Source organism: Heliomicrobium gestii, from assembly GCF_009877435.1.
Classification (GTDB): Bacteria; Bacillota; Desulfitobacteriia; order Heliobacteriales; family Heliobacteriaceae; genus Heliomicrobium; species Heliomicrobium gestii.
Genome location: NZ_WXEX01000018.1, coordinates 1 through 43,940, shown reverse-complemented (window position 1 = coordinate 43,940; position 43,940 = coordinate 1). Strand labels below are relative to the sequence as shown.

The following is a 43,940-nucleotide window of genomic DNA, read 5'->3' as shown; positions in this document are numbered from 1 at the left end:
TTATATAGTCTTAATTTTCCTGAAGTCTACCCCTTGCAATCCGGCGCGCCAAGGCTCGGATATCTCCCCCGTTCCCGGTACCCATGGGTATGGAGCAGCTTTTTCGCCAGCTCGCTGCCCGGTTGCCCCAGGATCTCCCGGTAGAGGCGACGGACCGTCGGGTTTTCATGGCTGTAGCGCAGGCTCTTGCGGCTGTCGATGTCATAGAGGGCGTCGGCCCGGTCATGGCGGTAGTCAAGGGAGATCTTCTTGTGATCCCGTCCGCCCAGGATCGGCTGGCCGCCGCCGCCGACACAGCCGCCGGGGCAGGCCATCACCTCGATGAAGTCGATCTTCTCGCCCGCCTCCAGCGCCTCAAGGACACGGCGGGCGTTGCCGGTCCCATGGGCGACAGCCACATGGATGTCATGGTCAGCGAGCTTCACATGATGCAGCTTCAGCCCCGTCTCGCCGCGGATCTCCCGGAACTCGACGGGCGGCGGCCCATCGACGAGGCTGCGCGGGTTGGCGGCGCGGGCGAGGACCCAACTGGTCGTCCGCAAGGTCGCCTCCATCACGCCGCCGGTGGCGCCGAAGATGGCGCCGGCGCCGGTCGCCTCGCCAAAAGCGGAGTCGAAGGACTCATCGGGCAGGCGCTTAAAATCGATGCCAGCCTCGCGGATCATGCGCACCAGTTCGCGCGTGGTGAGGACGTAATCCACATCGGGCCGCTGCCCGTCGCCGTGCTCCGGCCGGGCGGCTTCGTACTTTTTGGCGGTGCAGGGCATGACCGCCACCGAGATGACCTTTTCCGGCGGCAGGTTGCGCTCCTTATGGTAGTGGGCCCGCGTCAAGGCGCCGAACATGGCCATGGGCGATTTGCAGGTGGACAGGTTGGGGATGTACTTGGGATAGTAGTGTTCGACCAGCTTGATCCAGGCGGGACAACAGGAGGTGAAAAAGGGCGTCCGCCCTTCCTCAAAGCGGCCCAAAAACTCATAGGCCTCCTCGACGATGGTCAAGTCGGCGGCGAAATCGGTCGCCAGTACCTGATCGAAGCCGAGGCGGCGCAGCGCCGCCACCAGTTTTCCCGTCACCTTCGTCCCCACGGGCAGGCCAAAGGCTTCCCCCAAGGTGACCTGGATCGACGGCGCCGTTTGCACGACCACATGGACGGTCGGGTCGGCGAGGGCCTTCCAGACGTCGTCGATGGATTCTTTTTCCGTCAACGCGCCCACCGGGCAGGAGAGCACGCACTGGCCGCACATGATGCAGGCCGTATCGCCCAGGTCGGCGTTAAAGGCCGGGGCGATGATGGTGTCAAAACCGCGCTCCTGGGCGGCGATGACATGGTTCTCCTGCACCTTGGCGCAGATGCTCTCACAGCGGCGGCAGTGAACGCACTTGTTCGGGTCATGGCGGATTGAGGGGTTGTTGTCCTGCACCGGCTGCCGGCGCGCCTCCCCTTGCGTCTCGATGCGGCGGATGCCCAGATCCTCGGCGATGTTCTGCAACTCGCAGTTTAGGTTCCGGATGCAGGTCGTGCACTCGCGCTGGTGGTCGGAAAGGATCAACTCCACCACCCGTCGGCGAGCCTTGCGCACACGGGGACTGTGGGTGCGCACCTTGAGCCCCTCGGCGACAGGGTAGACGCAGGCGGCTTGCAGCGCCCGCTGGCCCTCCACCTCGACGAGACAGACGCGACAGGCGCCGATCTCGTTGATCTCCCGAAGGTAGCAGAGGCTGGGGATGTGGATGCCGGCCTCGCGGGCGGCGTCAAGGACGGTGGCGCCCACCTCGGCGTCAACGGGCTGGCCGTCGATCTCCAACCGGACCTTTTTGGGGCCGAAAAAAGCCGACGGTTTCGTGTGCTCCTCCGGGTGCTCCTCGCCAGGGTCCCAGCCCAGCATGTGGGGCAGCAATGCTTCTTCCAAATGGCGTTTCATCATGCTCCCTCCTGGGCGATGCATTTGGCCGGGCATTTCTGGGCGCAAGCGCCGCAGGCGACGCAGCGCTCGGCGTCAATGACGAAGGGTGTCTTGCGCGCCTCGCCGTGGATCGCCTCGACGGGACAGAGGCGGACACAGAGGCCGCAACGACGGCATTTTTCTGCGTCGATGCGGTACTTGCCTTTGGGCTTCAGGGCGGCGCAGACGCCGGCGGGACAGCGTTTTTCCCGGATGTGGGCCTCATACTCGTGGCGGAAGTAGCGCAAGGTGCTCAAGACCGGGTTGGGCGCCGTCTGACCAAGGCCGCAGAGAGAAGCCTCGCGGATGTCGCGGCCCAACTCCTCGAGGCGATCCAGGTCGTCCATCTCGCCCTTGCCCTCGGTGATGGCGGTGATGATCTCGAGGAGGCGTCGCGTGCCGATGCGGCAGGGGGTGCACTTGCCGCAGGATTCGTCCTGGGTGAACTCCAGGTAGAAGCGGGCGATGTCGACCATGCAGTCCCTCTCGTCCATGACGATGAGACCGCCCGATCCCATCATGGAGCCGACGGCGATCAGGCTGTCATAGTCGATGGGGGTGTCCAGATACTGCGCCGGCAGGCAGCCGCCGGAGGGGCCGCCGGTCTGAACGGCCTTGAAGGCCCTGCCGCCGGGGATGCCGCCGCCGATGTCATAGATGATCGTGCGCAGCGTCGTGCCCATGGGCACCTCGATAAGGCCCGTGTTGTTGATCTTGCCGGCCAGGGAAAAGATCTTGGTGCCCTTGCTCCGTTCGGTTCCCATGGCGGCGTACCAGCCGGCGCCGTTGACGATGATCTGGGGAATGTTCGCGTAGGTCTCCACGTTGTTGAGCAGCGTCGGCTTGCCCCAGAGGCCGCTCAGCGCCGGGTAAGGCGGGCGGGTGCGCGGCTCGCCCCGCTTGCCGCTGACCGAGCGGAGGAGGGCCGTCTCTTCGCCGCAGACGAAGGCGCCCGCGCCGAGGCGCAGTTCGATGTCAAAGGAAAAGCCTGTTCCGAGGATATCTTCGCCAAGAAGTCCCCTCTGCCGGGCCTGGTCGATGGCCACCTCCAGCCGGTGGACGGCGACGGGGTACTCGGCCCGGACATAGACGTAGCCCTGGCGAGCGCCGATGGCGTATCCGGCGATGGCCATCGCCTCCAAGACGGCATGGGGGTCACCTTCGAGGATGGAGCGGTCCATGAAGGCGCCCGGATCGCCCTCGTCAGCGTTGCAGACAACATACTTGGGCGAATCGGGCGCAGCGGCCGTAAAGGCCCACTTGCGGCCCGTCAAAAATCCGGCGCCGCCGCGGCCGCGCAGCCCTGACCGGGTCACCTCGTCGACAACCTGCTCGGGCGTCAGCGCCGTCAGCGCCTTGGCGAGTCCCCCGTAGCCGCCGCTGGCCAGGCAATCGTCGATATCCTCGGGATCGATGACACCGCAGTTGCGCAAGGCCACCCGGTGCTGGGGGTGAAAAAACTCGTTCTCATCGATGGTCCGGCGGGAAGCGCCTTCGGGCGGGTGCTTGTAGAGCAGCCGCTCAATGACCTCCCCTTGACCGATATGGCGTTCCACGATCTCTTTGGCGTCACCAGGGTCCACCTGGCAGTAAAAGACCCGTTCCGGGTGAATGACGACGACAGGACCCAGTTCGCAAAAGCCGAAACAGCCGGTGGGAACGACGGTTGTCTCCTGATCGCGGCCGCAACGGGCGAGTTCACGCTGCAAGGCTTGGCGCAGTTCGACGCTGCGCGAGGAGGTGCAGCCTGTACCGGCGCAGACGAGGATCTGGCGAGATGTCGACGGTGCGGCGGCAACGGAAGCGAAGTCGGGGAGTTTGGAGAGTTGCTCTTTTGAGAGTCGTTGAAAAAAGCGGGCGGCATGGCGCTCGCGGGACGCTGTCAGGTCTTCGATGGTGCCGATGGGGGACGCGACGATAGGAGATTTCTCTTCCCTATCTTCCGTGATATGTACGTCCCGCTCATCGTGATCGCTCCGGTTCCGGTAGCTGGCGAGCAGCGCCGGCACATCGGCGGCCTTCATGCGACCGTGCACCTCGCCGTCGATGACGATGGCCGGCGCCAGGCCACAGGCGCCGACGCAACGCGTATCGGTCAGGGTGAACATCCCGTCGGCCGTCGTCTGGTCCAGGTCGATGTCCAATTCTTTTTTGATCGCGCTCAGCACCTCCGGCGCCCCTTTGACGTAACAGGCCGTGCCCATACAGACGCTGATGCTGTGTTTCCCTTTCGGTTGCCGGTGAAAGAGGCTGTAAAAGCTGACCACGCCGGCGACCTCGCCGACAGGCAATCCCATCCGCTCGGCCACGCGGCATTGCACCGCCTCGGGAAGGTAACCGAAGATCTCCTGCGCTTGCTGCAACAGGCGAATCAATTGGCCGGGACTGTCTTTATAGCGATCGATGACCTCATCGAGCAATCGCATCTTCTCGCGGTGCTGGTCATCCTCTGGCGTCATCGGTGATCGGACCATCGGCGCGCGCTCCTTTCCGTTCCGGGTTGCGAATCAAAAAGAGGATCGATTTTTCCGATACGTGAATTATATCACTTTTTTTGCAAGATTTGTTCATCTCGCTTTGTCCCGCATTTGGCCGGCCTTTCGATAAAAAAAGAACCGCCATCCCCCTAGCGCTTAGAGAGACGGCGGTATGCCCACGCGTTTTCTGTCACATAACGATGCTTTTTTTCGTTTCGTCCTGTTTCACCATCGCGTCGCTATCGGGGCGTCCATCATTCGTTATACCCTTTGTCCCCATAGGGCTGCAGCTTTTCCTTCCAGTGCCGTTCCATCTCCTGCAGCACCTCTTCGACGGCGCGCCGGTTCTGGCGCTCCTCTTCTTCCAACTCGAGCGTTTCGAGCACTTCAAAGGCGAAGTTCTCGGCCCCCTGTTCCTTCCAATCCTTCAACAGTTCCGGGTTCTCATGAACGCCCTGCGAGAGCATGAAGCGGTTGCGGTTGAACACCGCCTCCGTGTTTCGCGAGCTGCCGATAAAGCGTTTATCGTTGAACTTATTTCGAATCTGGAACACGCCGATGGTCGGCGCCTGCTCCTTGTAGGCGAGCTTCTTCTGCTTTCGACTTTCCTTATCCATCGGATCCGCACCTTCTTTCTGAATTGGCAAAGCCTTCTCTACTTCCTCCAAAGCTCCGCTGGTTCGATCACCGGTCTGATCGCCGCTCGCCGCCGTTTTTCCCGCGCCCTTGGGTTGCGATTTGGCCGCTGTGCTCGCTTCGAAAGGTCTGCTCAACTGGGGAAGGGCGCTCTCCTGTTGACTGTCCTTCCCGGCGCTAGCGGCGTCGTCTATGGAAATGCCGGGCTTGACCCAGTAGGCGCTGCCGTCGGCGGTGCGCTCCAGAAAACCGTACTCGATGAGATAGCGGCGGAGGGTGGCGTAATCGTGGCCAACCGGTTCGAGCATCCCGTTGACCTCCTTCTCCGTATAGGTCCGTCCGGGCGCAAAGCGCCGGCTGATGTGTTTCACGAGGATCAGCCGCTTTTTCTCCTGTTCGGGAAAATGAGTGATGGGACCGTCGAGCCCTTCGGCGAAACACTTATGCAATACTTCGGCGTATTCCCCTTCGGTGATGGCGTAACGGTCATCGAGGGGATGGGCGCCCTGGGGAAAGGGAACGAGCCGCGATTGTTCGGGCGCGCCCTCCCGCAGCAGTTCCATGATGGCCAACAGGATCTTGGCCTGTTTCTCCTTCTCCCGGAACTGAAAGCGGTGATTGCGGACGGTGGAAGGACTCCCACCCAAACGGGCGAGGACCTCCTTATCGTCATGGCCGTGGTAAAAGAGCCGGATCAGCATCTGCTGGTGCTCTGTCAAACCTGTGTACTTTTTGTCCATGCCAATCAAGTGTTCAAACATGGACCCGTGCTCCTGCCGGATGTGCAGTTCCGCCGCCTTGCGGGCATCATAGAGGAGACCGTCAAGGGGGTAGATCCGGCCTCGCTGAAAGGCCTGGCCGCAAACCAGGCAGATGTGGCTGTCCCGGCCTTCGTCGAACAGATATCCTCGTTTCAATTCGTCAAGGGATGCATCCCAGAAACGCTTCAGTAAATCCATCGGTTATTCACTCCAAGTGTTTATTGAATTCGTAGACATATTATCATTATATCTATATCCAGTCAAGCCGCCGCGTTGTTTTGCCGATTGGGGCAAAAGAAAACCCGGAACGCGCCGATTCGGTCACGTTCCGGGGTGTTTCTTCGCAATGTCCGATTGTCCCAATTTCCTGATGCCCGGATGTCCTGATGTCCAGGAAAAAAGATCGTCCAGTTCGCTGAGCCTTAGCCGAAAAAGAGTTGGCGCAGCAACGAGGCCATCTCGGCCGTGCTCACCGGCGCCGGGTTGACCCGCGTGGAGCCCTTCATGGCGTTTTCAACCAGTTCATCAAAGGCGGCCTCAACATCCTGCTGTGAAAGCCCCGCCTCCCGGAAAGATGCGGGAATATGGAGCTGCCGGTTCAGCCGCTCCACGGCGTCGATAAAATCGGCCTCGCCGATGCTCTTCGCCAGCCGCTGCAACCGGTTGCGCACCTCGGCATCGCGGCTGTTGTACTGAAGCACCTGGGGCAGTACAATGGCGTTGATCAAGCCGTGGCCGAGGCCGAAGCGCCCGCCGACGGCGTGGGCGATGCCGTGGGCCATGCCGAGCCCCACATGGCTGAAGGCCAATCCCGCCATGCACTGATAGATGTGCATGTTTTCACGGCTTTCCGGCGCGCCTTCCCGGTAGGAAGCCGGCAAATTGGCGAAAATCCCCTCGACAGCGCCGCGGGCCAGCGGCTCCAAAAAGGCGTCCATGCGCGTGTTGATGTAGCACTCGACGGCATGGGTCAGGGCGTCCATGCCCGTCTCGGCGACGATGTTCGGCGGCATGGTCAGGGTCAGGTCGGGATCGAGGATCGCCACATCGGGGATCATGGCCGTCGTTTTGAGCCCGATCTTCAGGTTCTGTTCCCGGAAGGTGATCACCGCCGCCTTGGTCACCTCGCTGCCGGTCCCCGATGTGGACGGCGCAGCCACAAAGGTGAGCTTTTGCCGCCGCTCTGGCAGTTCCCGCGATAAGACGTTGCCAAAATTCAACTCCGGGTATTCATAGAACAAGGCCATGGCCTTCGCGGCATCAAGGGGGGAGCCGCCGCCGACCGCCACGAGCAGGTCGGGGCCAAAGGCCCGCATCGCGTCGACCCCCGCCTCTACGGCCGTTGTGTCGGGGTTGGCGCCGATGCCGCCATGGACAAGGGTCTCACAGCCCTTGTCGCGGAGCATCGCCTCGATCTTTGCGATCGTTCCGTTGGCGTACATGGAGCGGCCGCCGGTCACGATGAAGGCCTTTTTCGCCGGAATCGTCCCGATATACCCGATGGATCCCCGGCCGGTGACGATGGCCTGGCCACCGAGGACCATTTTATTGAACATCTTCCATAACCCCTCTTTTCGATCGTTCCAGATTCAGAGCTGCCATTTTACCATCTGTGCAAAGGAAAGGAACGCCTATGAGCCGTTTACGCCGCATCGAACGAGAAAAAAAGACTGTTCACGCCATGATCCGCCTCTCCTGCGCCCGCCGTCACCATCATCCCGAGGGCCTCTGCGACGATTGCCGCTCGCTCCTGGATTACGCCTGGGCCCGCCTCGATCGCTGCGCCTTCGGCGACGACAAACCCACCTGCGGAAAATGCCCCATCCATTGCTACAAAAAGGATCGGCGTGACGCGATCATCGACGTCATGCGTTTTTCCGGACCGCGCATGGTCTGGACGAACCCGTTCCTCGCGCTCGGCCATGTCATCGACGGCTTTCGGCGCGTCCCGCCGCTGCCGTCGAAAGGGAAACGAGAAAATGGAGATCTCTAATGTAGCGTGGCCTCGAGGTTCTTTTGGAACGGTTCCACACATCGTCCGCCGCCGGGACCGTATATTTCCATCATAGACGAAAAAATGCGCAATCACAAGATTTGCCGTTGACTTGTCGCGATAAAAGCGAAAACTCCATTTGCAAAAAAGGTGAAAGGCGTCGAAATATTTACAAAAATAGCATCTTGTGGCATTCGATATTGTATTTTAAAATGAGGTATGCCCTTAGCTCCTCCCGAGAGAAAGCGATTCGCCAGCTTAAAGAGAAAATCTCAATTCGTAACCTCTTGTTGTGAGTCGATTCGGAAAAAAACAACCGTGCCCCAAAGGTCACGGTTGACAGAGACGATGCCCTCGTTCCAGTGCCAAAATCACGTTAGTTTGTTCGCCGGATGACGGCGAACCACATCTTTGGCCCTGCTTCTTGAAATGCGCCTGGATGTTTCGCTAAGAACTCCTGGTTTATTTCGCCAATAACCTGCTGGACCGATTCGATTTCCCACCCTTTCGCAAAAATTTCATATAACTCCTGTTCTGAAACTCCACCCTCGGGTGCTTCATCTGTAAAACTCAATAAAAAGAGTCGTCCACCCGGTTTCAACACGTGGGCTAACCCCTGGACATAGCGTGTTCGGTCCTGCCTTTGGTCTTCTTTGGAGTAGATGTGCAATAACCCGCTGTCGATAACGCTTGCGAAGCGCTCATTCCAATCGTTTAGCGTCATCGCATCTTTAACCAAGAAATTCACGGATACGCTTTGTTCTGCCGCTTTTATTCTGGCTCGTTGAATCGCGCTTTCAACAAAATCGATACCGGTCACTTCAAGCCCCCTCGCTGCAAAGAACAGCGCAGTGCTCCCGGTGCCGCATCCGGCATCAAGAACCGGGCTTTTAACTTGGTCGATAACCGTCAAATATGGCGCTTGTGGTTTTCCAATGTCCCATGGTGGAGTTGCATTATAATGTTCTGTAAAACCTTCATGGGCTGATGAATAGTTTTGCATCGTTTTCGGATCATACTTCATGGTTCATTCTCCTTTGCATTTGTAATTAAGTGTGAGAGGTCGGGCACCGACGGCTACGTCATCGCGCGTCCATTAAAATCCATCTCTTCGACGTCCATCAAATCCCATATGACGGTCCCCGAAAAAATGCGGATGTGGCCTATGTTCATCAGCGTCATTTTGTTCACCGCCAAGAGTTTCTTTTGCCGAAGCAATGAGACGGTCCAGGTAACCAGCTAAAATTTGCTGTTCCTCTTTGTTTAAGCATTGAAACATTTCATCGGCCGCGAGTTCTTGCGCACGATTTTGCTCAATCGAAGCGATTGCTTTTGCGCCTTCGCTCGTCAGCTTAATATCCATTGCGCGCCGGTCTTCAGCAGACGGGGTACGGGTGATATAACCGTTTTGCTCCAGTTTCGCCAATAATTCCCCCATGGATTGCGGACGTATGCCCAGCAGATAGGAGAGCTTTTTTTGACTCATTTCGGGTTCCATTTTGAGCAAAGCCAGAATTCTGCCTTGCCCACGATAAGGGTCTTGAAGGTGGCTTGCCCCCCTTTGATGGTGCTTTTGGATAAACAAGCGGCTAAGTGTGATGAACCTTTCCGTCAAACTACCTTTGTCCATGTCATTTCCTCCTCCTTTAACTTTACTAAGGTACCTTAATTTCATTATACAGGTACCTTAGTAAAGTGTCAACAATATTTACGAAGTGGGCCAAGAAAAAAGTTAGCCGCCGCTTAGTGTATTGAGACCCTAGGCATGCAAATGAGTTGACCCCAATCATAGCCGTTTACAACATCGTTCTTCGTGGCTGGCTCTGCAGTATTCCCCAGGAGGAGCTAAGGGTATACCGTTATTTTAAAATCATGTTCAGGAACAAGGATGCAAAGGAGGATTATTCCGTGAGGAAAAAAGCGGGGTATTTAATTGCAATCGCTTTAGTAACAGTCATTTTAAGCTCAGTAGTTTATGCTTCATATGTGTCTCCCATCTATGATCAGGAGGGTGACGAAAGCGCTCTTGCCCGGATTGTTCAGACAGAGGCAGGCTCATCCTTAGAAAAAATTAAAATGAAACAAATTGATCGCTTTTTAGAAAACGTTAAGATTGACAAGAGATATCGGGATCATGACAAAAGTAGTCTAAAAAAGAAATATGAAGAGCTCCAAGAAAACAATCCGATTCTAGACTACAACATTATCGATACAAAAATAATTGATAGGAATAATGCCGAACTAATGATTGAGTTTAAATATCCTGCTGGAGCACAAAAGGTTAGACTACAGGCTGTACAGGAAAACAACAAATGGCTATTGGTATTGCCCGGCTCTTTGGTGCATGATTAGGCTATAAGGTGGTTTACCGGTGACCGCCCTTCAACACCCCTCTCCGGGGTGTTTTTACTTTTAGAATTTCTTCCCCGCCCTCTCACTGAACCGATGCACACTCATGATCTTCGGCCAGACGAAAAAAAACCGGTTCGACTACTCAAGGTCGTACCGGGGGTTCGCATCCATCGTTCCTTCTCTTTTCGCCTCATCTGTGCGATACGTTTACGAGATATACCTCTACGAGCCATCCGCCCCTCGGCCAAACTCAACCTTTTCTGCAACCCATCTCGTCAATGGCTCGGCAAAAACCGTTCTCTCACTTCCGCTTGCCGCCCGCAACTCAGCTTCCCCTCTCTGCACTTACCCAGCACACAGGACGGAAGGGCTCGTTCATAGAGCACAGGGGACAGGGAGCGCAACATCTTCAGCTTTTTGATCGCCAGTTCGCGGATCTCCCACTGGGCGTTCATGCAGGTGCGGTCTGACAGCATGCCGATGTCGATCCTGGCGTTCGTGGCGATGATCAGCTTGATCTGATCGCAGTTGAGCAAGCAAGACAAGGCGTATTCATCGCCATACTTCTGCGCAATAATCTGGCGCCATCGCTTGCACTCCTCGACGAGTTCCATAAATTCCGTATAAAAGGGCGACTGCCGGATGCTGTCGGGGACTTTAACGGGCCTGCCGGCGTCCCGGATCAATTCAGCCAGATCCTCGCGGTAATTTTGGCTGAGCCGGTGACGAAGCTGCTGGTGGTAGGTGACAAGACTGCACATCATGCCAAAGGTCGTCCGGGCCTGTTCGGCGATGCTCTCATGACCATACCCCAGAACGCGCTCCGCCACCCCCCTGGCCTTGCTCGCCGCCTCAGCGCCAAAACGGGCGATCTCCTGGGAGGGCGTGTTTTTCGAGGTGCTCGTCAAGGCGCCAAAACCGACCTTCAGATCCAGGTCGTTGAAACGGCTCAGCAAGACCAGGTTGTTTTCGGCGTCGATCCGTTCGAGATCGTCCCGGTAAAAATCCCGGATCCTCTCGCCGGCGGCGCCGCTGTCATATTCCGCCGGCAACAGGGATGTCAGCGCCTCCGGCAGGAGCGCAGCCAGTTCGCTGCCGATCTCGGCAAAGATGGCGCCGTGCTTCTTGTCATGAAGCAGCCGGAAGAATTCAACCAGTTTGTCGCCGGACATGGCCACGGAGACGTTGGTCTTCGTCGAAAGGGGCAGGATGTAGCGGGCATCTTCGATGGGGATGCCATAACGGTAATTTTCTGCTTTGGGCCTTCCCTTGGCCGTTGGATCCTTCAATTGGGACATCTGCCCATATAACCGGAACGCCCGTTGGGTGATTTCCTCCGTCTTTTGCCGGTCCTCCCGGTCGAGTCGGGGCAACCGGTAAGCGTCGGCGTCCATGGTGACGTAGCGCTGGCTTTGCTGCACGTAGGAGTCCTTCAGTTCGCAGATCAGGGTGCTCTGCACCCGATCGATCCCTTCCAGCGTGAAGGAGATATTCAGCGTGTTCAGCGCCTGTCTCAAGGCCGGTTCATCGATGGCGTTGATCCCGTTTCGCTCGATCCACGTGGCGATCCGATCCATCCCGGTGGCTTCAAAATTTGCGATAATCATCCTAAACCTCGTTCTCTTCGTACATCCATTTCGGATTGATTGTGCCGTTCAACGCACTCTATCGGTCTGATTTTCTCTCCGATTCAGTGCGTCAGTGCGATTCACCGCATCTCTCTGCAACGAATTCACCAAGCCGGTATCCCATCCCTGCTGCTGGCGCCGCTGGGCGATGACGATGTCGATGGCGATGGCGGTTCCGATTCATGTTACTATGCCGGCCCCCTCGACGGCAAGATTCTAAGGGAGGGCCGTAAAAAAGCCCCGCAGGGAGGCGCGCCTTTTTCCAGGCGTCCTTCTTGCGGGGCCGCATTTTTTCCGAACTATTTCAAGGTGTAGGGCAACTCAAAGGTCCACAGTTGGGTGAGCGCTCCAGTCGAACTGGCCGGGTCGACGCCGAAGTCGTTGTCGTTGATCACGGCCAGGGTCTTGCCGTCGACGAGGGCGACGCCTTCCATCTTCTCGAAGGGATAAGCGCTGTCGACCAGGTTGACGATGGTCCGCTTGAGCGGCGGGGTGACGCCCGCTGCCTCCATCCCCTCTACGGTCATCTGTTCCAGCGCCGGCTGGCCCTCTGCTGGCGTGTCGAAACGCCCGAGGATGTTCGTCGCCCGGCTCAGGTCGGCCAGGTAAATCTTTTTCAGTTGGGCGGCGGCGCCGGCGTTCTTGTCCCGCTCATCGACGAGAACCCTATGTTCATTGACGGCGACGATATCCGAGAGGACGATGTCGAACTGTTTGAGTCCTTTGAAGGATTTGGCGTCATCGGCGAGATAGGCGAATTCGCCCACCGCTTGGCCTGTGGCGGCATTCAGCTTGAGGATCCGGTAGGCCCGCGATTTGCGGGTCTCCTTATCGGGGTTCATGGGAGGATTCTGGATGACGGCGAACATCCACTTGCCGTCGGGGGTGATGCTGACACCCTCAAAGCCGCGGTTGATGTTTCGCTTGGCGTAGACGGCGGGGATGGTCTCTTTGAGGGGCACTTCCGGCGAGTTCAGTTTCGCGGCGTCACCGGCCGGGACGAGGCGCTGCAGGAGCGTGCCGTCCCGCTTGACCTGGACCAGGCTGGGACGGTACTCGTCACAGAGCCAAAAGGTGTCATCGGCGGGATTGTAGGCGATGCCTTCCACGTCCAGGCCGTAGGGGTCAAGGGGAAGCAACTGCTTGCCCGTCTCGTCATAAGGCTTTTCATCGCTGTCAATGTTGGAAATGCCGGAGATGTAGGGGGTCTTGGTGATGGGGTCAACGCCCTTGGCCAGTTTCAGGGGGATGCTCTCCAGCACCTTGATCTCGTCTTTTTCGAGAGCGATCTTATAGATGGTGGGCGTAAAGGCAGCGATGGGGAAGGTGCGGCGCGTCTCGCCGTCGATGTCGACCTCGCCGTTGGGACCGCGATCGGTGCTCGAATAGAAGATGTTCGGCGGGTCGGACGGCAGGTGAACGAGGGAGGAGCCCATGCCCATCTTGGCGCCTTTGCCCAGGTCGGCGGGGTTCTTCAGGGTGTACTTGCCTGTCAGGCGCGCCTTTTCGGTCAATTGAGCCGTGCCGGAGAGGGGATCCCAATCGACATATTTGTTGTCCATATCGGCCAAGGCCCGCAGGGGCAGGTACAATCGCCCGTCCACATTCACCGGCGCATCCTTCATCGTCACTGTGTTCCCGTTGACGGTTATGCTCACATCGCTGGGCACGGCGACCCTCGCCGCGTCGTCATCGGCCCAGACCGGGCTGGCTCCCATCAGCAGGGCGCCAGACATGATCAGGGCAGCAGCTTTTATGGTTTGCTTCTTCATCCATGTTCCTCCTCGACGTTTCCCTATCGGGCTGCCTTGCTGTGAACCGGGCGTCCGTCGCCCGGCCGGCGGCATCCAATCGACCCCATTATAAGGACGGGAGGACAAGCCAGTGTTACGTTCAGGTTAAAATGGGATTATTTTTTTGGCCAAACGCCGGCTGTCATCTTCCCCGTTCAAACAGCCGACGGTAGTCGCCGTAGCCCTCTTTTTCCAGATCCTCTTTGGGAATAAAGCGCAGCGCCGCCGAGTTGATGCAGTAGCGAAGCCCGCCTGGCGCCGGGCCGTCATCGAAGACATGGCCGAGGTGGGAATCGCCGTTGCGGCTGCGCACCTCCGTGCGGATCATGCCGTGGCTGCTGTCGTTCCGCTCCGCAATGTTTTCTTCATGAAGGGGCTGGGTGAAGCTGGGCCAGCCGCAGCCGGAGTCAAACTTCTCCAAGGAACTGAAGAGGGGCTCGCCGGAGACGATGTCGACATAAATGCCTTCGCGCTTGTTGTCCCAGAACTCATTGCGGAAGGGGGGCTCGGTGGCGTTGTTCTGGGTCACCTCGTACTGGATGGGAGTGAGCCGTTGGCGCAGGTCTGAGTGGTCCTTCTCCATCGTGCCTTTCACCGGTTGGCTTTTCGCCGGTTGATCTTTCGCCAGTTGGTCTTTCGATGGTTGGCCTTTCTCAGGTTGAACCTTTCCCCGAACACTCTTCTTCCAATGATGGGCGATGAAGGCGTCCCGCCCCGAACCGAGCCGGTAGAGGCCGTAGCGGATGGGATTCTTTTTATGATAGTCCTGGTGATACTCTTCAGCCAGATAGAAGGGGCCGGCAGGGAGGATGGGCGTCACGATGGGCTTGGCGAAGACACCCTCCCTTTCGAGCGCCCGCTTGGAGGCCTCCGCTGTTTCCCGCTGCGCTTCGTTGTGAAAAAAGATCGCTGTCCGGTAAGAGGAGCCGCGGTCATGAAACTGTCCCCCTGGATCAGTGGGATCGATCTGTTGCCAGTAGATGTCCAGCAGCTTTTTGTAGGGCAGGACATCGGGGTTGAAGGTGATCTGCACCGCTTCGTAATGGCCGGTCCGGTCGGCGCAGACCTCCTCATAGGTGGGATTCTCCGTCTTCCCGCCGGTGTAGCCCGAGACGACACGGATGATCCCGTCCATCTCTTCAAAGGGCGTCACCATGCACCAGAAACAGCCGCCGGCGAAGGTGGCCCGTTCCTGTTTCTCCTCTGGCGTTGATTTTTCCATGCCCATCACCTCGTTCACAGCTTTCCACCTCATTGCCTTGATTACGCCGCGCCCCCCGGCGCGATGAGAAAAAACCACCACCCCGTTCAGCAAGAATCCGTCGGGTGGTGGCATACTCGTTGTGCCTGGATGTTTGGTTTTACTTCGCCAGTTGGAAAGAACTCTTCAAGGAGACGATGTGGTTGAAGACCTTTTTCTCCTCCGTTGTCTCCTTCGGATCGACGTTGAAGTAGCCGTGACGGAAGAACTGGAACTTGTCTTGGCCCTTGGCTTCGACCATGTTGGGCTCCACGTAGCCTTGCCGCACTTCCAGGGAGTTGGGGTTGATCCGCTCCAGGAAGGGTTTGTCCTCGCCCGCCGTCTCGTCCAGGATCAGGGGCTCGTAGAGGCGGAACTCGGCCGGCAGCGCCCGGCTGGCCTCGACCCAGTGGATCGTCCCTTTCACCTTGCGGCCTTCGAAGCCGGAGCCGCTCTTCGTCTCCGGATCATAGGTGCAATGAAGCTCTGCGATGTTGCCCTCGGCGTCTTTGATCACATCGTGGCACTTGATGAAGTAGGCGCTTTTCAGCCGCACCTCGTTGCCGGGGAAGAGGCGGAAGTACTTCTTCGGCGGCTCCTCCATGAAGTCGTCCTGTTCGATGTAGATCTCCCGGGAAAAGGGGATCTGGCGGAGGCCCATCTCCGGGTTTTCAGCGTTGTTCTCCGCCTCCAGCATCTCGACCTGGCCTTCGGGGTAGTTGGTGATGACCACCTTCAAAGGGCGCAAAACGGCCATGGTGCGCGGCGCCTTCAGTTTCAGGTCCTCGCGGATGAAGTGCTCCAGCATCTTCGAGTCAACGGTGCTGTTGGCCTTGGCGACGCCGATCTCGCGGGCGAAGGCGCGGATCGCCTCCGGCGTGTAGCCGCGCCGGCGCAGGCCCGAGATGGTGGGCATGCGGGGGTCGTCCCAGCCGTCGACGATGGCTTCGTCGACGAGCTTTTTCAGCCAGCGCTTGCTCATGACCGTGTTCGTCAGGTTCAGGCGGGCGAACTCGTACTGGCGGGGGCGGCAGGCCATCTCGCACTCTTCGATCACCCAGTCGTAAAGGGGGCGATGATCCTCGAATTCGAGGGTGCAGATGGAGTGGGTGACGCCCTCGACGGCGTCCTCCAGGGGATGGGCGAAGTCGTACATGGGGTAGATGCACCACTTGTCGCCTGTGTTGTGGTGGCTGGCATGGGCGATGCGGTAGAGGACGGGGTCGCGCATGTTGATGTTCGGCGACGCCATGTCGATCTTGGCCCGCAGCACCTTCTCGCCGTCTTTGAACTCACCCTTGCGCATCCGCTCGAAGAGGTCCAGGTTCTCCTCAGCGCTCCGGTTGCGATGGGGGCTCTCCTTCCCCGGCTCGGTCAGGGTGCCCCGCATTTGGCGGATCTCCTCGGCCGACAGGTCATCCACATAGGCCTTGCCCTTTTTGATCAGGAGGACGGCGCGGTTGTACATCTCATCAAAATAATCGGAGGCGAAGAACAGCTTCTCCCACTCAAAGCCGAGCCAGCGCACGTCCTCTTTGATCGATTCAACGTACTCCGTGTCTTCCTTCACCGGGTTCGTGTCGTCAAAGCGGAGGTGGGTGCGGCCCTTGAACTCGTCGGCTACCTCGAAGTTGAGGCAGATCGATTTGGCGTGGCCGATGTGCAGGTAGCCGTTCGGCTCGGGCGGGAAGCGGGTGACGACCTCATCGACGCGGCCCGATTCTATATCCTCAAGGATGATGTTCTTGATAAAATTCGGCGGGAGTGATTTGCCTTCCACGACGCTCACCTTTCTCAAAAGAAATCCAGCGATTGGATTTTCTTGTTCGTCATTATTCTTATACAAATTGTAGTTTATCATAAGCGAAGACAGGCCCAAAAGAGTGAAAACGCCGGGCGCGCGATTTTTCCATTCAATAAGATATCGGCGCGCGCCCCTCATCCCCATTTTAGGTTGCGATCGCCGGATGGGTTGCTATAATTGAGGAAGACTTTCCGCCTGTCGCAGGGGCATATGTTCCTGCGACACTCGGGATACAAAACCATAGCACGCTTCAGTCGATTGACAGCAGTAACGAGGAGGAGCATCCCATGACGATTCCCAAGGCGTTAACCATCGCCGGTTCTGATAGCAGCGGCGGCGCCGGCCTTCAGGCCGATCTGAAAACCTTTCAAGAACTGGGCGTCTACGGCATGACGGCCATCACCACCATCGTCTCCATGGACCCGAAGGACTGGTCCCACAAGGTCTTCCCCATCGCCATCGAGACCTTGCAAGCCCAGTTGGACACGATCCTCTCCATCGGCGTCGATGCCATGAAGACAGGGATGCTCGGCACCCCGGAGATCGTCGAAGTGGCCGCCCGCGCCATCGACGAGCACAACCTGAAGAATGTCGTCGTCGACCCCGTCATGGTCTGCAAGGGCACCGATGAGGTGATGCAGCCGGACAACCTGGTCAGCCTGCGCGATGTGCTCGTGCCCCGGGCCACCGTCGTCACGCCGAACCTCTTTGAGGCGGCCCAGTTGAGCGGCCATGGGCCGATCAAGACCCTCGATGACATGAAAGAAGCCGCCGAAGCGATTCACAAGCTCGGCGTCGCCTATGTCCTGATCAAGGGAGGAGCCAAACTGGCCGGCGAAAGGGCCATCGACCTGCTCTACGACGGAAACACCTTTGAAGTCCTTGAGTCGGAGCGGTTCGACACCACCTACACCCATGGCGCCGGTTGCACCACCTCGGCGGCCATCGCCGCCGGCCTGGCCAAAGGCGATTCCGTCCGCGACGCCATCTGGACGGCCAAGAAGTTCATCACCGAGGCGATCCGTCTCGGCTTCCCCCTGAATGGCTATGTCGGCCCGACCCACCATGGCGCCTACCGGCAAAGCGGCTGCTGCTGCTAAAAGGGGCGCCGGTCCCGCCTTTTGAAATCTCCCCATTTACACCTACCTTGGACGATAAAAACTGCCAAAGAGGCCGCAGGATCGCCTGTCGCCCTCTTTGGCAGTTTTTCGTTCCGTCCCTCGGGCGCCTATCACCGGCGGCGCAAGGCGGCCTCGATCCGCTGCAGCCCCTCGACCAACAGTTCCCGGGGACAGCCGAAGTTGATGCGGGCAAATCCCGCGCCCGGTTGGCCGAAGGTGAGGCCGTCATTCATGCCGACCTTCGCCTCCTCCACGAAAAAGCGCTTCAGTTCCGCCGGCCGCAGGCCCAAACGGCGGCAGTCGAGCCACCCCAGGTAGGTTCCCTCGGGCTTGACGATGTCCAGTTCGCCCATCCGTTCACTCACATAGCGCGTCAGATAGTCGGCATTGCCCTCCAGGTAGGGCAGCAGCGCATCCAACCAGGCGTCGCCATGCCGGTAGGCCGCTTCCGAAGCCGCCACGCCAAAGAGATTCCCCTCGCCCAGGCTGAGCGAGAGCATGACCTGCCGGAACCGCCGCCGCAGCCCTTCGTCGGAGATGATCACAAAGGATGTGTTCAGGCCGGCGATGTTGAAGGTCTTGCTCGGCGCCACACAGGTCACCGTGCGGGCCGCCGCTTCCGCGCCCAAAGCGGCGAAGGGGGTGTGGCGGTGTCCTTGAAAGACGAGATCGCAATGGATCTCATCGGAGAGGATGAGGATATCCCGCTCGCAGCAGAGATCGTTCAGCCGGCGCAGCTCCGCTTCCGTCCAGACGCGACCGACCGGGTTATGGGGGCTGCAGAGCACCAGCATCTTGACGCCCTCATCCAGTTTGGCGGCTAAGTCGTCAAAATCCATCTCGTACCGGCTGTTCACCTGGCGGAGCGGATTCTCCACGATCCGGCGGCCGTTTTCCTTGACACAGCGGAAAAAGGGCGGGTAGACGGGCGATTGGATGACCACGCCGTCGCCAGGCGAGGTGAACGCTTGAATGGCCAGGCAGATCGAGGGCACGACACCCGGTGTCAGGGCGACCCACTCCCGTTCGATGGGCCAGTTGTGGCGGCGTCCAAACCACTCGACGACAGACTGAAAAAAGGATTCGCTGCGGACGTGGTAGCCATAGACGCGGTGGGCCGCCTTCTCTTTCAGGGCCTCGATCACTTCCGGAGGCGACGGGAAATCCATATCCGCCACCCAGAGGGGCAACAGGTCTTCCCGCCCGAAGACATCCCGGAGGGTGTCCCATTTCAGGCTGTTGGTGGACTGCCGGTTGATTCGTTCGTCAAAGGCGCAGGGTCTCATCGTCATTGCGTCATCCCCCTCGTTCATTCATCATCGGCCGGCCTCATTGACCGGCTTCCTGCGTCTCCACCACCCGGTATCCCATGGGCGGCAGTTCCGTCCACCGGTCAATTTGGTAGGGACTACTGCCAAAATTCACGGTCACCGTCACGCCGTTGGCGAAGACCGACTGCTGGACCGACCGGTCCGGCGTCAGGTAACGAAAATCGGTCATTTCAGCGGTCCCGACTTTGGCGGCGACAGCGCTGACCTGTTGATCGCTCTCGACGATGTTCTTTTTCCCCGTTTCCCAGGCTTCCCGGCTGAGGGTGTACAGGGGGGGCGTGCCATAGAGGATGTTGAGCCGATCCCGCTTCAGCCATTGGTCGGGTCGGCTGTTGTTGCCTTCTTCCCGATGCCAATAGGACAGGACGCTGTCATGGTACACCAACTCCCACAAGGGAATCCGGCGTTGTTCGTCGACGGAGTCCTTCGCTACACTCATGGCGCCCTCAAAATAGTGGACCACGGGCGCCGCCGCGTCATGGGCCGATACGCTCCCGGTCACCCGCTTGCACTCGTCAGCGGCCACCTTGAGCAGGTTGATGCGCTGCTGCCGGCTTTGAGAGCGCGTCATCGGATGGCGCGGGCTGTAGTCTTCCTGCCAGGGCAACGATGTGGCCCCGTCGATCAGCCACGCGCCATAGGCGGCTTTCTCCACCGCCGAGGGAATCCGCCAGCGGGCGATGGTCAGCGCCTCTTCGTCATTGACGATGGCGCCGTCGATCCAGCCGCCGCCTTGGCCTTTCGCCTTCCAGCCGCGCACCCAGTTGCCGTCGGCGCCGGTGACGAGTCCGTCGGGCCAGGCCGACTGGGGCCAGCGCGGATCGAGCCCCCCTTCCAGCAGCGACGCCTGTTCGGGATCGATCGCCCGGTGAAACACATCATACCGTCCGGCCAGATACCCCAAGGCCTGGATATCCTCTACCGTTTCCGGCTTCAGGGGGACCTGCCCGCCGCTGTCGTCATGGTTCCACAAGACCTTGTCCATCCGGGCGTCCTTCATGTCCCGGGCAACGTCCCGATCGCCCTTTCCCGTATACCAGACGCTCGCTGCGCCGATCAGCTTGCCCGCCATGGGATTGAGCCGGATTTTTTCCTCCAGCGAGACCCACCGGCCCGCTTCCCGGACCTGATCGCGGTAACGCTTGGCCATGGCCACAAAACCGCCCTTGTCGAAGAGGACATAGCGGAGGCGGCGGCTATACCCGAGCCGTCCCTTTTGCGGATCCCACTGCGGTGACACCGCCAGCATCCCGTCGATCCGTTCGATCTGGGCGGCGCTGTCGTCGGGCGTCTCCAACAGGGTCATCAAGCCCCGATCTCCATCGGTGATCCCCCAAAAGGGCATCGTCAGCCCTTCCCCGCTGTAGGCGGGAAGCCGCATGGCGGGAAGGGACGGTTCATCGACAGGATAGAGGACGCCTTCGCCGCGCGGGAGCACCAACTGGGTCCCCGGCGCGCTGACAAAGGGGTGGGGAAAGCTCACCGGCGACGCCATCGTCCCGTCTCCCGACAGGGTAACCGTAAATTCCGGGCGATCGCCGACCAGGCGGATCGTCGCCAGCGTGTCTTGCCCGGTCACCCGGTCACGCAAAGCCAGCAGGATCGAGTTGCCCCGTTGAACATCCAGCAGGATAAAGTCGGAACGCAGCGGTCGCTGCCGCCAGGTCTGGCCGGTCCGCTTGTCGGCGACGCTCAGGGTGATGTCGCCGGTATGTACAGAAACAGCAATGGCCGCATTTTCCAGGCGGGCCTCCGCCGGCATGGCGGGATTGCGCCGCGGGGCCATGACCGGAACGAGGCAGAGATCATCGAGCCAGGTCACGCCGCCGCCCTCGCCCGCCAGTTGCGCCTGAACGAAGGCCACACCCGGTGGAATCACCACAGGGGCGACGACGGGCGTCCATGCCTTCTCTCCCTCGATCACCGGCGCCTCAACCTTCCAAGCCACGGCATTTCCCTGGGCGTCACAGCCCGTTGCCGTCAACGTTGTCGATCCGCTTCCCTGGCGCCGGATCCACCCTCTCAGTTCAAGCCGATCGCCCGTCGCGACGGGGATCTGCTTGAGCGACGCAAAGCGCCACCCGCCTTCGCCGCCCGGGGCGATGCGGACGGAATGACCACCGGCGGCGTCGCTGGTTCCGCCATAGCCACCGTTTGGAGCGCTCCCCCAGGAGGCATATCCGCTGCCCGCCCCGTCGCCGCCTCCGCTGGTGTAGGATCCGTATTCCAGGCTTACGCTCCCGTCGCCATCGCCTGCTTTCGATTGCAGCGTCCAGTCGCCAACCCCTTGTTCAAAGCCCTCGACGATGAAGGGGACGGCTCCCGCCCCGTCGGGCCCGAGAGGCGCCCCGCTTTCCCCTGCGCCCGTTCGCTGATCGGCAGCGAACACCGGCAGGAGCGTGCCCGTGAGGAAGCTGGCAACCACAAACAGAGAGACCAGGGCCGTCGTCAGACCCCTTTGTTTCACACGCATCCACCTCCGTCGTCCCTGAAGGGGCGCCTGTCACAGAAAAGGCGCCCCTTGATTTAAGCCTGAATTAAGATTCGTCTTATTTTCACGAAAGGCCGTTCCCTTATACTGTTCTTAGCGATACCGCTGATTCCCTCCCCGCAGTGGCCATCTCCCTGCGAAAAGGCCCTTCAAGGGGCCATTACCCGCCAACAGATAGAAAGGAGACATGGCAATTGGAACCGACACCGCCCGGAAGCCGTGACGCCAACGGGCCGCCCCTGCGCATCCTTCTGGCCGACGACGACCCGGAACTTCGCGAACTCGTCGCCGGCTACCTGGAGCACGACGGCTACGCCGTGCTGCTCGCCGCCCATGGCGAGGAAGCGCTGCGACTGGCCCGCGCCGAACGGCCCGACCTGGTCATCCTCGATGTGATGATGCCCAAACTCAACGGCCTGGATGTCTGCCGGATGCTGCGCGACGAATTGGAATGCCCCCTCTTCATCCTGTCGGCCCGCGGCGACGAACCGGACCGTATCCTGGGCCTCAACCTGGGCGCTATCGATTACGTGGCCAAGCCCTTCAGCCCCCGCGAACTGGTGGCGCGCGTCAACGCCCACCTGCGCCGCCGCAGCCGTCAAGCGCCCGTCGAATCGCCCATCGTCATCGGCCCCCTCTGCCTCGACCCCATCTGCGCCGAGGCGAAACTCAACGACGTCACCCTGGACCTGCGCGCCAAGGAGTGGGAACTCTTGCGACTCTTCGCCGCCGCGCCAGGCCGCGTCTACACAAAACAGCAGGTCTATGAACAGGTATGGCATGAGCCCTACTACGGCAATGACAACACCATCATGGTGCACATCCGCAGCCTGCGTCGCAAGCTCGACGAAGCCCTGCCCGGCGCCGGCGAGTGGCTGGAAAATATCCGCGGCCTCGGCTACCGCCTAAAGACACCGGCGCCGCCTTGTTCCAGTCCGCCGCCGCCCCCTGCCGTAGTTCCGGCCTCGGCCACAGACTCGACAGCAACCCCGCCGTCCGCCCCGGCGCCTCGCTCGCTCCCGAAGGGAGAACGGCCATGAAGATCCGCACCCAGGCCTTCTTCTTCTTCCTTTTAATTTCCGGTGTCGCCGCCGCCTCCACCCTTTTGGGGATGCTGATCCTCTACCAGGAACTGCTGCGTCCCGACGACAACAACTTCGAACATCGTCAGGTGGCGGCCCAGATCGAGCGTTGGCGGGAACGCTACCACGCCGAACCGGTGGGATCCATCGATCCCCTCCATCTCCCGCTTCAGGAAACGCCAACGCCACCGACCCCGGCTTCCGATACCAACAGAACCGGTCGCGCGACCAACATCAGTCGCGATCGCCTGATTGAGACGCTCGCCTTCGACCGTGACTTTCACATCCCTTCCGCCTCGGTGCAACTCCTCGACAGCAACGGCGTGGCGCTGACGACAAGGACCACCTGGAACCGGAGCAACAACCCCGCCATCGCCGCCAACGATCACTTTCCCGACCGTTACACGATGGCCCAGATCATGGAGGCCACCCGCACGCCCCTGCAGGTGCGGATCGACCGGTTCGAGGCCCTGTTCGAACCGGAACAGGCATCGCTCGCTGCCGCCAACGGAAAGACGGCCTATGAAGCCGCCCCTCTGAGCGTCGGGGGCGAAACCTACTACCTGCTCCTTCGCTACGAACCGGATTCGGCCTCCGATGCCCGGCGTCACACCCCCGAGGAGCGCACGGTGCTGCTCGCCGGCGTGCCCCTCACGGCTGGCGCCGGCATCCTCGCCGTCAACCTGGTCGCCGCCCTGGCCTTCTCCTGGCTCCTGCGGGCGCCCCTGAAAAAACTGGCCGGCGGTCTCGAAAACATGCGCCGCGGCGACACGAGCTACCGCATTCAATCGTGGCGCAAAGATGAGTTCGGCGACCTCTTCGTCGTCTTCAACCAGTTGAACACCGCCCTCGGCGCCCTCAAACAGCGGGAACAGGAGATCGCCGGAAAGCAGCGCGACCTCTTCGCCGGCCTCTCCCATGACCTGCGCACCCCGCTGGCTTCCATCGAAGGCTATGCCGAGGCGCTCAGCGACATCGCCTACCGGGAGCCGGAACAAGCCCGCAAGTACGGCGGCATCATCCACGCCAAAGCCCTGATCATGGGGCGCATCGTCGATGACCTCTTCCTGACAGCCAAACTGGTGCATCCCGACTTTGCCCTGCAACCGCGCTCAGCCGACCTGGCGGAACTCACCCGTCGCTGGACCGCTGACATCCTGCCAGACATCGAACTGGCCGGGCAGCACCTCGACGCCGACATCCCGGAGATCGCCCTCTGGGCCAGCGTCGACGTCTCCCATCTGGAACGGGCGATCAAAAACGTCCTGAAAAACGCCATCGAACATAACGGCCCCGGCATCGGCGTCTATGTCACCTTGGCCGCCCAGGGCAACACAGCGCTCCTGCGCATCGCCGACACGGGCATGGGCGTGCCGGCCCATCTGCGCGAGCGCCTCTTTGAACGCTTCGCCCGCGCCGACACGGCCCGCAACAGCAAAAACGGCAGCACCGGTCTGGGCCTGGCCATCAGCCGCGAGATCATCGCCGCCCATGGCGGCAGCATCCTCCTCGAACCGGCGCCGCCTGAAGGCGGGGCCGCCTTCCTGATTCGACTGCCCCTTGCCGCGCCGCCCCTGCCGGTGTTCCCCACCGCATAACGCAAAAAAAGAGGTGACCCGATGTTCTCCGCCGATAACGACACCATCGACACTCCCAAGCGCCCCGCCTGCACCCTCTGCGGGTTCCATAACGGGCCGCTGCTGCCGGTGCAGCAGGGCTGGATCTGTCCCCAATGCGCCGCCGAAGCCGGCCAGCCCCGAACCGCGTCGCCCTTTGGGGGAACCACTCCCAGCGCCCTGGGGAGCGCCGCTCCCCCCGGCGGCGGAATGGGCGGCGGAGGCGCCACAGCCACTGGGGACTGCGCCCTTCCCGGCGCTGCCATCCCTCCCGGCGGCCCGCTCCCTTCCGGCAGCCCACCGCCGTCCAGCGCCCCGACGCCGCCCAACGCCGCCTTTTACCCTGGCGGCAATCCCGGCCATCCCTTCCCACCGGGCTCTTACCACTACCCGCCCTTTGCCCCGCTGCCTCAGAAACGGACTACCTTGCAACGGCTGGGCTTTTCCCTGATTTCGCTGATGCCTGGGGTCGGCCAGATGTACCTCGGCCTGATGCGCCGTGGCGTGCAACTGCTTGCCCTCTTCTGGGGCTTGTGGGCGCTGACCGATTGGAATATCTTCCCCGATTCCTTCAACTTCCTCTTGCCGGTCATCGTCGGTTACGGCTTTTTTGACGCCTATCACTTGATGCAAAAGCGCCAGGCCGGCCTCGCCGTCACCGACAGCGACGTCATCATCTTTACCTGGCTTGTCGACACCTGGCAACGCCGCCCGGGCCGGATGGGCGTCATCTTGCTCGCCCTGTCGACGCTGATCATCCTGGACACGCCCCTGCCCCACAACGGTTTTCTCCGCTACTATGAGCAGTACTACTCTTACCTGAAGAGCATCGTCTTCGGCGGCATTTTCGGCATCGGCGGGCTCGCCCTGCTGCTGCGTCACCGCTCGCGAGATGAATCGTCCTCGCCGGCGGAACCTGCCGTCGCCCCCCTGGCGCAGCCAGCGGCGCCCGCGCCGGAACCCGCCTCAGGGGAACCATCACGCCCGCTGTAACGGACGCAGCCGCCGCGCCTACTGCGGGCCCCCTCTGTAAACCAAGACGAAAACACAACATGACGCCCCTTTCCTCCGGGCCACCCTGGAGGAAAGGGGCGTCTTACTATGCTGTGCCGCGAGGAGAAGCCCTAGTGGCGCTCCTGCAAATCGGCAATGGGCACCTCGATCTGGTTTCCCGGTCCCAATAGCTTCACCTGAGCCAACCCATTTTGGGGATCCACCTTCTCGATCCACACGGAGTTGTGTTGGTAGAGCACCTCCACCGTCGATGGCGAATTCAGTATCTCTTCGGCTCGTTTCGCTTGCATGCGACCACTCCTCTTGCTACGCTATCAAAAATAGCATTGCAGACAGAAGAAAAAACATACGCGCCAAAATGTGGAGTTCGGTGACAAGGGCGTCCTGCGCCGTCGGCGGTTCTCGTCTTGGCTCTACTGTGTTATCATGAATGTTGGAAAAACTTACTTTTTCGTTCTCTTTCTGTATGCTGATCATGTCTACGGGGCAGGTCGCTACTCACCCGGGCATGGAGGGTTGACCATGGAAGATCCCATCGACAAGCAAACCGATCTTAGACACCGCCTCCGCGAATCGGAAGCAGCCCGTGAACAGTTGTGGAATACCTTCATTCAGTTGGACCACGTCTTTTGGTCCTTCGATCTGATCGAGAACCGCCTGCTGCAGGTCACGCCAAACAGTGACCGGATCCTCGGCCAGCCGGCGCAGGCCTTTTTTGAACACCCTGATCGGTGGAAGGCGTTCATCCATCCCGAAGATCAGGCGCTTTTTGCATCCATGTTCGACCATTGCCGAAAAGGCCTCCCCTTCGATCAGATGTGCCGTCTCTCTTTGCCCGGCGGGGAATCCCGCTGGCTCCGCATCCAAGGCGCGCCTGTCGAGCAGCAGGGGCAGATCATCCGCGTCGATGGCCTGATCACAGACATTACGCGGGAAAAGTCGATGGAAAAACGACTCCGCGAGAGCGAACTGAACCTGCGGCAACTGGCCGAGAACCTGCGCCAGGTCGTCTGGCTGCGAACGCCCCAAAAGATGATCTACATCAGCCCGGCCTATGAGACCATCTGGGGTCGCAGCCGCGACTACCTCCTGGTCAACCCAAACGCCTTTATCGATTCGATCCACCCGGAAGACCGGCCCCGCATCCTTCAAGTGCTTTCCAGTTCCTTCCGTCAAACCGGCTTTTTTGATGAGGAATACCGGATCCTACGGCCCGACGGCTCGATTCGCTGGATCTGGGCGCGCAGCTTCCCTGTCTTTGACGAACAGGGCCGGATCGCCCGGACTGCCGGGATCGCCGAAGACATGACCGAACGCCGGCAAGCCATGGTCGCCCTGGAGGAGGCCACAGAAATCGCCGTCCGCGCCAACCGAGCCAAGAGCGAGTTTCTTGCCGTCATGAGCCATGAGATCCGCACGCCCATGAACAGCATCCTGGGATTGACAGAATTGCTGCTGGACACAGTACTGGACGAGACACAGCGCGACTATACCGCCACCCTTCGCTCTTCGACGGAGATCCTGCTGTCCATCCTGAACGACATCCTTGACATCTCCAAAATCGAAGCGGGCCGGATGAACCTGGAGATTCTCGACTTCAACCTGGCCGATTCGATCGACGAACTGGTGAAGATGCTTGCCCCACGGGCGAAGGAAAAGGGGCTTTCCTTCGCCGTCACCCTCGACCCGCGGCTGCGCCGCCTGGTCCGGGGCGATCCGTTGCGCCTGCAACAGGTGCTCTTTAACCTGATCGGCAACGCCATCAAATTCACCGATCAGGGGTCGGTGCGCGTCGAAGCGACCGTGGCGAGCGAAACCGATTCCTCTCTGACCATTTACTTTTCCGTCTGTGACAGCGGCATTGGCATCGACCCGGACACCTTGTCAACGCTCTTCACCCCCTTTTCCCAGGCCGATCTGTCGACCACCCGCCGCTTTGGCGGAACCGGGTTGGGATTGAGCATCTCCAAGCGCCTCGTCGAAATGATGGGCGGCCACATCGGCGTCGAGAGCGCCCTTGGCCAAGGCTCCACCTTCTGGTTTTCCCTCCCCCTGAAACCGTCCGTTAGACCGACAGATTTGGCGCGCCCCGTTCCTTGCGCCGCTCTCCTCTCCCCCGCGGCGCCGCAAGTCGCACCGGCTCGACAGGCACCCCTTCCCAATCTTCCAATCCTCCTTGCAGAGGATAACGAGACCAACCAAAAGCTGATACGACTGCTGCTCGGCAGGTTGGGGCTCACTGCCGTCGATATCGTTTCCGATGGCCGGCAGGCGGTCGAGGCCGCCCTGTCCCGTGAGTACCGCCTCATCCTGATGGATTTTCGGATGCCTGCCATGGATGGCCTGGAGGCCACCCGCGAGATCCGTCGCCGGGAACGGGAGCAGTGCCGGCGAACCACGCCGATCATCGCCTTGACCGCCAATGCCCTCGGCGACGACCGGGAGAAGTGCCTAGCGGCAGGGATGAATGATTACCTCACCAAACCGATTCATCTCGAACGATTTCACCGGCTGTTGGAACGCTACCTGACGGAACCGCCGGCCGAAAGCGCCCATCGGGAGGTCTTCGACAAGTTCCGGCAACTCAGCACAGAACTTGACCCCGACGATCTGCAAACCCTTTACCATACCTTCTTGCAAGATACACCCGCCCGTCTAGAGGCGCTGAAGGCCGCCCATGACCAAGGGGATCTCCAGGAACTCCGCTTCCTCGCCCACTACATCAAGTCGGGGAGCGGCAATCTGGGCGCCTGCCGCCTCATGGGCATCTGCGCCGAACTGGAACAACTCGCAAAAAAAGAGCGCCTCGATGGCGCCCTTCAAGCAAAAGCCGGGTGTTGGATCCAGCAGGCTGACGCAGAGTTCGCCTCCCTGCGGGAGGCCATAGGGAAATTCCTCCCCGGCGGCATTGGCGGTCATCAATAAGGGAGACCCGCCACCGGGACGGTTGGCGCGCTCCACCCGTCGAAGCGCTGAACTACAGATCCTACCCAGCCCGTCGTTTACGCCGTAGCGGCTTTTTCCCCGTTCTCGCCGACAATAGCGATAAACCGCTCCACCAACTGGGGGTCAAACTGGACGCCGCTGCAACGTCTCAACTCGGCAAAGGCCGCTTCCTCGCTCAAGGCTTTCCGGTAGGTCCGGTCGTTCGTCATGGCGTCAAAGGCATCGGTGATGGCCAGGATGCGCGCTTCCATGGGGATCTCCTCTCCCTGTAATCCCAGCGGATACCCCTTGCCGTTCCACCACTCATGGTGTTTGAGGATCAGATCGGCCACCGGCAGCAGCCCCGGAACCACCTGGGCGATGCGGTGGCCGATTTCTGCGTGGCGCTCCATTTCCTTGCGTTCTTCCGGCGTCAGCGGCCCCGGCTTGAACAGGATCTGGTCGGGGATGCCCACTTTGCCGATATCGTGAAACTGAGCCAGCAGGCACAGATCGTTAAACCGCTCCTCAGGCAGCCCCACAGCCTTCCCCAACCGGATCACCAACTCCTGCAACCGCTGCGAATGGCCCTCGGTGATGTAGTCCCGCGCCTCCAGCATCTTCATCAACGCCTGCACCAGAGCGTTGCGGTTGCTCTGGCTGCTGGACAACTTGTGCCGGTACATGGTGTCATCGGCATCGCGCATCAACGCCCGGATCGTTTCCTCATCGCCTGGGGGACGGCGGCTGTATTTCCAGCCCACCGACAGGCTCAGCCGGAAACCCATGATTTCCGGTTTTACCATTTCCAGCGATTCCCTGATCCGCTGGCACGCGCGCTGCATCTGGCCTTCATCGACGTTGCGCAACAGCACGACAAATTCATCGCCGCCCATGCGGGCCACGATCCCCTTTTCCTGAAAGACCCCTTGCAAGATCTGCGCCGTCTGAATCAGGAGCGTGTCGCCGACAGAATGGCCCAGTGTATCGTTCACGAGTTTCAGCCCGTCCACATCGCAGCAGATGATGCCGATGCCGCCGGCCTTCTCCTCCACGACCTGCCCCAACTCCGCTTCAAAGAAGGCCCGGTTGTAGGTGCCGGTCAATGCGTCGTGGAGGCTGAAAAACCGGAGCGCTTCTTCCGCCTTTTCCCGCTCTTCCAGTTCCCTCCGAACCGTCTGAAAGAGGCGCAGCGTTCGCCCGTTGGACTCCTCGATCCGCTCGAGCATGGCGTTCATCGTCGCGGCGATCTTCGACAATTCATCATTGCCCGGCAGATGCAGCCGGATGGAGAGATCCTCCCCCGCACTGACGGCATTCATAAAGTCATCGATCCGCTGCAAGCGGGGCAGCAGGACGCCACGCAAAATCAGCAGCGTCATGGCGACGAAAAAGAGGCCAAAGGCGATAACCGACACGAGAAAGGCGCCCATCTGCTGCTGCCCCTGCATGGTGATCAACCGCGGAACCGCGCTGACCAGATAATACCCCTGTCTTCCATACAAATCAGCGAGGGGCGCATAGCCCAACACCGTATCCTTGTCGACGATCTCCTGAAAAAACGGCCCGCCCGGAGGCGGCTCTTTGGCCGGATCGGCGAGAAAGCGCACATCGGCCTGCGTCCGCTTCGACAGGGCACGCAAAAAGGCGTCATCGGCCGTGCGGGCAAAGATCAGCACACCCGGGCTGGGCCCCGCCTTTTTGCTCGTCAGGATGGGATGGGCGGCCACCAGTGTCGGCGTCGTTCCCACCATGACAAAGCTTTCGACGCGCTCTTTTCCTCCTTGGACCAACGCCTCCAGGCTGCTGATCCGCCGGACATGCTCGTCCCACCCCGGAGCCAGGGGAACCTCGCGCTTTTTCTCCAGATCCAGGGCTTTGGCAAAGAGGATCCGGCCGTCCCAATCGGCGATGATCACAGCATCGACACCCAGGTTGGCCATGGCCGCGTCACTTAAATTCTTTTCTGCATAGGTCGGATCGGCCGGTTTGCGGGCAAAGTCAAAGGTGTCATCCCAAGGCCCCCAGTCTTCGACTTGGGAACCGATGCGATCCAACTCGCTTTCCCAGGCAGCGAGGCTGCGGGCAGCGTTTTCCGTCACCTCATCCCGCTCCAGTTTCAGGTAATTGCCTCCCCATACCTGCTGTCCCAGCAAAAAGATCACAAGGGCAAACGTAAGAATCAAAGAAATGTGCAACAACGCAATCTTGCGACCAATGCCCACAACGTCGCCCCCACTCGCCCCGTTTTTTCGCTCATCTCGCTTTATCTATCGGAACCCTAACGCCATCTCGATGATTGCCATCCCCTCGGTCAACCTTCCGCTCAAAGTGGTGTGACCCGCCCCGTCAATCATCGGTAATAATCGGAGCGCTCCATGGCGGCGATCACCCCGCCCAACGCTCCCGCCGTATCGGTCAACTCGCCGGCGCGAAGGCGCGCCGCCGCACGCTCGGCGTCCCGAAAGGACGCATCCGCCTGCCAGCGCGCCATAAAGGTCTCGATGGCGGCGAAACCGTCCATATGGTAGCGCGGTCCGGCCACATAGGCCACATCGCCGCGCGGTTGGGTAAAGACGGGGTTTCCCATGTACAGCGCCTCCAGCGCCGATGTGCCGCCGCCGGTCCGCGGCGGGTTCAGATAGGCGTCACAGACTTCATTAAAGGCCAGGATGTCGTCCTGATAACCGGCGAAACAGCTCTGTCCGGCAAAAGACGGGTAGGCGGCGCGGTATTTCTCATACCGTTCAAAATGTCCGGCAAAGGCGATGAACGCCTCCGGATTGCCTTCCAGGAACCGGTCCAGTTCCTGCGCGTACGCCGGCTGCACCTCCTCGTCAAGCCGTCCGCCCACGATGGCCAGCACAAAGGCCTTCTCATCGATCCCCAAATCGGCCCGGCTCAGCTTTTTGCGCTGCGGTCGGATGTAAAAGGTGAAGTCGCAGGAAATGATGCGCTCGGCAGCGATCCCCAACTGGGTCGCCTTCTCCTCGTCCTCCTTCACCAGGTCGCCCCAGGGAAGGAAAAACTGCCCCTCTGACACCGCCAGGCCGCTGACACAGCCCAGCGTCGCCACCGGCGCGATGCGGCTGCAGAGATCGGCCGTGATGTTGTTGCCGCCGATGGAGAGAATGAAAGCCGGCCGGATCTCCTTGATAAAGGCGAGGATCTTCATCATCTCCTCGACATTCGGCATCTCATCCTTGCACTGATAGAACGGGAACGCTTGACCCTGAAAACGGGTCAGGTCGATCCGGGACAGGTTGCCTTTGAAGGTGGCCAGAAAAGGAAGGAAAAAGGGCAGGGGCAAGGACCGGGGCATCTCGGCCGCATTGATGAGGACCACCTTTTTCCCCAGTTTGGACTGCAGGGCGTGGGCGCGATCGAGCGCCGTCATCGTCGGCCCATGCTGTAAACCCAGGTACTGATTGGTGATCACGACCACCCGCTCGCTGTCGCGCTCCGCCGCCGGAATCCACTGGGGAGGCTCTGGCAACAACTTGGCGTGGGCATGGACGAGCGCCCGGTGGAGACGCCAGAAACGGAGATCGTTTTCCAGGGTTCGATACCGCCGGTCGAGAAAGCCCCTCCGCACGATCTGCCAGTATAAAAACAGTCGTTCCCGCAGCGGGCGCGCCGGCTCTTCGGCGGCCCGGAAAATCTCCCACAAGAAGCGTTCCTCACCGGTCACCTCCAGCAAAAAGGAGGTGAGGTAGAGCCGCAGGATCGCCCCTTCGCCCCGGTTCCCCAGGTCGTGAAGGCGCAAGCCCTTTTCCAGCGTTTCACCCCATCGCCGCCGTTCCAACCCATCCATGGGCGCCATCTTTTCCTGCATCGTCGAAAAAAGGGTATAGAGACCGGCCACCTTATCCCCCAGGAGAACCCGGCTATCGCCGAGCAGGCGCCGCGCTTCATTCAGTTCATAAAAGTTCATGGCCTGTCCTCCACTCGTTTCCACCACTTTGATGTATCTACATAGTAGCGTATTTTGAAGATTCTCGCGCCGTTAAAGTTTGGGAAGGCGTATATTTTCATCCATCATCTCTGTGGAATCATACGCAGACAAACCTAACCGGTATGCACACACATCAAGAAGCAGGGAATAAGAAGGCAGCCCTACGCCAGCAGCGATTCGGGCTGTCTTCTTTTTCCCATCGCGCCCTTTACCCCTTTTGGAAAAATGCACGCCTTTTTCCGATTTATTGGCTTACGACTCTTGCTTCAGCCAGCATCCCGCAGTATAATAAAACCGCATAGATACCCCATCCCCGTATGGGTAATCCATTCCGATTCATTTGTCAAAATACTGACTGGAGGCGTGCGTTGATGAGTGAGTTTCCCGCTTTTTTGGTCACCCTGTCTTTTGACAAGTCTGATGAGAACCGTGTGACCGTCGCCTTTACCTTTGCCGTGGAGGCCTTGAAAAAGGGACACACAACCGGCCTGGTGCTGCTGATCGAAGGCGTTCGCGTCGCCGAGCCCGGCCATGTCGACGGCATCGACATCGGCGCGCCCTTCCGTCCCGTGAAGGAACTGCTCGACGAGTTTCTCCGACTGGGCGGCAAGCTCTATATCTGCGCCGCCTGCCTGCACCACAACCACATGGAAAACGTCTTGCCGGAAGCGATCGTCATCAAAGGCTCTGATATGGTCGACTTCTATATGAACGCAAAGAGTGTGGCCCAGTTCAACTGACTCCCTCCGCGCTTCCGCTGCGCTCCTGCCCCCGCTCTCATCACCAGCGCATTGATCATGCTTGGATTTCCCATCAACCGCCTCAGCTTCACATCCACCCTACTCCGCCCCCTGATGCTGATTGTAGGCACAACCAGCATCAGGGGGCGGAGCTTTTTATGCCCGCAAGATGCCCAACACACATGTGTTCGACCGGTAGATGTGGAACGATGGGTTGGCTGTGACACTTTTGCTTCAGAAAAGCGGCAAAGCCCCGTCACTCCTGGATGGAGGAACGGGGCTTCTTTCTTTTTACGTATGCCTTTTTCCCGTACATGCTTGTGCTGCGCTCCATTGGTGGAATGCCGCTCCTGTTTGACGTTGTAGTTTTCCCGTACTATCGTCACCGGTGATGATCAGGATTTTTCCGCGACGCCTTCTTGCATCGTTAGCCCTGTTTCCCTCACCGGTTCCGCAGGAACGGCCCCGCGCGACTTTTCCCAGTTCACCAAGAAGATCGAGAGGATCACCATGGCGCCGCCGGCGATCTGAACGGGCAGGACGCTCTCATCGAGGAACAGGCACCCACACAGGACGCCCACGACAGGCACCACGTTCAGGTAGAGCGTCGTGATCGTCACGTCGAGCCGTTGCAGGGCGTACATGTAGAGAAAATAGCAGAGGGCCGAGCAACAGACGGCGAGAAAGACGATGTGGCCGAAGGCCGTCAGCGAGAAGAGACTCCACTGATCCCGCTCCACCAAGGAGAGGGGCGCCAGCAGCAGCGTTCCCAGCAGGGTCTGGTAGGTCGTCAGGGCCAGTCCCGAATAGCGGGCGAGAGACTTGCTCATCAGGGTGTAGATGGCCCAACAAACCATCGCCCCCAAGACGAGGAGGTTGCCCACAAAGGTGTCGGAACTCAGCGCCATCTGGCCGTTGGCGGTGACCGAGAGGTAGGTGCCGACCAATGAGGCGGCGATGGCCACCCATTGCAAGGCGGACACCTTCGTCTTATAGATGACGATGTCGAGCATGATCGAAAGAACCGGCACGATCGATGTGATCAACGACGCATTGGCCGCCGTCGTCAGCTTGACACCGCTGTTTTCAAAATAAAAGTAAAGGGTGACGCCAAGCGCCCCGGCCAGCAACATGCGCCAGCGGTCGCCTTTTTCCAGTTTCGCCGCCGGTTCCGAGAGCCGCAAGGCGCCCCAAAGGACCGCAGAAGCGATGATAAACCGGAGCAGCGCCAAGGTGACCGGCGGCACCTCGGTGACGGCGATCTTAATGCTGATAAAGGAGATCCCCCAGAAGAGGACTGTGACGAGCATCGCGAGATTGGCCCAGAGATTGGCCCCGAACATGGTGCAAAACTTCCTTCCGTTGATTTCACTTCTTATCAGCATACCGCAGGTACAGGCGGGAGCGCTAGAAAAAATACAAAGATTCGTCGAAAACAGGACAAACTACCGGCGTTCCCTGAAAAATGCCCTTTGCGCACATGGGAGGAACGCTATGATTACAGGATTGGCGTATGTCTGCATCCCCGTAAAAAATTACGACGAAGGGATCCTCTGGTACCGGGAGAGGCTCGGCCTCACCTTGCACAGCGATCAATCCTTTGGCCCTGGCTACCGCTGGGTGACAATGGGCGCTCCCAAAAATCCGGAGACACAGATCGTCCTCTACGAGATCACAGCGGGCGAAAAGGATCCCCGTCTGACCCAAGCCGGCCGGATCGCCGGCTGGGTCTTCCACAGCGATGACTGCCGCAAAGACATTGAGCACCTTCGCAGCCAAGGGGTGACGATCACGCTCGAACCGGAAGACCTCCCCTGGGGGACGCAGGCCGGTTTCGACGATCTCTACGGGAACTCCTTTTTGCTGGTTCAGCCCAAAGCGTGACGCCCCCTTGGGCGCGCCGGATTGACGGCGCGCCTATTTCTCTGCCCGCCGCCGGTTTTTTTCATCGAGATAGTTGCCCTTGACGATGAAAATGTCGTGCAGTTTCGTCTCCATCAGCCGGCACATGAGGTCGCATTTGACCATGAAGATGAAGAAGGCCTTGCGCTCCGCCGCAGACGCCGTCTCCAGGTTGCCCATCCCTTTTAAGATGACCACATCGCTTTCCCGGTACAGGCGCTGAAACTCGCTCGTGCACTGGGACAACACCACGCCCGGCAAGCGGGAGCCGCTGCTGATCACGCGGGCATAGGCCGGGATGCCCACCTCTTCCGCCTCTTTGCGCGTCACATCGTTCAAAATGGGCACATCCCGCACGGCAAAGGTGATGGCCAGCCGGGGATACTGGCGCCGCAAGGTCTCCAACACCAGTTTGTCGAGAACCACTTCCCCGCAGTTGTCGCCCACATAGAGCAGTGTCTCGGCCGCCGCCAACTCCTGCCGGAGCGCCTCCACAGCGGGAAAATCACGCTCCGTCCCGGCGGCGTCGAGGATCAGTTGTCGCGCATAGCTTTTATCAACTGAGGCGGCGGTGCCGAAGTCGATGATGTTGGCCGCCGCGCTCAGGCAGAGGGCCGTTTTTAATGGGTCTTCGCTATCGGTGATCAATCGGCGAAACTCCGCCTCCAGATCCGCCATCTCCCGGTTAAAGAATTCCTTTTCCGCCGCGTAGAGGTCCTCCACGCCGGCGGCCACTTTGATCTTGTCAAAAAAGGACGCCGTGAGGATGGGCGCGTTGGCGTCTGCATGAAGATGGGCCGAAAAGCCGCTCATCGACGCAGCGATGACGCGGTAGCGCTCCTGCTCATCGGGAATAAAGCGCCGCGCCGCCTCTGTCAGCTGCTTGACCGTGCAGGTGATGCATTCCAGGTAGAGTGTCATCGCTCATGTCCCTCTCTCGGTGCTGTCGTATCGATCGCGCCGTCGTTTTCTCGCTGCGCCTTAACATAATTCCCCGGAAAACGAGTTGCCCCTGCATGAGCGCAAAAAAGAGGCGCCTCTCGGCCCCTCTCTCTGGGATATCGTAATTTTCACTGCTCACCCATCTCTATGTGAGCCTTAGATCCGAAAATGCGCGATCGACTCCTTCAACTCTTCCGCCGTCGTGCTGTTCTCGGCGGCGCCGGCGGCGATCGTTTCCATCGCTGCCGTGGTCTCTTCGGTCGATGCCGCGATCTGCTGGGCGCTGCGGGCCGTATTTTCAACAACCGAGGCCATCCCGTGAATCAGTCCGACGATCTTCTCAGAACTGGCCACTTCATCATTGGTCACCTTGGCGATCTCCAATACCTTTCCCACCGTCTCATCGACATTGGTCAGGATGTTTTCCAGAGAACGGCGCGCCTGATCGGCCACCTGAACCCCCTTGTCCACCTCATCGCGGCTCTGACTCGTCGCCGCCATGGCCTCTTTCGTGCTCTCGGCCACCTTTTTCACGAGGGCGGCCACTTCCTCAGCCCCCCGGTTCGATTCCTCGGCGAGCTTGCGCACCTCGTCGGCGACAACGGCAAACCCCAGGCCGGCTTCGCCCGCCCGGGCCGCCTCGATGGCGGCGTTCAAGGCCAGCAGGTTGGTCTGGCTGGCGATGCTGGTGATGGTGTCGGTGATCATCTCAATCTGGCGGGAGTAGTGGCTGAGGGTTTCCATCGACTGTTCCGCCTCAACGGTGCGCTGCCGGATGTTGTTCATGCGCTGCACCGCCTGGCTCACCGTCTCCTGACCCTCCTGCGCCGCCTGTTGGGTCACATGGGAAGAACGCGCCGCTTCCTCGCTGTTGCACTTGGCGATTTGAATCAGGGAAGAAAGCTCCACCAAGACCTGGGAAACCTCTTCCACCGCCTCATTGCCTCGCTCCGCGTCGTTGGCCAGCTTGTCCACGTTCTGGGCCACATCGGTGGCCGTCGCAGAGACTTCTTGGCTCGACGCGGCCATCTCCTCCGAAGACATGGCCAGCCGTTCCGCCGTTCCCATGACCTGACCGATCAAGGCGCGCAACTGCCCCGTCATCCGCGTGAAGGAGGCCGCTAAGTCGCCCATTTCATCTTGTGAATCCACTTCGATCGTCGCCGTCAAGTCACCGTCAGCGACGGCCTTGGCGCCCTCCATGACCTTCGTGATGGGCCGGACGAGGGCAGCCGCCAGGTAAAAAGCGAAACCCAATGCGAGGGCAATCGCAACGGCGGCGATAAGGATGCCCGTAGTCAACTGTTTTTTCGCCGCTGCCAACGCTTCTGTCTCCGGCACCTGGGTCACAACGGCCCAGCCCGTCTCGGTGACCACATCGTATCCCGACAGTTTGCGAACACCTTCAAAGTCGTAACTGATCGAGCCCGTCTCGCCATGGAGCGCTTTTTGCACCGGCGGCAATGCGCTCAAATCCGTCTGCTGCCGGATCAACTCGGCGTTGGGGTGGGCCAGCAGCCGGCCGCTGTTGTCTGTCACAAAGGCATACCCGCTCTGGCCCACCTTCACATCGTCGACGATGGTCGCCAGTTTTTCCAGGTTCAACACCCCTAAGAGACCGCCGGCAAATCGACCCTGGCTGTCTTTCAGGGGGACGCCCACGATGACCGACGGTTTCCCTGTGCCCTTCGAGAGCAAGACATCACTGATCACCAAGGGGAGGCCTTTTTGAAGATCCTGAAAATATTTGCGATCAGCGATATTCTGCAGTTGCCCCTCTGTCCGCACCGTCTGCTGCCCATCGGCTCGGACGACAATGAGGCCAGCCATGTCGTCAAACTGGCTGCCTGCCGCTTGCATGGCCGGCAACTGGCGCGCCGGATCCATCGACGCGATCTCCGGCGTTTGGCTCATGATCTTCAGGACAGTGACTCGGGATGCGAACGTATTTTCGAGGTTGGCCGCCAGATTGCTGGCAAAAGCCTGATTGCTGTCATAGGCGTTTTTCGTCAGTTCTTGTTGACTCATCGATGTGGTGATCGCGGTGACGGTTAGCAGGGGCATGATTCCGATGAGGGCGAAGGAGAGCACCAGTTTGCTCCGCAGGCGCAGCTTGGTGAACCAGGATGCCATGGGCGATCATCCTTTCATAACGAAAACTCATCACTTATTCCCGTTGGTTGCAGGATTCTTACAGTGACTGAACGTGCGGTTGGCCGCCGCGTGAACAACCTGTCTGACAAAGAATGTAATCGCATTCTTATCGTTTGCACCATTTGTTGTAATTTAGACAAGTGCGATGCGAAATCCTTCTTCTTTGTGAAAGGTCGCTCTATTTCCGCTTTTCCCAATGATGCACCCCTTTAACGCCCTCCCTGCGCACTGGATGATAAAAAGAAAACCGGGGACGTTGCCCGGTCTCGTCATGCTCGATCCATACAATGCTCTCGTCAACCGGCGCCGATCAATCGCAAGGCCTGCCGCGCCAGTTCCTCCCTCTCGCCTACTCTCACCAGACGGAGCAGTTCCTCGATGGGCACATCCCGCACCCACAGGCGGCCGAAGTGTTCCCTTCCCGGCAGCAGATCGATGGCCTCATCATTCCGCGCCGGCTGGTTGGCGTAGCGAGGATAGAGGATGATGGAGGTGTGGCCCTGTCCTGGGACAGACTGAAAACGCTGGGCATAGAAGGCCAATTGAAAGATATCGGCCGTGTCGACCGGTTTTTGCCCGTAGTTTTTATATTTCGTGTCCAGCACCAGCACTGTGCCTGATGTTGCTTCCGTCACCAAGAGGTCGGGGATCACCTGCCGGTACGTTTTCCCGCCCGATAGGATGGCATCACGCACCTTCGTCTGCGCGCTGACCCGGAATCGGCCTGGCAGATAACGTCGCAACACCTCCCGGACAAAGTCCTCGAAGAGTTCATTCATATTCAGCAGCAGCGAGTAAAAGGATCGATCGTGATAGCGAAAGAGGTTCTCCGTCGCCACCTGCCGGAATAAGTACCCGGCCAACCGGTGGGCCTGCTGGTAATGACGGTTCAACCGGTGATAGTGAAACAGGGGCCACTGCGCCTCCCGATAAGGCTGGCAGAGGATCTCCCATTCCGCCCGAAAGCGGTTGAGCCGTTGCCCTGTCGCCGGGGCCAGGCGGTACCGGCTCGCCGCCTCCAGGGCCGTCAGGAGCACCTGGTTTTCCGGGATGTCGGTCACCAGTTCGTCATAGCGGCAATAGATCCGATCAGGCGACGCTGGGTTCTTTTGCAGGTTGACGACAAAATCGGGACGCCCCCGCAACAGGCGGAGGTTATCCTCTTCTGTCACATACTCTTTGACGACGCCCCGCTTCAACAGATCGTTCAACGCATCGAGATAGAGCCGAGTGAAGAGTTCCATCAGATCGCTTTTTCCATGGGCGCTCTGGCTCTCCCATCTCCGGTGGAAAGGAATCCCTTCAATGAACGCGATCATCTCGAGCAACGCGGCGAAGCCCCGGTGGAACTTCGGTTCGATGACGATGCGGATGCGCTCCAGTTCAATAGCGCCCACCCAACAGGTCGCCTCCAGGTGCAGGCCTGTCCGCAGTTCCCGGACGACAAAACGCCGTTCTTGCCCCTTTCTGTCTTCAATGACCGCAAGACCCTGGAGGTACTCGCGCTCCGCCTCACTCAGCCGGTAGCCGTCGATGTGCAGGGAGCCGTACTCCGGCACGGCATGAATGTCTTTACTCATTTGCCATCTACCGGCTCTGGAAGCGCTTCACGAGCGCCGAGATGAAGATGTCATCGCTTTCCTGAAAAATCTCACTGTTGATGGTCATGTTGTTGATATCCACAAAGTCCGCGCCGACGATCTCGGACAATTTTGCGTAATCGTCAAAACAGTACTCCTGTACCAGCGGGATGATCTCCAACTCATAGATCCCTTTCAGTTCTTCGATGGTCCGGATGGGCTCTCCCTTTTGCATCAGGTAGGCATGGCCGATCTGCTTGTCCCTGCCGCCGAATTCGACGAGACAGCGGTTGATCTCTTCCAGGATGGTCTTCAGGCGGAGCCCCAGGCCGTCGATCTCATAGTCCAGCAGGTCAAGGTCGGGCATGCACTCGATAAACGCAAACCGGCGCTTGAGGGCGGCGTCCATCATCTTGATGCTCCGGTCCGACGTGTTCATCGTGCCGATGATGTAGAGGCTCGCCGGGATGGAAAACCGCTCCTTGCTCTGAGGCAGGATGACCTCCACGCCGCGTTTGTCCTTTTCAAGCAACGTGATCAGTTCGCCGAAGATCTTGGGCACATTGCCCCGGTTGATCTCGTCGATGATCAGGTAGTGGGGCATCGGCTCATGTTCCTCCGCCTGGTGGCAAAAGCGCACAAAGATCCCTTTCTCCAAGCAAAAGGCCACCTGCCCGTTTTCCGTGGGCGCCGGCTTGAAGCCCTCGATGAAGTCCTCGTAATTGAAAGAGGGGTGGAAGGTGCAAAGTTCTGAATGGATGCGCTTTGACGTGACCCCCTCAAGCAGACGCGCCGCTTCCCTGTCGTCATTGTCGGCGAGGTAGTTCTTCACCCAGGCGGCAAAGTCGGCCGTCGCCTCAAAGAGGGTGCCACGATTGCCCATCTTCCCGGCTTGCGTCTGTTGATATTCGGGGATGGTCTTGACAATATCGTAGGGGATCGGGTTGGCAAAGGCCCGGGCACCTTTGATCGGCAAAACATCCCTGGCCTCATCAAGATAACCGGCCACTTCGGCGATGCCCACAAAACCGGTTGCTTCCCCCGCTCCCTTGCCACTCTGGTAGCAGAGCACCTTGTCACCGGGCCTCGCCCGCCGATAGTTGCGCTGCACCGCGCGAACGTTGAACTCCTGGGCACTGCCGTTGTTCAGGATGTCCTGCCAACGGAACTCGAAGCGCGGCGACGTCACCATGATCCAGACGTTCGCCGTCATGGCATCGGCCTGCGTCAGCAGCTTGTCTTTTATGTACTTCCAGCGGATGAACTTGCGCGCCAGGAAGGTCTTGCCTGTGCCCGGTGGTCCGTAGAGGATGCACTGGCCTTTTCGCTCCAGCGATTTTTCCAGTCGGACAAAAAAGCGCTCCTCCTCGGCGGTGAAGGTCTCTGCCACAGGCCATTGCAACGGGATTTTCCCTTCCGGCGGCGCCTGGAACGGGAACGGTTCGGGCGCCGGCATTGGCGGTTTGTCGCTTCCTTTTCCCTGCTGTGCTGTACCGTCTCCACCGGCAATCCATTCAACATAGTTTTTGTGGGTGACTTCCTTCATTGTCGTCATGCCCCAATAGGACTGCTTGGCGATGGGGAGGGGCGGATCAAAAGACTTCTCCCAGTCGACATAGACCACATGCTGGAAGGTCGACAAGTCTTCGCGAAAGGCGTAGCCTTTTTCGTTGACCCTGCCCACGCCGACGATTTGGCTCATGCCTTTGTTGGCGATGACGTAATCGCCAGGCTTCAGGTTATAGAAACTCCATAACTCATTCGCCTTGCGGGTGTTGGCGCTCACATTATCATGAAAATCGTGTTTCAAGAAGGCGCTTTTGAACTCATCATAGTCGGGGTACTGCCGCAGATCACCCATCTCGTTCCAGCCGATCGAGATGTATCCGCCGGCCAAACACTCGGGCCACAAAGCGGCGCCTTCACCGGGCGCGATTTTATAGTATTTCTCTTCATGGGTGAACTGGCTGTACAAAAAATCTTTGATCGCCACAGCGATGGCGGCAGCGCCGGCGTGCGCCCAGATTTGGGAGGCTCCTTCGTCGCCGAATCCCTCCCGGGCGAAACCGTGAAAGACTTCTTTCAGGCGAAGGTTGCAAGAGATGTTGTCCCGTCCCTGCCACTCGGAAGGCGGCACATCGAGCTCCTCAAGGAACTGGTGAAGATGTTCCAATTTATAAACCGGGAGAAACTTGTCGGGGTGATAGAGGAAAAGAACCTTCCCCTTCAGCATGTCCTTGCCATTCAGGGGGGAGTCGTCGTCGACGCCTTCGGCGTCGTTACCGTCATGCTCTTCAATCAGGCGGATCAGATCGGCGCGCAGGCGTTTCCATGCGTCTTCAGGGGAGCGAAAGGGCTCAGGGTATTTCCACGCCGCTTCCTTGGCGCTGTAAAAGATGACATGCTTGATGGCGGTGCCGCCGCGGATGCTACCGAGGGGGAGTGTGTTGTATTCCAGCCACCAGGAGAAGGAGCCCGTCTTGGATTTGCCCAAGGCATACCGCTCCAAGGACAATTCTGGAAGCAACGGGCGAGGAAACTCTCGGAGAAAGTCCTCGTGGAGTCGGCCAGCGAGACAAAGCTTTTCCTCGCCGTATTGGACGAGGTAAGCTTCGAAACGGGATTTTATCGATATCTCTCGATCAGTCATGGGCTACACCACCTCTATAACTCGCTGATCCTTACTTCCACAGGTTGACGGAGTTATCCTCTATAGAGGCCTTTGAGGCATTCCAGCATTTGAAGAAGTATAGAAAAGACGCCCCTCAACGTACTACCACGGTTGATAAGGGCGCCTTTTGCATTATAATGCCATCATTCGTCAAGCCCATTTAAACGAGTTTTCCCCAAAGGCTCTATTGGCGTTCCACTTCGCCGCCGCCCAGCTTGCTCTTTTGCAGCGCCAGACGAATGCCGCCGAGCATGAACAGATACCGGCTGTCCACGATCTCTTTGAACAGGATCGCCAGCTTGCCGCGCAGCGATAAGCCCATCACAAGACCAACGCCATCGCGAGCGCCCAAAGAGGCAATCGCCCCTTTCAGCTTCGGCGCAAAGGGTTCAAGCTTCTTGCCGCCCCTGACCAGGATTTGCAGGTTACGGGCGCAGGTGATGGCCTGAAGAACCGCAATCTGCGCCGTCGGCGGAAAGGGTCGCTCCGCTCCGGGGCTGGTGTAAGACGCACAGTCACCAATGACAAAGACCCGGTCTTGACCGCTCATGCGAAGATCAGGGGTCACCGGAATCCGGCCTCGCACTGCCTCAAAGGTGGCGCCGCAGGCGAGGCGGTTCCCCTGCACCCCACCAGTCCAAATGACGGTCGCCGGTTCAATCCGCTTACCTCCATCTTTCCCTTCAAGCGACACCCCTCGTTCGTCAACTGAACAGATGCGTGTATTAAAATAGAAGGCAACGCCCCTCGCTTCGAGAGATCGCCGCGCATAGGCCGCTAAAGATGGCTGAAAGCCAGGCAGTAAACCAGGGCCTGCCTCGACACAGATCACCCGGACACGTTCGCGGGTCACACGGTACTTGGCGCACCAATGAGGAACCTGATCGACCAACTCACCGATGAACTCGATGCCGGTAAACCCGGCGCCGCCGATGACGATCGTAAGCGGATCGCCCGTCGAAGCCGCAGTCGCTAACTCGGCAACGCGCGTCTCGAGGTGATTGCGGATCTGCTTGGCCGCGTTCAGACTGCGAATGGCCAAGGCATGTTCTGCAATGCCTGGAATGCCGAACGTGGCCGGTTCAAAGCCGAGAGCCACCACCAAGTAATCGTATTGGATGGGCTCGTTGTGACAGAGGAACACTTGACGCTCTTTTTCTCGAATCTCCACCACGGTATCTTTGATAAACCGGACGCGCCGGCTATCGATGACGTTTTGGATGGGGAGACATATGCGTCGCTCTTCCCCGGTTCCCGCGGCGATCTCGTGCAGCAATGTCGTCTGGTAGTGGTAGTCGTGTTTGTTGACCAGCGTAATGTCCGCTTCTCCCTGCCCCAGCATGTTTTGCAGTCGGACGGCTGTCATCAGCCCGCCATAACCTGCTCCAAGAATCAAAATGCTCGGCTTCTTCATCGGCATCGTCAGCCACCCCACTTCCAAAATAAAAAGACATCAGAAGTCCTGTACCTCTGACATCTTCTTCCAACATCACATCTGCTTCATTATCGGGCCAAGGTTCCATTTACTTACAAATATCATTTTATTACTTTTTTTCTCTTTCGTCAATAAAATGGCTCAGAAAAGCATCAATACTGCTGTCTGACCACCTTTTCAATCGGTTTTATAAAAATTATAAAAATGATCAGCAACGCACACGCAAAAAATAAAAAAGCACTGCCAACCTGGCAATGCTTTTTCTCGCTCCATCAAAACTGAACAGAGGGGGATTCGTAAAGCAGCAAGATAAAGGTCAAGTCCTCGACCAATTCGTACCCGTCGACTGAG

At 59.3% G+C, this 43,940-nt stretch carries 30 protein-coding genes and 1 pseudogene; 9 read left to right on the top strand and 22 right to left on the bottom strand.

The genetic code is table 11. From position 1 onward, the window contains the following. Positions 1 to 26: 26 nt before the first annotated feature. The 5 genes and pseudogenes from GTO89_RS15970 to GTO89_RS15955 all read right to left on the bottom strand — a co-directional run bounded on the left by GTO89_RS15970 (position 27) and on the right by GTO89_RS15955 (position 7,376). Positions 27 to 1,928: an NADH-dependent [FeFe] hydrogenase, group A6 gene (locus tag GTO89_RS15970; RefSeq protein ID WP_161263099.1), complete on the bottom strand. Its 1,902-nt coding sequence runs from the start codon at positions 1,926 to 1,928 to the stop codon at positions 27 to 29. Next, positions 1,925 to 3,841, bottom strand: a complete 1,917-nt coding sequence (gene nuoF, locus GTO89_RS15965) for an NADH-quinone oxidoreductase subunit NuoF (protein WP_407929501.1) — start codon at positions 3,839 to 3,841, stop codon at positions 1,925 to 1,927. Before nuoF ends, GTO89_RS15970 begins: the two co-directional genes overlap by 4 nt. A gap of 354 nt (positions 3,842 to 4,195) precedes the next feature. Further along, a pseudogene (locus GTO89_RS17535) lies at positions 4,196 to 4,372 on the bottom strand (NADH-quinone oxidoreductase subunit NuoE family protein); the annotation flags it as partial. 305 nt (positions 4,373 to 4,677) lie between these two features. Then, positions 4,678 to 6,018, bottom strand: a complete 1,341-nt coding sequence (locus GTO89_RS15960) for a DUF2087 domain-containing protein (protein ID WP_161263097.1) — start codon at positions 6,016 to 6,018, stop codon at positions 4,678 to 4,680. Between the two features lie 224 nt (positions 6,019 to 6,242). Beyond that, positions 6,243 to 7,376, bottom strand: coding sequence for an iron-containing alcohol dehydrogenase (locus GTO89_RS15955; RefSeq protein WP_161263096.1), 1,134 nt, complete (start codon positions 7,374 to 7,376; stop codon positions 6,243 to 6,245). Between the two features lie 77 nt (positions 7,377 to 7,453). Between GTO89_RS15955 and GTO89_RS15950 the strand changes: the two genes are divergently transcribed. Beyond that, on the top strand, positions 7,454 to 7,813 hold the full coding sequence (locus GTO89_RS15950) for a nitrous oxide-stimulated promoter family protein (RefSeq protein ID WP_161263095.1): 360 nt from the start codon (positions 7,454 to 7,456) through the stop codon (positions 7,811 to 7,813). 376 nt (positions 7,814 to 8,189) lie between these two features. On the opposite strand, the gene GTO89_RS15945 is transcribed toward GTO89_RS15950, so the two are convergent. Further along, complete coding sequence (locus GTO89_RS15945) at positions 8,190 to 8,837, bottom strand: class I SAM-dependent methyltransferase (RefSeq protein WP_161263094.1); 648 nt, start codon at positions 8,835 to 8,837, stop codon at positions 8,190 to 8,192. A 72-nt stretch (positions 8,838 to 8,909) separates the two neighbouring features. Then, positions 8,910 to 9,443 carry a MarR family winged helix-turn-helix transcriptional regulator gene (locus GTO89_RS15940; protein ID WP_161263093.1) on the bottom strand — a complete coding sequence of 178 codons (534 nt, stop codon included), beginning with the start codon at positions 9,441 to 9,443 and terminating at the stop codon, positions 8,910 to 8,912. Between the two features lie 278 nt (positions 9,444 to 9,721). On the opposite strand from GTO89_RS15940, the gene GTO89_RS15935 reads away from it, so the two are divergent. After that, complete coding sequence (locus GTO89_RS15935) at positions 9,722 to 10,165, top strand: hypothetical protein (RefSeq protein ID WP_161263092.1); 444 nt, start codon at positions 9,722 to 9,724, stop codon at positions 10,163 to 10,165. 275 nt (positions 10,166 to 10,440) lie between these two features. Here the strand turns inward: GTO89_RS15935 and GTO89_RS15930 are convergent, their stop codons facing one another. From GTO89_RS15930 to GTO89_RS15915, 4 genes are all read right to left on the bottom strand, one after another. Continuing rightward, positions 10,441 to 11,772 (bottom strand): FAD-dependent thymidylate synthase, encoded by a 1,332-nt coding sequence (locus GTO89_RS15930; RefSeq protein ID WP_161263091.1) that lies wholly within the window; start codon positions 11,770 to 11,772, stop codon positions 10,441 to 10,443. A 320-nt stretch (positions 11,773 to 12,092) separates the two neighbouring features. Next, positions 12,093 to 13,565 (bottom strand): esterase-like activity of phytase family protein, encoded by a 1,473-nt coding sequence (locus GTO89_RS15925; protein WP_161263090.1) that lies wholly within the window; start codon positions 13,563 to 13,565, stop codon positions 12,093 to 12,095. A 163-nt stretch (positions 13,566 to 13,728) separates the two neighbouring features. Beyond that, complete coding sequence (gene msrB, locus GTO89_RS15920) at positions 13,729 to 14,808, bottom strand: peptide-methionine (R)-S-oxide reductase MsrB (RefSeq protein ID WP_161263102.1); 1,080 nt, start codon at positions 14,806 to 14,808, stop codon at positions 13,729 to 13,731. Between the two features lie 139 nt (positions 14,809 to 14,947). Next, a complete protein-coding gene (locus GTO89_RS15915; protein WP_161263089.1) occupies positions 14,948 to 16,606 on the bottom strand; it encodes a glutamine--tRNA ligase/YqeY domain fusion protein in 1,659 nt (552 codons plus the stop codon). Between the two features lie 311 nt (positions 16,607 to 16,917). On the opposite strand from GTO89_RS15915, the gene pdxK reads away from it, so the two are divergent. Continuing rightward, the gene (gene pdxK / locus GTO89_RS15910) at positions 16,918 to 17,730 is read left to right on the top strand and encodes a pyridoxine/pyridoxal/pyridoxamine kinase (RefSeq protein ID WP_161263088.1); all 813 of its coding nucleotides are present in this window, start codon (positions 16,918 to 16,920) and stop codon (positions 17,728 to 17,730) included. A 131-nt stretch (positions 17,731 to 17,861) separates the two neighbouring features. On the opposite strand, the gene GTO89_RS15905 is transcribed toward pdxK, so the two are convergent. Then, positions 17,862 to 19,043, bottom strand: coding sequence for a MalY/PatB family protein (locus GTO89_RS15905; protein ID WP_235920533.1), 1,182 nt, complete (start codon positions 19,041 to 19,043; stop codon positions 17,862 to 17,864). A gap of 37 nt (positions 19,044 to 19,080) precedes the next feature. Further along, positions 19,081 to 21,549, bottom strand: a complete 2,469-nt coding sequence (locus GTO89_RS17905; protein WP_161263087.1) for a glycoside hydrolase — start codon at positions 21,547 to 21,549, stop codon at positions 19,081 to 19,083. A gap of 218 nt (positions 21,550 to 21,767) precedes the next feature. On the opposite strand from GTO89_RS17905, the gene GTO89_RS15895 reads away from it, so the two are divergent. From GTO89_RS15895 to GTO89_RS15885, 3 genes are read left to right on the top strand one after another with little or no spacing between them, the layout of a single operon-like run. After that, positions 21,768 to 22,613 (top strand): response regulator transcription factor, encoded by an 846-nt coding sequence (locus GTO89_RS15895; RefSeq protein WP_161263086.1) that lies wholly within the window; start codon positions 21,768 to 21,770, stop codon positions 22,611 to 22,613. Continuing rightward, positions 22,610 to 24,253 (top strand): sensor histidine kinase, encoded by a 1,644-nt coding sequence (locus tag GTO89_RS15890; RefSeq protein WP_161263085.1) that lies wholly within the window; start codon positions 22,610 to 22,612, stop codon positions 24,251 to 24,253. The genes GTO89_RS15895 and GTO89_RS15890 overlap by 4 nt, the downstream gene beginning before the upstream one ends. Positions 24,254 to 24,274: 21 nt before the next feature. Then, entirely contained in the window at positions 24,275 to 25,264 is a 990-nt protein-coding gene (locus GTO89_RS15885; protein ID WP_161263084.1) for a hypothetical protein, read from the top strand. 131 nt (positions 25,265 to 25,395) lie between these two features. Here the strand turns inward: GTO89_RS15885 and GTO89_RS15880 are convergent, their stop codons facing one another. Further along, a complete protein-coding gene (locus GTO89_RS15880; RefSeq protein ID WP_161263083.1) occupies positions 25,396 to 25,575 on the bottom strand; it encodes an H-type small acid-soluble spore protein in 180 nt (59 codons plus the stop codon). A 232-nt stretch (positions 25,576 to 25,807) separates the two neighbouring features. On the opposite strand from GTO89_RS15880, the gene GTO89_RS15875 reads away from it, so the two are divergent. Beyond that, a complete protein-coding gene (locus GTO89_RS15875; RefSeq protein WP_161263082.1) occupies positions 25,808 to 28,210 on the top strand; it encodes a PAS domain-containing hybrid sensor histidine kinase/response regulator in 2,403 nt (800 codons plus the stop codon). Between the two features lie 77 nt (positions 28,211 to 28,287). Here the strand turns inward: GTO89_RS15875 and GTO89_RS15870 are convergent, their stop codons facing one another. Both GTO89_RS15870 and GTO89_RS15865 read right to left on the bottom strand, forming a co-directional pair. Next, a complete protein-coding gene (locus GTO89_RS15870) occupies positions 28,288 to 30,435 on the bottom strand; it encodes an HD domain-containing phosphohydrolase (RefSeq protein WP_161263081.1) in 2,148 nt (715 codons plus the stop codon). A gap of 128 nt (positions 30,436 to 30,563) precedes the next feature. Continuing rightward, on the bottom strand, positions 30,564 to 32,144 hold the full coding sequence (locus GTO89_RS15865) for a glycosyltransferase family protein (RefSeq protein WP_161263080.1): 1,581 nt from the start codon (positions 32,142 to 32,144) through the stop codon (positions 30,564 to 30,566). Positions 32,145 to 32,536: 392 nt separating this feature from the next. On the opposite strand from GTO89_RS15865, the gene GTO89_RS15860 reads away from it, so the two are divergent. Beyond that, positions 32,537 to 32,905 (top strand): DsrE family protein, encoded by a 369-nt coding sequence (locus GTO89_RS15860; RefSeq protein ID WP_161263079.1) that lies wholly within the window; start codon positions 32,537 to 32,539, stop codon positions 32,903 to 32,905. Positions 32,906 to 33,300: 395 nt separating this feature from the next. Here the strand turns inward: GTO89_RS15860 and GTO89_RS15855 are convergent, their stop codons facing one another. Beyond that, complete coding sequence (locus GTO89_RS15855; protein ID WP_235920532.1) at positions 33,301 to 34,248, bottom strand: DMT family transporter; 948 nt, start codon at positions 34,246 to 34,248, stop codon at positions 33,301 to 33,303. A gap of 151 nt (positions 34,249 to 34,399) precedes the next feature. On the opposite strand from GTO89_RS15855, the gene GTO89_RS15850 reads away from it, so the two are divergent. Next, positions 34,400 to 34,789 carry a VOC family protein gene (locus tag GTO89_RS15850; RefSeq protein ID WP_161263078.1) on the top strand — a complete coding sequence of 130 codons (390 nt, stop codon included), beginning with the start codon at positions 34,400 to 34,402 and terminating at the stop codon, positions 34,787 to 34,789. Between the two features lie 33 nt (positions 34,790 to 34,822). On the opposite strand, the gene GTO89_RS15845 is transcribed toward GTO89_RS15850, so the two are convergent. The 5 genes from GTO89_RS15845 to GTO89_RS15825 form a co-directional block, all read right to left on the bottom strand. Next, the gene (locus tag GTO89_RS15845) at positions 34,823 to 35,728 is read right to left on the bottom strand and encodes a damage-control phosphatase ARMT1 family protein (protein ID WP_161263077.1); all 906 of its coding nucleotides are present in this window, start codon (positions 35,726 to 35,728) and stop codon (positions 34,823 to 34,825) included. Between the two features lie 177 nt (positions 35,729 to 35,905). Further along, complete coding sequence (locus tag GTO89_RS15840; RefSeq protein WP_161263076.1) at positions 35,906 to 37,882, bottom strand: methyl-accepting chemotaxis protein; 1,977 nt, start codon at positions 37,880 to 37,882, stop codon at positions 35,906 to 35,908. A 317-nt stretch (positions 37,883 to 38,199) separates the two neighbouring features. Beyond that, positions 38,200 to 39,483, bottom strand: a complete 1,284-nt coding sequence (locus tag GTO89_RS15835; protein ID WP_161263075.1) for an McrC family protein — start codon at positions 39,481 to 39,483, stop codon at positions 38,200 to 38,202. 7 nt (positions 39,484 to 39,490) lie between these two features. After that, positions 39,491 to 42,133, bottom strand: coding sequence for an AAA family ATPase (locus GTO89_RS15830; RefSeq protein WP_161263074.1), 2,643 nt, complete (start codon positions 42,131 to 42,133; stop codon positions 39,491 to 39,493). Positions 42,134 to 42,338: 205 nt separating this feature from the next. Further along, the gene (locus GTO89_RS15825) at positions 42,339 to 43,574 is read right to left on the bottom strand and encodes an NAD(P)/FAD-dependent oxidoreductase (RefSeq protein ID WP_204758282.1); all 1,236 of its coding nucleotides are present in this window, start codon (positions 43,572 to 43,574) and stop codon (positions 42,339 to 42,341) included. Positions 43,575 to 43,940 lie beyond the last annotated feature (366 nt).

What these genes read in the sequence shown, in the direction of transcription:
- msrB (WP_161263102.1), bottom strand. Translation starts at nt 14,808, where the DNA reads ATGGAAAAATCAACGCCAGAGGAGAAACAGGAACGGGCCACCTTCGCC.
- GTO89_RS15950 (WP_161263095.1), top strand. Translation starts at nt 7,454, where the DNA reads ATGAGCCGTTTACGCCGCATCGAACGAGAAAAAAAGACTGTTCACGCC.
- GTO89_RS15875 (WP_161263082.1), top strand. Translation starts at nt 25,808, where the DNA reads ATGGAAGATCCCATCGACAAGCAAACCGATCTTAGACACCGCCTCCGC.
- GTO89_RS15825 (WP_204758282.1), bottom strand. Translation starts at nt 43,574, where the DNA reads ATGCCGATGAAGAAGCCGAGCATTTTGATTCTTGGAGCAGGTTATGGC.
- GTO89_RS15885 (WP_161263084.1), top strand. Translation starts at nt 24,275, where the DNA reads ATGTTCTCCGCCGATAACGACACCATCGACACTCCCAAGCGCCCCGCC.
- GTO89_RS15890 (WP_161263085.1), top strand. Translation starts at nt 22,610, where the DNA reads ATGAAGATCCGCACCCAGGCCTTCTTCTTCTTCCTTTTAATTTCCGGT.
- GTO89_RS15865 (WP_161263080.1), bottom strand. Translation starts at nt 32,144, where the DNA reads ATGAACTTTTATGAACTGAATGAAGCGCGGCGCCTGCTCGGCGATAGC.
- GTO89_RS15855 (WP_235920532.1), bottom strand. Translation starts at nt 34,248, where the DNA reads ATGTTCGGGGCCAATCTCTGGGCCAATCTCGCGATGCTCGTCACAGTC.
- GTO89_RS15880 (WP_161263083.1), bottom strand. Translation starts at nt 25,575, where the DNA reads ATGCAAGCGAAACGAGCCGAAGAGATACTGAATTCGCCATCGACGGTG.
- GTO89_RS15905 (WP_235920533.1), bottom strand. Translation starts at nt 19,043, where the DNA reads ATGACGATGAGACCCTGCGCCTTTGACGAACGAATCAACCGGCAGTCC.
- GTO89_RS15940 (WP_161263093.1), bottom strand. Translation starts at nt 9,443, where the DNA reads ATGGACAAAGGTAGTTTGACGGAAAGGTTCATCACACTTAGCCGCTTG.
- GTO89_RS15930 (WP_161263091.1), bottom strand. Translation starts at nt 11,772, where the DNA reads ATGATTATCGCAAATTTTGAAGCCACCGGGATGGATCGGATCGCCACG.
- GTO89_RS15830 (WP_161263074.1), bottom strand. Translation starts at nt 42,133, where the DNA reads ATGACTGATCGAGAGATATCGATAAAATCCCGTTTCGAAGCTTACCTC.
- GTO89_RS15860 (WP_161263079.1), top strand. Translation starts at nt 32,537, where the DNA reads ATGAGTGAGTTTCCCGCTTTTTTGGTCACCCTGTCTTTTGACAAGTCT.
- GTO89_RS15955 (WP_161263096.1), bottom strand. Translation starts at nt 7,376, where the DNA reads ATGTTCAATAAAATGGTCCTCGGTGGCCAGGCCATCGTCACCGGCCGG.
- GTO89_RS15850 (WP_161263078.1), top strand. Translation starts at nt 34,400, where the DNA reads ATGATTACAGGATTGGCGTATGTCTGCATCCCCGTAAAAAATTACGAC.
- GTO89_RS15960 (WP_161263097.1), bottom strand. Translation starts at nt 6,018, where the DNA reads ATGGATTTACTGAAGCGTTTCTGGGATGCATCCCTTGACGAATTGAAA.
- GTO89_RS15835 (WP_161263075.1), bottom strand. Translation starts at nt 39,483, where the DNA reads ATGAGTAAAGACATTCATGCCGTGCCGGAGTACGGCTCCCTGCACATC.
- GTO89_RS15970 (WP_161263099.1), bottom strand. Translation starts at nt 1,928, where the DNA reads ATGATGAAACGCCATTTGGAAGAAGCATTGCTGCCCCACATGCTGGGC.
- GTO89_RS15840 (WP_161263076.1), bottom strand. Translation starts at nt 37,882, where the DNA reads ATGGCATCCTGGTTCACCAAGCTGCGCCTGCGGAGCAAACTGGTGCTC.
- GTO89_RS15845 (WP_161263077.1), bottom strand. Translation starts at nt 35,728, where the DNA reads ATGACACTCTACCTGGAATGCATCACCTGCACGGTCAAGCAGCTGACA.
- pdxK (WP_161263088.1), top strand. Translation starts at nt 16,918, where the DNA reads ATGACGATTCCCAAGGCGTTAACCATCGCCGGTTCTGATAGCAGCGGC.
- GTO89_RS15925 (WP_161263090.1), bottom strand. Translation starts at nt 13,565, where the DNA reads ATGAAGAAGCAAACCATAAAAGCTGCTGCCCTGATCATGTCTGGCGCC.
- GTO89_RS15945 (WP_161263094.1), bottom strand. Translation starts at nt 8,837, where the DNA reads ATGAAGTATGATCCGAAAACGATGCAAAACTATTCATCAGCCCATGAA.